This window comes from Peribacillus sp. NPDC097197 (assembly GCF_050278025.1).
Taxonomy (GTDB): domain Bacteria; phylum Bacillota; class Bacilli; order Bacillales; family DSM-1321; genus Peribacillus.
Genome location: NZ_JBNNST010000013.1, coordinates 57,282 through 99,031, shown reverse-complemented (window position 1 = coordinate 99,031; position 41,750 = coordinate 57,282). Strand labels below are relative to the sequence as shown.

General features: G+C 41.1%; 39 protein-coding genes (1 of these 39 only partly in view). 2 read left to right on the top strand and 37 right to left on the bottom strand.

From position 1 onward, the window contains the following. Positions 1-129: 129 nt before the first annotated feature. Positions 130-1,680, bottom strand: coding sequence for an acyl-CoA carboxylase subunit beta (locus tag ACQKL6_RS16485; RefSeq protein ID WP_402869359.1), 1,551 nt, complete (start codon positions 1,678-1,680; stop codon positions 130-132). Then, a complete protein-coding gene (gene mce, locus ACQKL6_RS16480; RefSeq protein ID WP_407408388.1) occupies positions 1,677-2,099 on the bottom strand; it encodes a methylmalonyl-CoA epimerase in 423 nt (140 codons plus the stop codon). Before mce ends, ACQKL6_RS16485 begins: the two co-directional genes overlap by 4 nt. 169 nt (positions 2,100-2,268) lie before the next feature. On the opposite strand from mce, the gene prli42 reads away from it, so the two are divergent. Next, a complete protein-coding gene (gene prli42 / locus ACQKL6_RS16475) occupies positions 2,269-2,364 on the top strand; it encodes a stressosome-associated protein Prli42 (protein ID WP_402869363.1) in 96 nt (31 codons plus the stop codon). A 37-nt stretch (positions 2,365-2,401) separates the two neighbouring features. Here the strand turns inward: prli42 and ACQKL6_RS16470 are convergent, their stop codons facing one another. From ACQKL6_RS16470 to ACQKL6_RS16400, 15 genes are all read right to left on the bottom strand, one after another. Next, positions 2,402-2,917 (bottom strand): L,D-transpeptidase, encoded by a 516-nt coding sequence (locus ACQKL6_RS16470; protein ID WP_402869365.1) that lies wholly within the window; start codon positions 2,915-2,917, stop codon positions 2,402-2,404. A 31-nt stretch (positions 2,918-2,948) separates the two neighbouring features. Then, on the bottom strand, positions 2,949-3,938 hold the full coding sequence (locus tag ACQKL6_RS16465; RefSeq protein ID WP_402986171.1) for an aromatic acid exporter family protein: 990 nt from the start codon (positions 3,936-3,938) through the stop codon (positions 2,949-2,951). Positions 3,939-4,125: 187 nt separating this feature from the next. After that, positions 4,126-4,848: an amino acid ABC transporter ATP-binding protein gene (locus ACQKL6_RS16460; RefSeq protein WP_402986173.1), complete on the bottom strand. Its 723-nt coding sequence runs from the start codon at positions 4,846-4,848 to the stop codon at positions 4,126-4,128. Continuing rightward, on the bottom strand, positions 4,841-5,500 hold the full coding sequence (locus ACQKL6_RS16455) for an amino acid ABC transporter permease (protein WP_402869370.1): 660 nt from the start codon (positions 5,498-5,500) through the stop codon (positions 4,841-4,843). Before ACQKL6_RS16455 ends, ACQKL6_RS16460 begins: the two co-directional genes overlap by 8 nt. A 125-nt stretch (positions 5,501-5,625) precedes the next feature. Beyond that, positions 5,626-6,429, bottom strand: coding sequence for a transporter substrate-binding domain-containing protein (locus tag ACQKL6_RS16450; protein WP_402869880.1), 804 nt, complete (start codon positions 6,427-6,429; stop codon positions 5,626-5,628). Positions 6,430-6,754: 325 nt separating this feature from the next. Then, positions 6,755-7,192, bottom strand: coding sequence for a BrxA/BrxB family bacilliredoxin (locus tag ACQKL6_RS16445; protein WP_402869372.1), 438 nt, complete (start codon positions 7,190-7,192; stop codon positions 6,755-6,757). A gap of 127 nt (positions 7,193-7,319) precedes the next feature. Beyond that, a complete protein-coding gene (meaB, locus tag ACQKL6_RS16440; protein WP_427651487.1) occupies positions 7,320-8,477 on the bottom strand; it encodes a methylmalonyl Co-A mutase-associated GTPase MeaB in 1,158 nt (385 codons plus the stop codon). Next, positions 8,477-10,669, bottom strand: coding sequence for a methylmalonyl-CoA mutase (gene scpA / locus ACQKL6_RS16435; protein WP_427651486.1), 2,193 nt, complete (start codon positions 10,667-10,669; stop codon positions 8,477-8,479). Before scpA ends, meaB begins: the two co-directional genes overlap by 1 nt. Beyond that, entirely contained in the window at positions 10,666-12,549 is a 1,884-nt protein-coding gene (locus ACQKL6_RS16430; protein WP_427651485.1) for a methylmalonyl-CoA mutase family protein, read from the bottom strand. Before ACQKL6_RS16430 ends, scpA begins: the two co-directional genes overlap by 4 nt. 333 nt (positions 12,550-12,882) lie before the next feature. After that, complete coding sequence (locus tag ACQKL6_RS16425) at positions 12,883-14,157, bottom strand: dihydrolipoamide acetyltransferase family protein (protein WP_427590970.1); 1,275 nt, start codon at positions 14,155-14,157, stop codon at positions 12,883-12,885. A gap of 23 nt (positions 14,158-14,180) precedes the next feature. Beyond that, positions 14,181-15,164, bottom strand: a complete 984-nt coding sequence (locus ACQKL6_RS16420; RefSeq protein ID WP_402869381.1) for an alpha-ketoacid dehydrogenase subunit beta — start codon at positions 15,162-15,164, stop codon at positions 14,181-14,183. A 12-nt stretch (positions 15,165-15,176) separates the two neighbouring features. Continuing rightward, positions 15,177-16,172, bottom strand: coding sequence for a thiamine pyrophosphate-dependent dehydrogenase E1 component subunit alpha (locus tag ACQKL6_RS16415; protein ID WP_427651489.1), 996 nt, complete (start codon positions 16,170-16,172; stop codon positions 15,177-15,179). Between the two features lie 22 nt (positions 16,173-16,194). Then, positions 16,195-17,616: a dihydrolipoyl dehydrogenase gene (gene lpdA, locus ACQKL6_RS16410; protein ID WP_427651484.1), complete on the bottom strand. Its 1,422-nt coding sequence runs from the start codon at positions 17,614-17,616 to the stop codon at positions 16,195-16,197. A gap of 69 nt (positions 17,617-17,685) precedes the next feature. Continuing rightward, entirely contained in the window at positions 17,686-18,783 is a 1,098-nt protein-coding gene (gene bcd / locus ACQKL6_RS16405; protein ID WP_403079333.1) for a branched-chain amino acid dehydrogenase, read from the bottom strand. Between the two features lie 385 nt (positions 18,784-19,168). Further along, positions 19,169-21,235: a sigma 54-interacting transcriptional regulator gene (locus ACQKL6_RS16400; protein WP_403079332.1), complete on the bottom strand. Its 2,067-nt coding sequence runs from the start codon at positions 21,233-21,235 to the stop codon at positions 19,169-19,171. Between the two features lie 173 nt (positions 21,236-21,408). Between ACQKL6_RS16400 and ACQKL6_RS16395 the strand changes: the two genes are divergently transcribed. Then, a complete protein-coding gene (locus tag ACQKL6_RS16395) occupies positions 21,409-21,645 on the top strand; it encodes a DUF2627 domain-containing protein (protein ID WP_402869389.1) in 237 nt (78 codons plus the stop codon). 45 nt (positions 21,646-21,690) lie between these two features. On the opposite strand, the gene ACQKL6_RS16390 is transcribed toward ACQKL6_RS16395, so the two are convergent. The 20 genes from ACQKL6_RS16390 to spoIIIAE all read right to left on the bottom strand — a co-directional run. Further along, positions 21,691-22,422, bottom strand: coding sequence for a glycerophosphodiester phosphodiesterase (locus ACQKL6_RS16390; RefSeq protein WP_402869390.1), 732 nt, complete (start codon positions 22,420-22,422; stop codon positions 21,691-21,693). Between the two features lie 74 nt (positions 22,423-22,496). Further along, complete coding sequence (locus tag ACQKL6_RS16385) at positions 22,497-24,074, bottom strand: DUF342 domain-containing protein (RefSeq protein ID WP_402869391.1); 1,578 nt, start codon at positions 24,072-24,074, stop codon at positions 22,497-22,499. 357 nt (positions 24,075-24,431) lie between these two features. Further along, the gene (spo0A, locus tag ACQKL6_RS16380; RefSeq protein ID WP_402869392.1) at positions 24,432-25,223 is read right to left on the bottom strand and encodes a sporulation transcription factor Spo0A; all 792 of its coding nucleotides are present in this window, start codon (positions 25,221-25,223) and stop codon (positions 24,432-24,434) included. A 311-nt stretch (positions 25,224-25,534) separates the two neighbouring features. Beyond that, positions 25,535-26,836: a SpoIVB peptidase gene (gene spoIVB, locus ACQKL6_RS16375; protein WP_402869393.1), complete on the bottom strand. Its 1,302-nt coding sequence runs from the start codon at positions 26,834-26,836 to the stop codon at positions 25,535-25,537. Between the two features lie 153 nt (positions 26,837-26,989). Next, complete coding sequence (gene recN / locus ACQKL6_RS16370; RefSeq protein WP_403079330.1) at positions 26,990-28,705, bottom strand: DNA repair protein RecN; 1,716 nt, start codon at positions 28,703-28,705, stop codon at positions 26,990-26,992. A 22-nt stretch (positions 28,706-28,727) separates the two neighbouring features. After that, on the bottom strand, positions 28,728-29,177 hold the full coding sequence (gene ahrC, locus ACQKL6_RS16365) for a transcriptional regulator AhrC/ArgR (protein WP_402869397.1): 450 nt from the start codon (positions 29,175-29,177) through the stop codon (positions 28,728-28,730). Positions 29,178-29,512: 335 nt separating this feature from the next. Beyond that, complete coding sequence (locus ACQKL6_RS16360) at positions 29,513-30,340, bottom strand: TlyA family RNA methyltransferase (RefSeq protein ID WP_402869399.1); 828 nt, start codon at positions 30,338-30,340, stop codon at positions 29,513-29,515. Positions 30,341-30,344: 4 nt separating this feature from the next. Then, a complete protein-coding gene (dxs, locus tag ACQKL6_RS16355; RefSeq protein ID WP_427651483.1) occupies positions 30,345-32,237 on the bottom strand; it encodes a 1-deoxy-D-xylulose-5-phosphate synthase in 1,893 nt (630 codons plus the stop codon). A gap of 247 nt (positions 32,238-32,484) precedes the next feature. Continuing rightward, positions 32,485-33,378 carry a polyprenyl synthetase family protein gene (locus tag ACQKL6_RS16350; protein ID WP_402869403.1) on the bottom strand — a complete coding sequence of 298 codons (894 nt, stop codon included), beginning with the start codon at positions 33,376-33,378 and terminating at the stop codon, positions 32,485-32,487. A gap of 1 nt (position 33,379) precedes the next feature. Then, positions 33,380-33,613, bottom strand: coding sequence for an exodeoxyribonuclease VII small subunit (locus tag ACQKL6_RS16345; RefSeq protein ID WP_402869405.1), 234 nt, complete (start codon positions 33,611-33,613; stop codon positions 33,380-33,382). Further along, positions 33,610-34,962 (bottom strand): exodeoxyribonuclease VII large subunit, encoded by a 1,353-nt coding sequence (gene xseA / locus ACQKL6_RS16340; protein ID WP_402869407.1) that lies wholly within the window; start codon positions 34,960-34,962, stop codon positions 33,610-33,612. The genes ACQKL6_RS16345 and xseA overlap by 4 nt, the downstream gene beginning before the upstream one ends. Before the next feature lie 149 nt (positions 34,963-35,111). Next, entirely contained in the window at positions 35,112-35,987 is an 876-nt protein-coding gene (gene folD, locus ACQKL6_RS16335; protein WP_402869409.1) for a bifunctional methylenetetrahydrofolate dehydrogenase/methenyltetrahydrofolate cyclohydrolase FolD, read from the bottom strand. A 67-nt stretch (positions 35,988-36,054) separates the two neighbouring features. Further along, on the bottom strand, positions 36,055-36,447 hold the full coding sequence (gene nusB, locus ACQKL6_RS16330) for a transcription antitermination factor NusB (RefSeq protein ID WP_402869411.1): 393 nt from the start codon (positions 36,445-36,447) through the stop codon (positions 36,055-36,057). A 465-nt stretch (positions 36,448-36,912) separates the two neighbouring features. After that, the gene (locus tag ACQKL6_RS16325) at positions 36,913-37,326 is read right to left on the bottom strand and encodes an Asp23/Gls24 family envelope stress response protein (RefSeq protein ID WP_402869413.1); all 414 of its coding nucleotides are present in this window, start codon (positions 37,324-37,326) and stop codon (positions 36,913-36,915) included. Positions 37,327-37,355: 29 nt separating this feature from the next. Continuing rightward, positions 37,356-38,708, bottom strand: a complete 1,353-nt coding sequence (gene accC / locus ACQKL6_RS16320) for an acetyl-CoA carboxylase biotin carboxylase subunit (RefSeq protein WP_402869415.1) — start codon at positions 38,706-38,708, stop codon at positions 37,356-37,358. 14 nt (positions 38,709-38,722) lie between these two features. Further along, entirely contained in the window at positions 38,723-39,217 is a 495-nt protein-coding gene (gene accB / locus ACQKL6_RS16315) for an acetyl-CoA carboxylase biotin carboxyl carrier protein (RefSeq protein ID WP_402869417.1), read from the bottom strand. Positions 39,218-39,809: 592 nt separating this feature from the next. Continuing rightward, positions 39,810-40,394 carry a SpoIIIAH-like family protein gene (locus ACQKL6_RS16310; protein WP_402869419.1) on the bottom strand — a complete coding sequence of 195 codons (585 nt, stop codon included), beginning with the start codon at positions 40,392-40,394 and terminating at the stop codon, positions 39,810-39,812. Positions 40,395-40,408: 14 nt separating this feature from the next. Then, positions 40,409-41,080, bottom strand: coding sequence for a stage III sporulation protein AG (gene spoIIIAG, locus ACQKL6_RS16305; RefSeq protein ID WP_402869421.1), 672 nt, complete (start codon positions 41,078-41,080; stop codon positions 40,409-40,411). Between the two features lie 3 nt (positions 41,081-41,083). After that, a complete protein-coding gene (spoIIIAF, locus tag ACQKL6_RS16300) occupies positions 41,084-41,698 on the bottom strand; it encodes a stage III sporulation protein AF (RefSeq protein ID WP_402869423.1) in 615 nt (204 codons plus the stop codon). Between the two features lie 16 nt (positions 41,699-41,714). After that, positions 41,715-41,750: the final stretch of a stage III sporulation protein AE gene (gene spoIIIAE / locus ACQKL6_RS16295; protein ID WP_427651482.1), read on the bottom strand. 1,212 nt of this gene lie beyond the right edge of the window; 36 of the gene's 1,248 nt are visible here — the last part of the coding sequence; the start codon falls outside the window, past its right edge — the gene reads right to left on this strand; its stop codon occupies positions 41,715-41,717.

Below are 41,750 nucleotides of genomic sequence, written 5' to 3'. Positions count from 1 at the left end.
AATATTTTAGCACCATGGGAGAGTTTTTTTAATACCATGCTGAAAGCTTTTTAGAACCCTAGGCCTAGCCTAGGGTTTTCTTTTCTACAAAAAAAGGAGCCTGGTTTCAGGCTCCCCTCATACTGGTACTTACAACGGAATATTCCCGTGTTTTTTCCATGGACGGGTTTCTTTTTTATTACGTAGCATTTCAAGCGATTGGATGATTTTAATTCTTGTTTCACGAGGGTCAATAACATCATCGACCATTCCAAGACTTGCCGCTACATATGGATTTGCAAACTTTTCACGATATTCCTCAATTTTCTCTGCACGTGTGGCTTCAGGATTCTCACTATTTTTAATTTCACGGGCAAATATGATGTTTGCAGCTCCAGCTGATCCCATCACCGCAATTTCAGCATTTGGCCAAGCAAACGTAAGGTCTGCCCCGATGGATTTACTATTGAGGGCCACATAAGCACCACCATAGGCTTTACGGAGAATGATCGTTAATTTTGGCACAGTTGCTTCTGAATAGGCATATAAAAGTTTCGCACCATGGCGGATGATCCCACCATGTTCTTGTTTAACACCAGGGAAAAATCCAGAAACATCTTCAAAAGTGATCAATGGTATATTGAATGAATCACAGAATCGTATGAACCTGGCAGCTTTATCAGATGAATCAATATCGAGTCCACCAGCCAACACTTTAGGCTGGTTACAAATAAGCCCCACTGATTTCCCTTTAATGCGTGCTAGACCAACCACGATATTCTTCGCAAACCCTGCTTGCACTTCCATAAATGAATCCTCGTCGACAATTTGATTGACCACTTTTCGGACATCGTATGGACGAATGCCTTCATATGGGACAACGTCCGTTAGATCTGGACGATAGTCGTCTTCATCTGTCGCTTCCAGAGCCGGTGGCTTTTCTTGGTTGTTTTGCGGGAGATAGCTTAAAAGACGTTTAACATCAGCTAAAACCTCTTCCTCCGAAGCACCCATGAAATGAGCATTACCACTGACCGTGTTATGTACCTTCGCTCCACCTAATCCTTCAGATGAAATTTTTTCCCCTGTCACCGTTTCGATAACTTTCGGTCCTGTAATGAACATCTGGCTTGTTTTCTCAACCATGAAAACAAAATCCGTAATGGCTGGTGAATAAACCGCGCCACCTGCACATGGACCCAATATGACAGAAATCTGAGGGATCACACCAGAATATATCGAATTACGATAGAAAATTTGACCGTATCCATCAAGGGAGACAACCCCTTCCTGAATCCGAGCTCCGCCAGAATCGTTCAACCCGATGAAGGGAGCACCATTTTCCGCAGCCAAATCCATAACATTGGCAATTTTCAGAGCATGCATTTCTCCGAGCGCCCCACCAAACACGGTAAAGTCTTGAGAGAACAGGTAAATGTCACGACCATTGACTTTCCCATAACCAGTTACTACTCCTTCTCCCGGTCCTTCTGCTTTTTCCATGCCAAAATTGGTGTTCCGGTGTTTGATAAAGGGATTCAGCTCAACGAAGGTACCCTCATCCACTAGAAGTTCGATTCTTTCCCTCGCCGTTAGTTTTCCTTTTTCGTGTTGCTTTTCAATTCTATCTTCCCCTCCGCCCATTTCTACCTTTCGGCGTCGATCGTACAAGTCATTGATAGTTTCATAGATATCAGTCATTTTTGCTCCTCCTTTAATTCAGTTCTTTCACATAGCTCATATAGGACACCCGACGTCGATTTAGGATGGATAAAAGCGACATCTGCCTGATGTGCCCCTTTTCTTGAAGTCTCATCAATCATACGAAGACCGGATTCTTTTATTTCCTGGATTCGATCCTCTATTCGCTCTACACCCAAAGCCACATGGTGAATCCCTTCACCCCGTTTTTCAATGAATTTAGCGACGGCACTATCAGGAGATAACGCTTCCAATAACTCTAAACGAGTATTCCCTGCTAGGATAAATGCCACTTTAACGCCTTGGCTCTCAACCGTTTCTATTCCTTCAAGCTCCAATTTCAATGTTTCAGTGTAAAGCGGCAAGGCTTCCTCTATTGATTTAACCGCAATCCCGATATGATCAATATTCTTAATCATTTTACTATTCCCCCATACTATGTACTATTTTCACTCTATTGAATTTTCTATCAATTCATTATGTAACTATACCATTCTTTCGAATAATGAGAATATTGCACTTTTGCTTGTTTCTCCTATATGTTCAAGTTAAAATGAAAATAATCATACTGTTTGAGGAGAGAACATAATGAAAAATAAAAAAGTAAGAAAAGTTGTTGTCTATCTCATGCTTATCTCGATGTTATTGACGACCTTACTATCAGGCATCGCATTTTTATTGTAATAGACTGCAGGAGGGGAGCTAAAAGCTTCCCTCTTTCTTATTTGATAGCCCCTATATTTCTGGCTAACGTGTTGAAACTTTCATTTGATAGAGTTATTAGAACCTTTGTCCCAATCGGAACCTTGTCATATAACCGCTCTACATCCGGTTTATGCATCCTAACACAACCATTGGAAATATATTTCCCGATTGAGGATGGTTGATTGGTTCCATGTATCCCATAAATCCTGCCATCTGTATTCCTGGCATCAAAACCAATCCATCTTGACCCAAGCGGATTTCTGGGATCTCCACCAGGGATATTCTTTTTTCGATAGTAAGGATTAACCGCTTTTACTTTGACGGTAAATAACCCTTCAGGCGTCAATTCCTGACTCTTGCCTGTTCCGACTGGAAGTATCTCTTGTACCACGTTGTCGTCAATGAAAGCCAGTTTATTATTCGCTTTATTGATAATAATGAATGGCTCTCCGTGATTTACGGTTTGAGCAAGGGCCTGAGATGGTACAGCTGACAAGACAAGCAATAACAATAAAGAAAGGATTCGTTTCATTTCTATCAGTTCCTTTACTTTTTTGCTTAGTTTAAGCCAACGGCCTCTTTTTCATTCTATTATGACTCTCCTTAGGGAATCCCTTGAAAGAATGCTTAAGCAATAAATAGCGTTCCATTTCCTTCATAAGCTGCAATAAAGCTGCACGTGATTCAAACTCTTCCCGGGTTTGAGGAAGTTCCATCCCCTTAAAAAACTCTTCCATTTCCTCAAGTTTCCTCAAGTAAAGGATCGCCGTATTTTGAGGATGAACATTTTCAGCCAAATCCTCTATAAAGTCTGCCAATATACCGCTTTGCTTCACTCTTAAAGGAATATTAGTGACCAAAGGGAGAATCCTTTCAATAATTTCGAATTGCTTTTCCCTCATTTTGAAATAATGATAATGGAGATCTTCTTCCCGAAGAAAATGATTCTCCACATCCCTGAAGGCTAGACTTTTGGCTTCATTAAGAAGATTTGCTGTTTTTGTAATTTCCTTCCCATCCCATGTATGGTCATTATCCCGTAAATAGCGGACAACTGCCATTAAGATAGCACTAAAATTCATCTCAATTCTATCCTGGTAAGCAATTAATTTTTTTTCCACACTAGGCATGTATAGATTCATGATAAGTGCCACACCCACTCCAACGACAATCAAAATCGTTTCATTGACGAGCAGTGCAATAGTAATCTTACCAGAGCCATAGAGATGTAGGATGATGACACTGCTTGTAACTATTCCCTGGCTAACATTCAAGGCAACTGTAGTCGGGATGAAGATGAGAAGGATTAGCCCGATTACAAGGGGATGGAAAGCTATACCCTGAAACAGTAAAGTAGAATAAAGCATTGCGATCATACAAGCCAAAAATCGATGCCAGGAGGCAAATACCGATTTCCTTTTTGTAACCTGTATACATAAAATCGTTATGATGCCAGCAGAAGAGAAATTATTCAAACCCAGCAATTGTGCAATAATAATTGCGATGGATGCCCCCATAGCAGTTTTAATCGTTCTATACCCGATTTTGAACATTGTTATGTATCACCCTGCTTCTTTCACTTCTATTATAATACTATCAGCTATTCAGATAATTTTACAGTCCTTTATGAAGGAAAATTCTAAATTATTAATAATTCGTTATACCTATGATACATTATTTGGATAAAATAAAAAAGGTAACTAAAGTTACCTTTTTTCACTACATGTTCATTTTTTCAGTCTAAAGCACTTTTTGAAGAAAATCTTTGGCACGCTGGCTTTTCGGGTTGGAAAAGAACTCTTCCGGAGCACTTTCCTCAACAAGCAAGCCGCCATCCAAGAATAGAACCCGATCGGCCACTTCTTTAGCAAATCCCATTTCATGCGTAACAATTAACATTGTCATCCCGGTATGGGCCAGTGACTTCATAACGTCCAATACTTCTTTTACCATTTCCGGGTCTAATGCGGAAGTCGGCTCGTCAAATAGCATGACTTCCGGATTCATGGCCAATGCACGTGCTATGGCAACCCTTTGTTTTTGCCCGCCGGAAAGACGATTTGGATACGTTGTTTCCTTATCAGCCAATCCGACTTTATTCAAAAGCTCTCTTGCCTGTTTCACAGCGTCTGCTTTCGATAACTTTTTCACCTTCATAGGCGCATATGTCAGGTTCTCAAGCACCGTCTTGTGTGGAAATAAATGAAAATGCTGAAATACCATCCCGACATTCTCACGGACTTTCATAATATTAGTCTTTTTATCCGTAATATTTTGATCTTTGAACCAGATCTGTCCATCAGTAGGTGTTTCAAGCATATTGATACACCGCAGGAAAGTCGACTTTCCTGATCCGGAGGGACCGATTATCGCTAGGACTTCACCCTGTCCAATTTCTGTACTGATTCCTTTTAGAACGTTAAGTTTGCCATAACTCTTTTGAAGCTGATCTATTTTAATCACTGCGTCTCATTCTCCTTTCGATCACTTTACCTAAGATAGTGAGAATCATGACCATCACATAATAAATGAGACCGGCAAATAATATCGGCTCGAAGAATTTATAGGTCTCACCACCGACAATATAAGAACGGCGCATAATATCGCCTAAACCGATGATGGTTACCACGGCGGATTCCTTCGTTAAGGAAATGATTTCATTCACTAAAGAAGGGAGAATGTTCTTGATGGCCTGTGGCAAGATGATATTCAACATCATACTTGAATAAGGAACCCCAAGGGCAAGCGCGGCTTCCCGTTGCCCTTTATCGACCGCTAATATACCACCCCTGATGATTTCCGAGATATACGCGGCAGAGTTTAAGCCGAAAGCCAAGAAAGCAGCCTGAAACGCTTCGATTTGAATCCCTAAAATTTGTGGGGAACCAAAATAAATGAGCATTAATTGTAAAACTAATGGTGTACCGCGGAAAATCGATGTATAAAAGTCAGCAATCCAATTTAACGGCTTAATTCTGCTGATTTTCAGTATGGATAAGATGATCCCCAAAACAAAACCGATTACAGCCGCAACCGCCACAACTTTTAGTGTAGTCGGTATTCCCTCCATGATATATGGAAGGGAAGGCATAATCCTTTCAAAATCCAGATTCACTCCAATCATCCTCTCTTATAAAGACCTATAAAGGCCTTCCTTATTCACTTTATACTCAATAAAGCGTGGAAAAACGCTCAGAAGGCGTATTTTATCACTTCTGAACGTTTTCCCTTTTCTCTGTATTATTTAGTTTCACTGCCACCGAACCATTTTAGAATTAATTTTTCCATTTCACCATTTTCCAACATTTCGTTCAGTTCAGCATTGAAATCTTCCGTTAAATCACTGCCCTTTTGGAATGCAATAGCGGAACCAGCGTCTTCTTCCCCAGTTTCCATCTCATATCCTACTAAATCCGGATTGTCTTTCAAATATCCTTTAGCAACTGTATCTTCAATAATCACGGCATCAAAACGTTTCGCAACCATTTCCTGGATGATTTCAGGAATACGATTCCGTTTTTCAATCTTCATCCCGATATTTTCATTTTTATTCAAGTCATTTGCCAATGTCTCTTGAATGGAAGCAAGCTGTACGCCTACCGTTTTCCCTTTTAAATCATCTACCGTTTTTATCTTGCTGCCATCTGTCGTAATGATCATGTTTTTCGCTGTATAATAAATATCACTAAAATCAACGGATTTCTCACGTTTCGGTGTTGGTGTCATTCCAGAGATAACAAAATCCACCGATTTATTTTCAAGTGATGGAACAAGACTGTTGAAATCAATATCCTTCACCTGGATTTCATATCCTAATTTCTTACCGATTGCTTTAGCGATATCTACGTCAAATCCTTTGATTTCATCGCTTTTGGATGTTTCAACATATTCAAACGGTGGATAATCCGCAGATGTTCCCATTACTAGCACTTTTTTATCTTCATTACCTGATGTATTCTCTTCTTTTTTCTCTGAGGTTCCACATGCTGCTAAAATACCTACTAATAAAACAGAAGTAAGCAACAATGCTACCCGCTTTTTCAATTTCATCATTATTCCTCCAAGTAGTTATTGATTCTTGTATGAGCCAATGGCCAAATTACGATAAACTTAAACTCGTATGCGAACTAATATTCATGCACTCTTGTGTATTTTAACACATTCTTATAATTATTCAATAAGCTTAATGAAAATTTATTTTTTAGAATATTATTTTAACCAAATTCTAATATAATACTCTACCTACTATTAAATATACCTGGTTAACCAACCAATTTCTTCCGCGTCCAACTGATTCCAAGCAAAAAAAACCGCCGAACTCGGCGGTTTTCTTTAAAAATACTAATAAGCTTAATGCATAAGCAAAGTCTTACACTTCTTCACAATATTCATCAAAGTAAGCTTGCAGTTTTTCCACTACAGACATTGGATGATGACCCTCGATTTCATGACGCTCAATCATCGTGATGATTTTTCCATCTTTCAGTAGGGCGAATGATGGTGATGATGGTGGATATCCTTCGAAATAATCACGGGCCTTCTCAGTCGCTTCCTTATCTTGACCTGCAAAAACAGTTACAAGCTGATTAGGACGTTTATCGTTATGAATCGCATGGGCTGCAGCTGGTCTTGCAATTCCCCCAGCACAACCACAAACGGAATTAACCATAACTAGCGTCGTACCCTTTTGGGCCAATACATCTTCTACTTCCTCAGCAGTCGTCAGTTCTGTATATCCAGCAGTCTTAATCTCATCGCGAGCTTGTTTGACCACGTCATTCATTAAAAAATTGAAATCCATATTCATAGTATAGAGCTCCTTCCAGCTTTTTCTCTTCACCACTATCATAACAATTGACGAAGCCCGATTCAATCAATTTAACTGGCCATGATTAAAAACATCAAGATTCCAATTGGTAACAAGAAAAGGAGAGCTATATCCGTTCGTTATCCGTGGGACCGCATTCATTCGAACTTAAGGATTCAGAGAACGATTGAAATGCTTGTTGTACGGCTTTAGTGACCGTTTTATTACCGGACATCACTTCATTTTCGAGCTTGGGCAGTAAGCCTTTGACAGTATCATTTTTATAGAACATGGTTTTAAGCTGATGGTCCATTAAAGAATACAACCACTCTTTGGATTGCATTCTTCTCCGTTCCTGAAAGACACCCGATAACTTTGTTGTCTGCGAAAATTCCTGTAATACATCCCAAATTTCCGGAATCCCTTTTCCTGTAACAGAAGAACATGTATATGCTTTTCCAGCCCACCCCTTAGTGGCCGGCTGAAGGAAATGGAGGATACGACTGTATTCCGACCTTGTCCTGTTCGCAAGCGGAATATTTTCACCGTCTGCTTTATTGACCACTATACCATCAACAAGTTCCATGATTCCTTTTTTCATGCCCTGCAATTCATCTCCGGCTCCTGTTAGGACAAGCAACATGAAAAAGTCGACCATACTTCGGACAATCGCTTCACTCTGCCCTACACCCACCGTTTCAATCAAAATCACATCAAATCCGGCCGCCTCACAAAGTAACATCGTTTCCCTTGTTTTCCTATGCACCCCACCCAAAGTTCCTTCTGATGGGGAAGGTCGGATAAAAGCTTGAGGATTGCGTGCCAGTTCCTCCATCCTCGTCTTATCCCCAAGGATGCTCCCTCCATTAATCGAGGAACTTGGATCGACAGCGAGTACCGCAACCTTATATCCTTTATTACATAAAAACGTTCCAAAGGTTTCGATGAACGTACTTTTACCAGCCCCAGGGACACCTGATATACCGATGCGGAGCGAAGAACCTGTGTGTGGGAGAATGGAATGCAATAGTTCCTGCGCCAACTCGAAATGATGTTCGGCATTGCTTTCCACTAATGTGATCCCTTTAGCAAGTTTTGCTCTCTCCCCTGTCAAGATTCCATCTTTCAATTCCGGTATCGAGATTCTCTCATTTTTCTTTTTGATGAATCTACTTTTGGATGCTTTATTATGACCAGCATCCAATTCCACACCTGGCTTTAACGAAGAAGCAAAACCATCCTGATTGTTAGGATCGACCCATTCCGGCTTCTTATCTTGATTCATTACTGTGCCACTTCCTCATATCCTAGGCGATGGTATATTTCTTGTAGCACTTTTTTAGCTGCCTGCGGGATGACCGTTCCAGGTCCAAAAATCGCTGATGCGCCGTTTTGCATTAAATAATCATAATCTTGTGCTGGGATGACTCCACCGACAATGACGATAATGTCTTCCCGGCCCAATTTCTTCAACTCGGCCATCAATTGTGGCAATAGTGTTTTGTGTCCGGCAGCGAGCGAGCTCATCCCAACAACATGCACATCATTTTCCACAGCCTGAAGAGCGGTTTCCTCCGGTGTTTGGAATAGTGGTCCGATATCGACATCATAGCCTAAATCGGCAAACCCCGTACCAACCACTTTCGATCCCCGATCATGGCCGTCCTGCCCCATCTTAGCCATCAATAAACGAGGGCGTCTGCCTTCATTTTCAAGAAACTCGTCAGTCATGGCAATTACTTCTTCAATTTCCGCCTCTTTCGAATAAGCTGAGCTATAAACACCACTAATAGAACGGATGGTGGCCTTATGGCGACCAGCCACTTCTTCAATTGCATCGGAAATTTCCCCAAGTGAAGCGCGGACTCGAGTTGCCTGTACTGCCAATTCAAGCAAGTTACCTTCACCAGTTCGTGCCGCTTGCGTCAATGCCTGAAGAGCTTCATCGACTTTCGCCTGATCTCTTTTTTCTTTAAGGATGCTTAAACGCTTAAGTTGACTTTCACGGACAGCGGTATTGTCTATCTCCAAGATTTCAATCGCATCTTCTTTTTTCAGGCGATATTTGTTGACACCCACGATTGTTTCATCTTGAGAATCGATTTTAGCTTGGCGTTTTGCTGCCGCTTCTTCAATCCTCATTTTTGGAAGACCGGTTTCAATCGCCTTTGCCATGCCCCCAAGACCTTCAATTTCTTCGATATGAGCCCAAGCCCTTTCAATCAGTTCATTTGTTAGCGATTCTACATAATAGGAACCTGCCCATGGATCGATGACCTTTGTAATGCCAGTCTCCTCTTGAAGATAAAGCTGTGTATTCCGGGCAATACGTGCTGAGAAATCGGTTGGAAGGGCAATGGCCTCATCCAATGCGTTCGTATGCAAAGATTGGGTATGGCCCAAGGCAGCTGCATGCGCCTCGATCAGTGTTCGTGCCACATTATTGAAAGGATCTTGCTCTGAAAGGCTCCACCCCGATGTTTGGGAGTGTGTTCGTAAAGCCATCGCTTTCTTATTCTTCGGTTCAAACTGTTTCATTAGTTTTGACCATATGAACCGTCCCGCTCTCATTTTTGCCACTTCCATGAAATAGTTCATTCCAACAGCCCAGAAGAACGACAAACGAGGAGCAAATTTATCAATATCGATACCGGCTTTCATTCCTGTCCTTGCATATTCCAGGCCATCCGCCAACGTATAAGCAAGCTCGATATCCGCAGGTGCTCCAGCTTCTTGTAGGTGATAACCGGAAATGGATATAGAATTGAACTTTGGCATATATTTTGAAGTATATTCAAATATATCAGCAATGATTTTCATCGACATCTCGGGTGGATAGATATACGTATTCCTAACCATGTATTCCTTTAAGATATCATTTTGAATGGTACCAGAAAGCTTATCCTGGGTGACTCCCTGCTCCTCGGCTGTAACGATATAAAAAGCAAGAATAGGTAAAACCGCTCCATTCATTGTCATGGATACCGACATTTGATCGAGTGGTATTCCATCAAATAGGATCTTCATATCCAAAATCGAGTCTATCGCCACACCCGCTTTTCCTACATCCCCAACAACACGAGGATGATCCGAATCATAGCCGCGATGTGTTGCCAAATCGAAGGCAACCGAGAGACCCTTTTGACCCATCGCTAAATTCCTGCGGTAAAATGCGTTGGATTCTTCTGCAGTTGAGAACCCTGCATATTGTCGTACTGTCCATGGCCGGTTCACATACATGGATGGATAGGGCCCCCTTGTATATGGAGCAATTCCCGGTACACTTTCCATGTGCTCCAAATTCTTACTATCTTCTTTCATATATAATGGTTTAACCTTGATTTGTTCATTCGTTTCGAATAAAAGTTCCTCGATGTTTTGTTCAACTGCTGCTTCTGCCTCTTGTTTCCATAATTCAACTGTTCCTTTACGCTCAGACTTAGCAGGATTTATGGTAGAGAAATTTGGTTTTTTCATTGTTCATTCACCCCTAGCTCTTGTAGTAGTTCTGTCAAGACCGCCACAACATTCGTTTTAACATGAATAAAGTCGTCCGCTCCAGACTCCAATAAAACGGTCTCCAATTCTGCCGATTGCTTTCCAGCGACATATAGCTTGATGTGTGGGTATTGCTGTTTAATCTCTTTTATGATGGATTCCGCCTTATCCGAGTAATCAAGATCACTCCCACATACACAGTATATGGAAAGCTTGGTTTCAGCTATATAATCCACCGCTTCCTTACTATCATGGCATCCTTCACTTTCCATCGTTTCAATTCCACCGGCTGCAACAAAGCCTTTTATAAAATCAGCACGAGGCTTATAAGATTTAAGTTCATTCAAGTTAATAAGGCCGATTGTCGGTGCTTTCCCGCCATTTTGTTTACACTCTTCACTTCGTAATCTTAACTGTTCAAATTGGGATGATATACGATCTAACTTGATTGGTGTAATGTCTACTGGCCCCTGAACCACCATATATGATCTCTGTATTTCAGTTGTAGGAACTTTGATTTTATCGGTAGGGTTCGGATAAACGTTGGTACCAATAATACTTTCTTTCCGTAGTGCCGCATTCTGGACCCTTTCCTCGTAGACTTTTGCTATGTCTGCTTGTAAAGTCCCTTGCATAATGGCATCAAGTACCCCGCCTGCCTCGTCAATCTCAAGGAACTTCACCCATGCTTTATCAGCCAATTCATCCGTCAATTGCTCGACATACCAAGATCCGCCGGCAGGATCGACCACCGTTGTGATATTCGTTTCCTCTTTAAGGATTAAATGCGTGTTGCGTGCTATTCTTTCCGAAAATTCATTAAACTCACCTGAAGCATGATTAAATGGATGGATTTGCAAGTACTGAATCCCTCCAATTGCTGCAGCAAATGCTTGATTCGTGGTCCGCAGAATATTCACGTGTTGATCATAGAGCGTTTCTGTCAACTCGGATGTAACTGCATGTATAACCATTTTAAAATACTCGGCATCCTCTTCAAAAGCATCCGCTAGACCAGCCCAAAGTCTTCTAGCCGCCCGTATCTTCGCAATCGACATAAAGTAATTGGAATCCACTGCAAAGGAAAACACGATCTTCCCGACAATATCCCGTACGGAAATCCCTTGTTTTTGCCCTTCCCATATATATTGGACAGCAACTGCCAATCCATAGGCAAGCTCTTGAATTGCATTGGCTCCTCCATTATGAAAACTAGCCGTGTTAACAAGAATTGACTTTAAGTCCGGACCAATCTGTTGATAATCTTGGATTGTTTTTGCCCATTCTGCAAAATATGTTTCTGTATCTTCAGGAACTTGACCACCGACTAACCATTCTGCAATCGGATCTTCTGCAAGCACACCCTTAATTTGCGCATTTTGTTGATTTGCAACAGCTTTGAATTGAGTGAATAGTTCCTTTTGCTTTCCCTTCAGGTCAATGAAAACGGGAAGTTCATTTAATGATAGGCCATTAAAAAGTTTTGAAACTCTCGCACCCTCCGCAAGAAGCTGAGCTGGATAGACGACAATATTCTGACCGCGCTCTAGTGCGGCGTGCATCTTTTCATTTGCCTCGTCAGCCGTGATACCGCTTACAGGCTGTACGACAAACCATGGCTGCTCGTAATAACCGGTCGGAGCAATTCCACGTGTAAAGGGAGCAAATCCGGGAAGCTCTGTTTGTTCTCCATCTGAAACAGATTCCTCAGTATAGAGGGGATTTAAAGTAATGCCTTCATATGTATTCGTTTTTAATTTTTCGACACTTCTGCCTTTTAAACTAGTTTCTGCCGCTTCCTTCCACTCTTCTAATGAAGGTTTTGGAAAGGATATGTTTTTTACATCTTTCAATTCCATTTTAATCGCTCCCTTATATTTTGCTTTCCTACTGGTTCAATCGCCAATACGTAGACCGAACGCTCAGTCAATTACATAAGAAAAACACTCTCCCATCAATTTATATATATTCTATCATAATATTCTTATAATTTTAGCTAATATCAAAACCTGTTAAAAAAACCATATGATAGAAGATGGAGAATAATTATGAGAAGAGCCTCTATAAAATAATAGCAAAAATAAAAATATTGTCGACTATTTTCTAAATACTCTTATATTTCTATTCATAAACAGTTACAGAGGCACAGAGAAAAGGAAGCACCTTTATGGTTACCTCCTTCTTTTTCCCTATTAATAAACAGATGTATTATCCGATGTTATTTTTTCAATGATTTCTTTTACTCGCGCTAAGAATCTGCCGCATACAAGACCGTCCAATACCCGATGATCTAGTGATAAACATAGGTTGACCATATCACGGACCGCTATCATGTCATTGATGACGACAGGTCTTTTTACAATGGTCTCCACTTGTAGAATCGCTGCCTGCGGATGATTTATAATTCCCATGGACTGGACCGATCCAAATGAACCAGTATTATTGACAGTGAAAGTGCCGCCTTGCATATCCTCGACTCTTAACTTTCCTGCTTTCACCTTTGATGCCAGGTCATTGATTTCCCTAGCAATCCCTTTAATCGACTTTTCATCTGCATTTTTTATGACCGGAACAAATAAAGCATCTTCCGTTGCGACCGCGATTGAAATATTAATTTCTTTTCTTTGAATGATTTTATCGCCTGCCCACATTGAATTGATCTGAGGAAATTCGGTTAGAGCCTGCGCAATCGCTTTAACAAAGAATGCAAAGTAGGTTAAGTTATACCCTTCTTTTTGTTTGAAATCCGATTTAAGTGAATCCCTAAGTTTAACCATATTCGTCGCATCAACTTCAACCATTGTCCATCCATGTGGAATCTCATGCTTACTTTTCGACATATTCGAAGCAATCGCTTTCCTTACCCCAGTTACGGGTATTTCTCTATCTCCAGTCATGCTAGGAATGACAGTTTCTTTCTCATTTGATGGCAATGATTGGGGCAGATGTTCTTTTGGCTCGGACGCAGTTCTTACACCAGCTGCCGATTGAGGGAGGTTTCCGGACTCAATGAGTTTCAATAAGTCTTTACGCGTTATCCTTCCTTCATTCCCCGTCCCATTCACTTGAGAGAGATCGATATCATGTTCCTGGGAGAGCTTTAGTACAGCGGGAGAAAACCGGACTTTATTCGGAGTCGGAGTTTCCACGTTAGGCTCCATGCTATTAACTGCATCATCATTTTTCTCTGCTGGGTCTTCTTTTTCCTCTTCCTTGGGCTTGGTTGATTCGACCTCAATGGAACATATAACTTCCCCCACAGCCAGCGTTTGATTCTCATCCGCCTTTAACTCCTTAACAATCCCCGTAAAAGAAGAAGGAACTTCAGCGTTTACTTTATCCGTCATCACTTCAGCTAGTGGATCATACTTCGTCACGTGATCTCCTGGCTGAACAAGCCATTTACTTATGGTCCCTTCTGTCACGCTTTCACCAAGCTGGGGCATTTTCATTTGTTCTATCGCCATCATTTAATCCTCCTTCTTTTCTATTAAAATTCAGCCAGTTCTCTCATCGTCTTCTCCACTTTATCAGGGGTAACCATAAAATATTTTTCCATTGTAGGTGCATAAGGCATTGCAGGGATGTCCGGACCAGCCAGTCGCTTGATTGGGGCATCCAAATCGAATAGGCAATGCTCGGCAATGATGGCTGCAACCTCACTCATGATGCTACCCTCTTTATTATCTTCTGTAACCAATAAGACCTTACCCGTTTTGGAAGCCGCTTCTATGATGGCTTCCTTATCCAACGGATATACGGTGCGCAAATCTAAAATATGCGCTGAAATACCATCCATTGCTAGTTTTTCTGCCGCTTGGAGAGCAAAGTGAACACAAAGCCCATAGGTTATGACCGTAATGTCCTCTCCCTCTCTTTTCACATCAGCTTTACCGATTGGCAGTACATAATCATCATTCGGAACTTCGCCTTTAATCAAACGGTACGCACGCTTATGTTCAAAGAAAAGTACCGGATCCTCGTCGCGAATGGCAGCTTTAAGCAAGCCTTTTACATCATATGGGGTGGAAGGCATCACAATTTTCAATCCTGGTTGGTTCGCGAACATAGCTTCCACTGATTGGGAATGATATAACGCTCCGTGAACTCCGCCACCATACGGAGCACGGATGACCATTGGGCAGTTCCAATCATTATTGGAACGATAACGGATCTTTGCCGCTTCGGAAACAATTTGATTTACAGCGGGCATGATAAAATCCGCAAATTGGATTTCGGCAATAGGTCGTAGTCCATACATGGCTGCCCCAATTCCTACACCAGCAATCGCTGACTCTGCAAGGGGCGTATCGATGACCCTTGATTCACCGAATTGCTCATATAGACCATTTGTCGCCTTAAAGACTCCGCCCTTTTTCCCGACATCCTCCCCCAAAACGAATACTCGCGAATCTCTTTCCATCTCTTCGCGCATTGCCATTGTCACCGCATCTATATAAGAAATTACCGACATCCTTTTCCCCCCTTACTTTTGTTCGTAAACATGATCCATAGCGCTTTCAGCTTTCGGATATGGAGCATGTTCGGCGTAATCTGTAGCTTCGTTCACTATTTTCATCACTTCATCATTAAGTTGGTTTTCAAGGGTTTCATCCATGATACCCGCTTCCTTTAAATACGCTCCAAAAGTCATGATGGAATCTTTTGTTTTCGCTTCAGCCACTTCTTCAGCTTCACGATAACTGCGGTCATCGTCATCACTTGAATGGGGAGTCAGCCTATATGAAACGGTTTCAACTAAAGTGGGGCCTTCTCCTCTACGAGCGCGATCAGCCGCTTCTTTAACCGCTTTATATACCTCCAACGGATCATTGCCATCCACCGTGATTCCAGGCATGCCGTATCCAATTGCCCGGTCCGATACCTTTTCACAGGAAAGCTGTTTGGATATAGGAACGGATATGGCGTATTGGTTGTTTTCACACATAAAGATGACTGGAAGCTTATGGACGCCTGCAAAGTTGGCCCCTTCATGAAAATCACCTTGATTGGATGAACCTTCCCCAAACGTGACGAATGTCACCAGGTCCTTTCCTTCCATTTTCCCTGCAAGGGCAATTCCCACTGCATGTGGTACCTGTGTAGTTACCGGAGAAGAACCCGTAACGATCCGGTTTTTCTTTTGTCCAAAGTGACCTGGCATTTGCCTTCCCCCGGAATTGGGATCCTCGGCTTTGGCAAATCCTGATAGCATCAATTCTTTCGCCGTCATTCCAAATGACAAGACGACTCCGACGTCCCGATAATAAGGCAATACGTAATCCTTTTGCCGATTCAAGGCAAATGCCGCTCCAACCTGTGCAGCTTCTTGCCCTTGGCAGGAAATCACAAAAGGAATTTTCCCTGAACGGTTCAACAGCCACATCCGCTCATCCATCCTACGTGACAGCAGCATGGTCCGATACATATCTAATACGGTTTCATCATTCAAACCCAATTGTTCATGACGTGTTTCCACCATTATCAAAAAACCTCCTCCTTTTTTATGAGTGAATGGCAAGGCCATCCACTGCGAGAGCTGCCTCTCCGATTGCTTCCGAAAGACTTGGATGGGGGTGAATCGTCTTTGCCACTTCCCAAGGGGTGGCATCCAGTACCTTTGCCAGGCCAGCTTCGGAAATCATATCCGTAACATGCGGTCCAATCATGTGGACACCCAGAATATCATTCGTTCTTTTATCCGAGATGATTTTGACAAATCCATCCGATTCCCCATAAACAAGGGCTTTACCGACAGCCCGGAATGGAAACTTTCCAATTTTCAATTCATATCCATCTTTTTTGGCCTGTTCCTCTGTCATGCCGACGCTTGCCGCTTCTGGACTTGAGTAGATGCATTTCGATATAAGCGAATAGTCGATCTTTTCCGGTTTTTTTCCTGCCATGTGTTCAACTGCCGTCAATCCCTCATGTGAAGCAACATGGGCCAACTGCAAACCGCCGATGCAATCTCCAATCGCGTACATATGCGTCTCTTTCGTTTGGAAAAATTCATTGGTGACAATATATCCATTTTCAATGACGATATCCGTATTATCCAAACCAATCGATTCAAGATTAGCCATTCTTCCAACGGAAACCAATAGTTTATCTGCCTCGAACTCCTCGAGTTTTCCGTTGATTTCTGCAGTGATGGACACTGATTTATCTTTTTTCAGCGTCTCTGGCAACACCTTAGCGCCTGTATGAAAAGTAATGCCTTTTTTCTTCAATAAGCGAAGCATTTCATCCGAAATTTCATGATCTTCTGTGGGAATGATTTTATCTGCATATTCTAGTACCGTTACTTCCACGCCAAAGTCATTTAACATCGAGGCCCATTCAATACCTATCACGCCTCCACCAACTATAATGATTGATTTTGGCAAGCTGTCTAGCTGAAGTGCTTCATCGGAAGAAAGGACAAGATCCCCATCAATCGATAAACCTGGTAATGATTTTGGGCGTGAACCGGTAGCAACGATGATATTTTGTGGAATCAGCATTTCATTTTCACTACCATTATTCATTTCCACGGAAATTGTTCCTGGCATTGGTGAAAAGATGGAAGGTCCAAGTATTCGGCCTATTCCTTCGTAAACGTGGATCTTCCCTTGCTTCATCAAGTGCTGGACCCCTCTATAAAGCTGGTCGACCACCTTGTTTTTCCGTTCCTGGACTTTGCTGAAATCCACATTCACGTTTTCTGTGAAAATACCGAATTCCTCACTTTTGATAGCCGTTTGGTAAACCTCTGCACTTCTTAACAAAGCTTTGGAAGGAATACAGCCTTTATGTAAACATGTCCCGCCTACCTTTTCTTTTTCAACGACTGCCGTTTTTAAACCAAGCTGTGCCGCCCTGATTGCTGCAACATACCCTCCGGTTCCTCCGCCAAGAATGACAAGATCATATTCTTCAGCCATGTTCATTCCTCCTTGTTGGAAATTCCTATGTCCATCCTGATAACACAGGAATCCAAGTTGTTTTTTAACTCATCTACGTCGGTTCAAGATATGTTTCTCGTCTCGTAAAAATTGACTTCTGGAATTTCTCATTCTTTCAATCCGCTCTTCTGCCATTCTATCAGCTGCTTTATAGGTCGGGATTTTATCCCGTTTTGCTATTTCAATGACTCTTTCAATGCTATCATAAACACCTTCAACTTTTTTCAAGGCTCTTTCCCGATTGTACCCTTTCAGTTCATCCGCAACATTTATGACACCGCCCGCATTAATGACATAATCAGGTGCATAAATGATTCCTTTTTCATGTATTTGGTCCCCATGAATCGGTTCCTTCAATTGGTTATTGGCCGCACCAGCAATCACCTTTGCCTTGATTTTACCGATCGTTCCATCATTTATGACAGCGCCCAATGCACAAGGTGCATAAATATCACAGTCCACTCCATAAATCTCATCCGGGTTTACAGCTTTGGCACCAAATGTTTCAACAGCACGATTTACACTCTCTTTATTAATATCAGTGACAATCAGTCTCGCTCCTTCTTCATTCAGGTGACGGCATAGATTATAAGCTACATTCCCTACCCCCTGAACGGCAATCACCTTTCCTTCCAAAGAATCACTTCCGAATGCTTCCTTTGCCGCTGCTTTCATGCCCCGGTACACACCATAAGCGGTGACCGGCGAAGGGTTCCCTGATGAACCGAACTCAGGTGAAATGCCTGTGACATAATCTGTTTCTTCATGGATAAGGTCCATATCTTCCACTGTGGTTCCGACATCTTCGGCAGTAATATAGCGGCCATTCAATCCCTGGATATACCTACCGAATGCCCTAAACATTTCTTCATTTTTGTCTGTACGTGGATCTCCGATAATCACGGTTTTTCCACCACCTAGATTCAAGCCTGCTGCCGCATTTTTATAAGTCATTCCTTTTGAAAGTCTTAGCGCATCTTCTATGGCTTCTTCTTCTGAAGCATATGTCCACATGCGAGTACCACCAAGGGCTGGGCCAAGTGTCGTATCATGTATCGCGATGATCGCTTTTAAACCTGATTGTTTATCTTGACAAAATAATAGCTGCTCATAGTCATATCGTTCTAAATAGTTGAAAATTTCCATAATGGAATCCCCCTCAGATGTTTTCAAAGTTGCCAAAAAAGAGAGGCTCATCCTGTATCCTCATTCTTTTCTGACATATAAAGGTTAAAGTCATATTGTTAGTTAGTGTTCTCTTGCCTATATGATAGTGCGCATTTCGCGATTTGTTACCCAAAAAATCCATATTCCATTCAATAACATGCAAATTACATGCCAACAAAATAAATATGGTGGATATATTCCTGTGAAAAGGGAGTGGGAATTGATGTAAAACGTGGAAGCAGAAGAGATATCCAATCCTATAAGTTTTTTAATTAAATACATTCCATCTGCTTATCGAAGAATAATAAACGCCAAGAACGTGCATTTTTTTGCACACTGTGCAATTATTTGCATGCATTTTTTTTCACACTCCCATTTTCTCCATTTTGTAATATAAACTTCTGACTGAAATGCCAAGCGCCTTTGCTGTAAGGGTTTTGTTCCCCTTATACGTATATATCGCCTCTTGAATAACCTTCGCTTCATACCTGTCCATTATTTCCATGAGCGTTTCTCCCGATACGTACGCTTCATTTCTTAATGATTTCTCTTGTATTAAAGGAATGTTATCTTCAATAAAGTCCGGAATGTGTTGGACATCCATGATGGTCTCGGTTAACTTCATGAAGATAATTGCTCTACCCAGGATATTTTCCAGTTCCCGAACATTACCTGGCCAATTATACATTTGCATTTTATGAATTGCTTCATCTGTAATTCCTTCGATGCTTCGCCCGTATTCCTGGTTGATCTTGTGAATCAAATGTTCTGCCAGTTCTTTTATATCTCCCTTTCGCTTCCGCAATGGGGCGATGAAAATGGGCATCCGGTTCAAACGGAAATAAAGATCTTCACGGAATGTCCCTTTTACTATGGCTTGTTCAAGGTTAATGTTGGTTGCAGCGATCACCCTGACATTAATAGGTATGGGATTGGTACCACCCACCCTTATCAGTTCTTGTTCCTGGAGAACCCGAAGTAATTTAGCCTGGATACTCGCCGGCAACTCACCGATTTCATCCAAAAATATACTTCCATGGTTGGCCTCCTCAAACAGTCCGGTTTTTCCGCCTCTTCTTGCTCCCGTAAAAGCACCCTCTTCATACCCGAATAGCTCACTTTCCAACAAAGATTCCGAAATTGCTGCGCAATTAACACGGACGAATTTATTGAACTTTCGATCACTTTCATTATGGATAGCATGGGCAAACAGTTCCTTGCCTGTTCCTGATTCACCTCTTAATAGAACGGTAGCAGGGGTTCTCGCAGACAATTTAGCCTGATCGATAGGTAACTTCATCTCTTCCGAAGTGCCAATGATATCATCAAAAGAATATTTTGCCTGAAGAGTACGGATGATTTGCCTTGCACGGTTCAATTCATGAGTTAACGATTGAATTTCAGAAACGTCATGAATGACTCCAACGCTTCCTTTCAATACTCCTTCAACAATGATTGGTGCAACATTCACAATTACTTCCTTATGTTTAGGACCAACACGCATGTTAACTCCGCGAACAGGCTTTCTAGTCTTAAGGACCTTCATATGCATGCTTTCCCCTTCATAAATATCAATGGCAGCCGGTTTGCCAATTACTTGATTTTTCGTCAATCCTGTTATCCTAGAGTAGGCTGGATTGATCAATAAACCATATCCCCGTTCGTCCACCACCGATATTGCTTCATCACTAGACTGAATGATGGCCTCAAGCATGGTCTGAATCTCTTTTAAATCCGTTATTTGTTCAGCTAGTTTTACCGCTTCCGCTTCCGTTCTTTTCTTAAACAGCGAGAATGCGCCTATCATTTCATTTTCGTGACTTACCAAGGGAATCCTGGACGTAATGAACTCCATACCCGATTTACTGATGGAAATATGTTGGTTTTCTTCTCGTTCCCTCGTCTCCATCACCCTTAATAACCCACTGGAAGGAACAAGATCGAGGATATGTCGGCCAATTACCGTTTCCCGTTTTGTATTGGTTATTCGTTCAGCATTGTGATTGAATAAGGTGACATAGCCGTCTTTATTGATCACTAACATGCCCTCACTCGCTGCATTCAATATCAAGTCCATTATGGAGGATGAATTTTCCAACTTATTAATCAGATGATTCTTCTCTTCGATGAGATTAACAAGAATATGGGCTACACTACCAGGAACCAGGATTGTTTGCTGTCCTGTCTTCTTTTTTATCTCCTTAAAAACAGCAGGGTCACCGGTTGTATCAATAATGATATCCAATTCCCTATCCATCGCACTTTCCCAATTTGATACTGTACAAATTTTTCGTGCCTTTGCAGCCAGGATCCCTTCAGCAGCCTCATTCGTATCAGCCATACAATCAATGAAAAGGGTTTTGCTTTCCAGTAGGAGCTCCAATACAGCACTGCCCCCTTTTCCTCCACCAACGATCATCACCTTTTGCATGACTTCCTCCTTCTGCGATAGTAAGTTCCCGCCTATGATATCTTTGATTTTACCATATTGATTCCAAAATGACCGTTCACACATTCCAATGATTTTCTCAATTACCCATACTTGACAAAAATATATTATCCTTTATCATTTTTTATATGGAATTTCTGGAAGGGACTTGACACATGAAACGTTTAATCGCTTTTTCCATCCTTTTTATCCCGGGAGCATTTGCCGCGTACGGAATTAAGATAATGCGGGATATGGTATTCGGCATTCTCCAACCTCCCTATCCCATGCTTTGGATCCAATTTTTAATTGGACTGCTGATAACGATAGGAGGGATAGCCTTTATCGCAGGGTTTATTCTTCACCGGGATCGTAAAAAAGACAAAGTTCAAAGTAGATTTAACAAATTTTAAACACGTCGAACAAGGGGGCATGAATCACATGGCCCCCTGTTTTTTTTACTTTTCATAATTTGCCCTTACTATTTTTGCTTTTTCCGGAAAATCAGTGATGATGGCACTGCAACCCAATTTGAATAACCGCTTCATATCTTCTTCTTTATTAACGGTATAGGGCCGAACCAGGATCCCATCGTCCATGGAAGATTGAATGATCGAGTCTGGGGCTGATCGGATACTAGGATGTATCGCACTTCCACCAATCGCACGTGCATATACCCAAGGCATATACATAAATTCCCGGTACAATGGTGCGGTTTCTATTTCTGGTGCCAACTGATGGCAAAAAACCAGACTATAATGATTAAAGGAAGAAATAATGATTCGTTCTTCCATCTCATACGCCCGGATGAGCCTAATGACCTTTGCTTCTAGTCCCGGATACATAAAAAAGGTGTTCTTCAACTCAATAATGCAAAAGAGATGGGTATGGTACAACCACTTCAACAGTCCATCAAGCGTAGGAATTCGCTCTTCACACCCTTTACCCGCATAGGATGAAGCCGCATTCAAGGTTTGCAACTCTTTTAATGTCCTGTCTTTCACAAAGCCAGAGACACCTGTGGTTCGATCAAGCTTTTCGTCGTGAATAACGACTACTTCGCCATCCTTTGAAAGCTGCACATCCATTTCAATTCCCTCCGCTCCAACACGAGCAGCCTCTCGGAAAGCCACCATCGTATTTTCAGGATGGGTTCCTGCCGATCCTCGGTGTGCGAAAATTAACGTCATAAAAACTGCCCCCCACAAAAATTTCAGTAGATCTTCAATTTTATGAAAAGGCGCAGTCGGATATTAATTTAAGATTAATCAAAATGCAAATAATTATTTTCCGCATAGAACGTTCCTTTTGTTAAGTCGTTCAATTTTTTCTCCATGCTTTTAATTTGCAGTCGAGTATCAGGAAATGCCATTTGCCCGATGGTAATTTCCCCATCCCCCTTGGATTCAAGTGTATCCATCAATGATTTACGTTTTTCATCGATTTGAAAAATCTCACCATTCAAGCGTTCAAGCTGTTCTTTGGTATGTTCATATTGATAATTTTGCGAAACATTCAATTGTCCGACGAACATTTCATAGACCTCCAGCTTTTCCTTCATTAATTCCAGCTCTTGAACCTTTGCCTTATAACGGAGTAAAGTTTCATTCAATTCCTCTTTTAAATTCATACGATTAAAGCCCTGTACATTTACGATAGTCTTCCGTTCCATTCTATTCCCGATGACGGCAGCCCTGACTTTTCCATGAGCTTCAATAACGCCCCCAATCAATTTTCCTTTCTTTTCATCTGTATAGATATTTTTTGCTTTCAGAAAACTTCCAAGCGAATAATATCCGATATGTATGCTTTCCCCTGCATGTAAATGGCTTTCATTAGCATGCTTTACGTAAATATTTCTACCTGCAGAGATTTCGGAAACCCCTTTTCCAAAAATACCACCTTTAATGAATACATCCCCCTTTTTCGAATAAATTCCTTTTACATTACTTATCCCCAGCTCACTTAAAATGGATATATCCTTGGTTGCGGTTACCGAAAAATTGTCAAGAACCGATCCTTTTATGGTAACGCTTCCTTCGAATTCGATATTACCTGTTTCGATTCCGACATCCCCCTCAATAACAAGGTGATTTCCTACACTGATTTTCCCGCCTTTGAACTCCACCACTCCATCTGTCATGGCCCTGAGAACGATTTTACCCTCACTTTCAATTGCCTCCACAGTTTTTTGGTCATATTGAAGCTTTTTATTTTTCCCCTTCTGTGCGAGAACAAAGTCCCCTGTAATGGACCTTCCCATCGTCCCTTCTGTAGGAGGGGTCTTTTCACCAAGCCACTCTCCCTTTTTTACTTCATCAAGGAAATTCATATCGTAATAATCGGCCTTTCCATCCTCCCGTATCGCAGGCTTTCTATCCGACCTTTTGTAATAGGTGACCACAGCATCCGTTCCATGAACCGGCTCAATGCCTTTAGCCACAACAATTGATTCTTTCACTTGTAACTGATTTTGCATGACATGCATTAAGATTCCTTCTGAAATATTCTCACGTTGTAGATCCTGTAAAATCATCCCCACTATTTCTGATTGGTGATTCATCAAATAATCCGCAGAACAATTAATCTTTACACTTGCTGTCAGCTTGTCTTCCGCTATCTTCCACTCCAAGAGTGGTTTTTGTTTACCCACTTTGATTTTTTCCCCGCTAGCCTGTATAAGTGCATCCTTTAAATCTTTAAAATTATCCAGTGAGATTTGTGGATATTTATTCAGGATTGGATTCATTTGCAGAATGGAAAAACCTTTTTGATAAACGGTCATATATACTATTTCTTCTTCCATTTCCAAGATGAAATATTGATTTTCTTCATAAATCACAAACTTTCCTCCTCGTGCCTACGAATATATACCTATAATTATAAGCCATAATCTCATAAAAAAATCTAAAAACATACATATTTTACTAAGTAATTTGATATTTGCAAAAATTCATCCTATATAAATCCCTATATCCAAACAAAAACGCCTTTTATTTATTGGATTCTTCAGGAATAATCCAATAAATAAAAGGCGTTTAATATAAAAAACTCATGGACTTACTCATACTTGCCTAAAAAAAGACAACTACACCTTATCAACTTAAAAGCGCCACGAGTTCTACTATATTTTATTTAGCGGCTCTAGCCTCTTTATGGTCAGTTGTTCATTAAAAACAATCCGTATCCCCTAACCCTGTCAAGAAGCTTTGTGTTCAAGACGTAGCTTATCTGCGACCATCGCAATGAATTCGGAATTCGTAGGTTTCGCCTTTGTCATGCTGACGGTATAACCAAATAAAGACGAAATCGATTCGATATTCCCACGACTCCATGCCACTTCTATGGCATGACGGATGGCACGTTCAACCCGGCTAGCCGTTGTATTATATTTTTTCGCGATATCCGGATACAGCACTTTTGTTATGGATCCCAATAACTCAATATCATTATAAACCATTGAAATGGCTTCCCTTAAATATAGATATCCCTTAATGTGTGCCGGCACTCCAATTTCGTGGATAATGCTTGTGATACTTGCATCAAGGTTTTTCGGTTTTGACTCATTTTGAGGACGGTAACTAAACTGACTATGGTTCTTTAGAACTGACTGTCCTTTGTTGCTCACTTGACGTATATGGTTGGACAAGTTCTCCATATCGAAAGGTTTCAGGATGAAATATGAAGCGCCTAAGTCCACAGCCTTCTTCGTAACATCTTCTTGACCGAATGCAGTAAGCATAATTACATTAGGCATGTTTCCCCGTTTAACTTCACGAAGTTTTTCCAATACCCCTAATCCGTCTAAATGAGGCATAATAATGTCAAGAATCAAAATATCCGGATCAACGCTTTCTAGCATCCCCATGCAATCTTGACCATTATGTGCAACACCGATTACTTCCATGTCATCTTGTGCAGAAATGTATTCTTCCAGAAGACCAACCAGCTCTCTATTATCATCTACCACGCATACCTTGATTTTTTTCACTCTTGATTTCCTCCTCAACTACAATGGTCTTTTTTCTATATGACTAAATTCTATTGTAATTGAACTTTTCGACAATGGAAACTAAATTCCTTTTATTTTCGAAAAAATAAAAGGAATTCAATATTATTCTCCGGATATCTCTTGTTTTCGACTTCGTTTGCTACCTGAAGAACTGCTTTGTCGAAAAATCTTCATTTATTTTCATTTTATCACATTTCTTTCAAAAAACCTCTTTTCCAAGATAAATCATTTTAGTTGCCATTGATATTGAACCAAGTAAAAAAAGGTATCCAGTTGGATACCTTCGATGGTTAGCTTGCTTTCTCATAATCCTCTTTGTCATATATATTGATACCGGCTTCGTTTAACATCCATTCAATATGGACTCCATATCCGCTTGTAGGATCATTGACAAATACATGGGTAACGGCACCGATTAATTTACCATTTTGTATGATTGGGCTGCCACTCATTCCTTGAACGATCCCGCCCGTTTTTTTGAGTAATTCTTTATCAGTCACTTTTAGAACCATTCCTTTAATTGCAGGAAACTTTTGTGGAATGGAGCTGACTATTTCCACATCAAAGGCTTCTACTTCTGAACCATCCACCACCGTAAGAATTTTGGCTGGCCCTTCCTTCACCTGGTGAGAAAGGGTGATGGGTAATGCCTTATCCATAACACCATTTTTGAAATCTTGATTTAGTTTCCCAAAAATCCCAAAAGGACTATTACGATTAATGTTACCTATTTTTTCTCTGTTAGCCGAAAAACGCGCCAATTTTTCTCCTGGGTCCCCATTACTCCCCTTTTCGATGGAAGTGACCATTGATTGTACAATCTGCCCATCTTTCACGACGATTGGTTTTTTTGTATCCATATCCGATATGACATGTCCCAATGCACCATACTTTTTCGTATCCGGGTGATAAAATGTCATCGTCCCGATACCCGCTGCTGAATCCCGGATATACAGACCTAATTTGAAGATTCCTTCATTTTTATCTTTTAGAGGCATGAGCGAACTGTGAAGCACTTCATTATCACGATTGATCACGATCTTCAACGGTTCTCCCTTTTCACCTGCCTGCTGGACAAAAGGAGTGACGTCGCCCATCTTTTTTATTGTTTGGCCATTGATTTCCGTAATGATGTCCCCGACTTCCACTTTTGCTTTTTCACCAGGGGATTTTTTTCCTTGAGGTGTATCAACAAGATGATGACCGACCACGAGCACACCCAACGTGTTAAGTTTAACCCCTATTGACTGCCCACCGGGGATGACTTTAAAATCTTTCAGCACTCTTATATCAACCTTCTTGGCAGGTAAGCCTGCCACATCAAGCAACACCTCGTTCGTACCTGGCTTTTCGGCACCTAGTGTAATGGAGGCTTTCTCATCATGGACCGAAATTCCTTGACTTGAATCTGAAGCTTTTGCTGAAACAGGTAATGACTTGGAAATACTATAGTGACTACCCTCAAAGAGTACAAGCTGATTTGGAATTAAAAAATATTCACGAAATGGCTGGTATAACCCTAATGTTAATAGCGAAACAAGGAGAATTCCACCGATGATTCTGTTGATCCATACTAATTTCAATCCATTCACTCTCCTCGCTCTCTAAAACTTTATGGCTACCCCTTTAATTTAGCCCTCATGACAATCATTTATAACAGCTGGACAAAATAAAAGCTATCCGTTTTTGGATAGCTTTACAATGAATGCTTATGATAAATTATGATACCTTCTTACTTAGAAACATCATGAAGTGATTTTCATCTTTTTAGCAAGCTGAATCAATTCATTGGCATGCTGTTTGGTTAAATCCGTTATCTCGACACCGGATATCATCCGGCCAATTTCTCGGATTTTTTCGGTTTCTACCAGAGGCTTCACCGAAGTGTTGGTACGACCGGCCCTCACATTCTTGGCGATGAATAGATGAGTATCCGCCATCGCGGCAACCTGAGGTAAATGGGAAATGCAAAGCACTTGGGAACCCGTGGCCACTTTGTAGATTTTTTCGGCAATGGATTGAGCCACCCGGCCACTTACACCTGTGTCTACCTCATCAAAAATGATGGAGGTAATCCCTTGGTGCTTGGAGAAAATACTTTTCATCGCCAACATAATCCGGGACAACTCTCCTCCAGATGCAATCTTTGACAATGGTTTTAAAGGTTCACCAGGATTGGTGGATATATAAAATTCCATGTTATCGAGACCAGATTGATTAATCCCACGTTCTGATAGCTCATCAAAAGTATAGGCCGTTTGATGAAAATGTGGTTCGAATATGGTCTTTTCCATATATAGATCCTTTAATTCCTGATGAATGCTCTTCGTTAATTGCTGGGCGAATGTTTGTCTGAGCTCAGACAGATTTTTCGCTTCAATAATCAAATCCGCCTTTATTGATTTAAGTTCCTTTTCCAGTTTTAAGATATGACTTTCCCGATTTTGAAGCTTTTCGATTTCTTCTTCAATACCTGCACTATACTCTAAAATCTCTTCGATGCTGCGCCCATATTTTCGCTTCAATTGGTTAATTTCATTTAGGCGGCTTTCGATGAACTCCACCCGTTCCGTATCGTAATCCAAGGAATCCAATTGATCTCTAATAGTAGAAACCGCTTCCTCAAGCAGGAAATAACTATTTGAGACGGTTTCGGAGCTTTTTTTCAGTGCTTCATCCAAGTTGGCCGCTTCCTCCATATTACTCATGGCTACTGAAAGCCAATCCACGGCATGTTGCTCTCCATTTAAGGCATTATAACTTGTCTGGAGGGCCTCATGAATCTTCTCGAAATTGTTGATCCTTTTTCGTTCTTCCATCAACTCTTCATCTTCATGGAGCTTTAACTCCGCGTTTTGGATTTCATCGGACTGAAACTGGATCAAATCTAATCGATGGACCATTTGCTGTTCGTTCTGGCTCAAATTATTTAACTGCTTGGATGTCATTTCATAATTCTTATATAGCTTTTGGTATTCAGCAAGTGCGGCCGCGATTTTTTCCCCGCCAAACTGGTCCAGCAATGGAAGATGAAGTCGTTCATCCATTAATTCCTGATGTTCATGCTGACCATGAATATCGATTAATGTCCGCCCTATCTCTCGCAATATCGCGATCGTAACCAATTTTCCATTGACCCTGCATACACTTTTACCACTCAGTGAAATGTCCCTTCGCAGGATAGCCATTCCATCGTTCATATCGATGCCAAATTCTTTCGCCTTAACAAATACCGGATGGGTATCATCTTCTATTTGAAATAGGCCTTCTATCTCAGCCTTCGATTCACCATGGCGTATGAATTCTGCCGAACCACGCCCTCCAACCAATAGATGCACGGCATCAATGATAATGGATTTTCCTGCCCCAGTTTCCCCCGTTAATACCGTCAATCCTGTTTCAAAAGAAACGGACAGGCTATCAATGATCGCAAAATTCCTAATCGAAAGTTCTGTTAACAATCTAGATCACCTCTTCAAAATATTAGAGCATGTCCAAGAATTTGCCGGAAATGATCTTTGCGTCTTCTTCAGAACGGCAAATAATTAAACATGTATCATCACCGCCGATGGTTCCGAGTATTTCTTGCCAATTCAAATTATCTATCAGTGCACAAATTGCTTGGGCATTTCCTGGTAACATCTTCATGACTAGCAAATTATTTGCAGCGTCAATGCGAACAAAAGCATCAACCAGCATTCTTTTTAATTTCTGTAATGGATTAAAACGTTGGTCAGCCGGTAAGCTGTATTTATACCTGCCGTCAGATAACGGTATCTTTACAAGGTGAAGTTCCTTAATGTCTCTTGAAACAGTTGCTTGTGTAACGTTATACCCCGCATTTTTAAGTTCTTCCACTAAATCGTCCTGTGTCTCAATATCATTATTCGTAATTATTTCCCTTATTTTTATATGACGCTGTCCTTTATTCATAAGTAGAAGCACCTCTCAACTGTTGCTCATTTTAATTATCATCGTTGCCCTAACTTTAGCAAGCTGACCATATGTAATTGCTTTACTTTTCCTAATCCTCACAAACGTCCCTAACACACAAGAAAACCGTCGAAGAAAGAGGCTAATATTAATGTTAGCGGATTTTTATACAATTGTACAACTTTTTTCTCTAATATACATTTCTTATCCCTTATTTTGTACTAAAACTTTCTTTGCATACTTTTTCTAAACCTTGGTGCATGAACATGAACCATTTCAAGAAAAAAAGCTCCTTTAGCTAACCATTCAGCCAAAGGAGCCATACGAAGACTTATCTATTCTTTCTTAAATTGGGCATGGGCTTCCCCAACGATATCATCCACCGTTTTGGATAGTAGCATATCTCCCACTTCTTTTGGGCCCTCCCAAAATAAATGGAGCAGAAATTCTATGTTGCCGTCCCCACCAGTAATAGGAGAGAAGGAAGCATCTTTAATATCGTATCCTTCCATTTGTGCAAAGGAAATAATCTTGTTCAACACTTCTTTATGAATTTTAGGCTCACGGACAATCCCTTTTTTGCCAACTTGACCCTTCCCCGCTTCAAATTGAGGTTTTACAAGTGCCACGACGTCGCTTTTTGGAACAAGCAAGGTTTTTAACACAGGTAAAATCAAAGTGAGCGAGATGAAAGATACATCAATGCTTGCAAAGTTAGGCATCTGTCCATCTAAATCAGCAGGTGTGACATAGCGGAAATTAGTCCGTTCCATGACCTTAACCCGCTCATCTTGTCTTAGCTTCCATGCAAGTTGATTATAGCCAACATCAAGAGCATAAGACATGATGGCGCCATTCTGTAAAGCACAATCGGTAAAGCCCCCAGTGGATGAGCCGATATCCAGAAGGATCTTTCCATCGACGTGTAAATCAAATTCTTTCAATGCCTTCTCAAGTTTCAGACCACCTCTTGATACATAAGGCATCACTTTCCCTTTTATCGTCAATTCAAGATCAACCGGCACTTTTTCCCCTGGTTTTTCATATCTTTCTTCATTTGCATAGACAAGCCCAGCCATCACCATACGCTTTGCTTTTTCACGCGTTTCGGCCAATCCTTGTTCTACTAATAAAACATCTAATCTTTCTTTCGCTACTTTCATATTGTCAGGCCCTTTTTTCTTTTTTTGGCGTTATCATTTTAATCTTTTTCTTAACCGTATCCGTTGTTAGGCCGATTTCTTCCAGTAACTCGTCCACACTACCGTGTTCAACGAAGTAATCTGGTATGCCCATTCGGTCAATGATTGCCCCGTAGAACCCTTGGTCATGTGCATATTCAAGTACTGAACTACCGAATCCACCTTGAAGAATGGCTTCTTCAATTGTCAATATTGGCATTTTCTCGCCAAGTAAGCTGCTAAGCATCTTTTCATCAAGAGGCTTTATGAAACGAGCATTGATAACCTTTACAGAGTAGTCCTCTTTTTCAAGTTGGGCTGCTGCTTCAAGAGCCATCGGAATAGTTGTCCCAAATGTTAAAATGGCAACGTCCGATCCTTCTTTCAATACTTCCCATGAACCAATCGGGATTTGTTGTAATTCTGTATCCATGACGACTCCCTGTCCATTTCCGCGCGGAAAACGCATGGCTATGGGACCATCATCATAATTAATGGCTGTATTGACCATATGCTGACCTTCATTTTCATCTTTAGGCATCATCAATACCATATTAGGAACATGGCGTAGGAACGCGATATCGAACACACCTTGATGCGTTTCCCCATCAGAACCGACAAGACCGGCACGGTCAATGCCAATAAAGACATTCAAGTTTTGACGGCAGATATCATGTACCACCTGATCATACGCTCTTTGCAAGAAGGTTGAGTAAATCGCCAAAAACGGTTTCATTTTCTGGGTTGCCAACCCGGCTGCGAAAGTAGCGGCATGCTGCTCAGCAATTCCAACATCATAAAAACGCTCAGGAAATTCATTCGCAAAACCGACTAACTTCGATCCAACGGGCATCGCAGGTGTTATCGCGACGATACGTTCGTCATTTCGTGCAAGCTTGCGTACCGTTTCACTTACTAACGCACTCCAAGCCGGCCCTTTACTAGGTGATTTAACGAAGTCACCCGTTTCAATTTTGTATGGGCCTGTTCCATGCCAATTGCCTGTCGTATCAAGCTCAGCAGGTGAGTACCCTTTTCCTTTTTTGGTAATTACGTGCAATAGGACAGGACCCTTAGTTTTCTTGGCAAATCTCAAGTTATCTAACAGTTCTTCATAATTATGGCCATCTACTGGTCCAAGATAGGTAAAACCTAACTCCTCGAAAAACATGCCGGACACCAACAGGTATTTCATACTGTCTTTCAAGCGTTCGGCCGTTGCTGCTAGTTTGCCACCGACTGCGGGAATCTTTTTCAAGAACATTTCCAACTCGTCTTTTGCCCAGTTGTATTTTCCTGCTGTCCTTAATCTTCCCAGTACCGAGTGCAAGGCGCCTACATTAGGGGCAATGGACATTTCATTATCATTCAATATAACGATCATGTCCTTTTTCTCATCACCGATATGATTCAAGGCTTCAAGAGCCATTCCACCTGTAAGGGCGCCATCCCCTATCACTGGTAGGATAAAACTCTTTTCTCCTTTGATATCACGGGCTGCAGCCATTCCCATGGCAGCGGAAAGAGAGGTCGAGCTATGTCCCGTTTCCCAAACATCATGAGAACTTTCAATCATTTTTGGAAAACCACAAAGCCCTTTGTATTTCTTTAACGTATTAAACTCTCCGGCTCTTCCTGTTAAGATTTTATGAACATAAGATTGATGACCTACATCCCATAAAATTTTATCATTCGGACTATCAAATTCTTTATGAAGCGCGATTGTCAACTCGACCACGCCTAAATTGGGACCGATATGCCCACCAGTTACCGATAATTTTTCCACGAGGAATTTACGAATATCCACACTTAATTCGACAAGCTCTTCATTATTCATTTTCTTCAAAAATGAAGGGTCTTTTATAGATAGAAGATCCAAACAGGACCACTCACTTTCTGTCATTTCCGGTTGTAAGCATAATCAGAGCCTCAAAAGCGACTATTATAGAAGGCTTGACCGAAAAATTCTTTTTAAGTTAAAAAATAGCCGCCAACACCCAGGTGATTTCGGCGGCTTTATATACCAATTTTATCACGTATCGTCATTTATGAATTCATTTTATGTTGCATAAATTTTCACAATGAGTATACCATAAAACTTTGTTTGATAACAAATTTGGTAATGCTCAATGATCTCGATTCGCTATTAGATCCGTTAATTCATTCAATAGGCCCGTTTGTAATTTCGTTTCCGCTAAGGAAGCATGCGCCAATTGGATATGATGATTCAATTTGTCCTTGGCTCCCTGTAGCGTCAGCAGGGAAGGATAGGTGCTTTTGTGGTTCGCCGCGTCACTGCCGACAGGCTTACCAATAAGCTCGACCGAACCTTCAATATCCAGGATATCATCCCGGATTTGAAAAGCAAGTCCCAAGTGATAAGCAAAATCGCGGAGATGCTGACGTTGATTGGCATCGGCTCCAGCTAAGATGGCACCTGAAAGGATACTTGCCGCCAATAGTTTCCCCGTTTTATGTTCATGAATATACTCCATTTCACTAAGGGTCAGCTGCTTTTCTTCGCCTTCCATATCTGCTACTTGTCCTCCAACCATTCCTTCTGCACCGGCGGATTTTGCAATTTCAGTTACTAAATCCAACTTCATCTCCGCACTCACTTCGGGATCAGACATTTCAGCCACCAATTGGAAGCTATATGTAAGTAAGGCATCACCCGCGAGTACGGCCACCGCTTCACCGAAAACTTTATGATTCGTCGGTTTTCCGCGTCGGAGATCATCATCATCCATCGCTGGCAGGTCATCATGAATCAAAGAATACGTATGAATCATTTCAATTGCCGCTGCAGCCGGAATCCCCAACCTCAAATCTTTTCCGAATGCCGACAATACCGAGAAGACCAATAAAGGACGGATGCGTTTTCCGCCTGCCTCCAAGGAATAGGCCATAGCTTCTTTGACGCTTTCTGGAGCGTTCAATTTCTTCACATATTCAACGACTTCTTTCTCTATTAACGCTTTATACTCTTTCGAAAAAGTTTCGAACGTTGCCGTACTCATATTATTCTTCCTCCTGAACCGCAAAGTTTTCCAGTTCTCCATCTTCGCGTAAAATTTGCGTTAACTGATCCTCGACAGTTTTCAACTTGGTATGGCATAGTCTGGATAAATCCATTCCTTGTTTATAAATGGAAATGGCTTTTTCCAATGGTACATCTCCTTCTTCCAACTGTTCTACAATTTTCTCGAGGTTCTCCATCGCTTCTTCAAATGTAATATCCTTTTTGTTAGTCATGGCTCAATCCGCTCCTTTATTTCGGTTATCTCACATTCAAGTGTTCCGTCTTTTATCGAAACAGCTATCTTATCTCCAGTGGATACTTGCTGTGTGCTTTTAATTAACGTCTCATCTTCAGTAAAGACTAACCCATAGCCCCGCTCCATGATCTTCAGTGGGCTTAGGGCCGATAGAGTGGCAGTCATTGAAACGAATCGCTGTGATTTTTGACGATAGATGGCTTCCATAGTCTTACGCAGCGCTTTTTCGTACTGCTGCAGGTTTTCCTTTGAAGTCCTGACCAATTGCTCAGGATGCTGTTTATTCAGAACTTCAGTCATCTGATTCAATTCATCCCTTTTCTTCAGGAAATATCGCGTACTGGTTTTCCCTAACCTCTCTGTTGCCCTATCCAACTGTTCAAGTTTTTGTTCGTACATTTTATGAGGGTAACGGAATGCGTAAGACCTTTCAAGCCTACTCAAATGTGTACGATTGGCATTCACTTGCTCCTGGATGGAACGTGTCAAACGATTCTTGCGATTCATCAACCTTTCCAATATTTCATTCAGGTGAGGCACTGCAAGCTCCGCTGCCCCCGTAGGAGTCGGCGCACGCATGTCAGCAACAAAGTCAGCAATCGTGAAATCCGTTTCATGCCCCACTGCTGAGATAATGGGAATATCCGAATCATATATCGACTCAGCTACTATCTCTTCATTGAAGGCCCAAAGTTCCTCGATGGAACCACCGCCCCTCCCAACTATCAGCACATCGGATTCTGCTCTTGCATTGGCCAGTGAAATCGCCTGTGCAATCGATTTAGCAGCATTATTTCCTTGTACAAGAGCTGGATAAACAATGATTTTAGTAATGGGATAACGCCGCTTGATGGTCGTTATAATATCCCTTAAAGCTGCCCCAGTCGGTGATGTAATGACCCCCACCGATTTGGGGTATTGCGGAATCGCTTTCTTATGTTTAGCCAGGAATAATCCTGCTTCTTCCAGTTTTTTCTTTAACTGTTCATATGCAATGTATAGATCCCCCACACCGTCAGGAGCCATGCTTTTCACATAAAGCTGATACTGTCCACTGGCTTCGTATAGGGATATATCTCCCCTTACAAGTACCTTCATCCCATTTTCAGGTGTGAATTTCATCCCTTTGTTGTTAGCCGCAAACATGACAGCCAGCAAACGGGCTTTCTCGTCTTTTAAAGTAAAGTACATATGCCCGCTTGTATGCTGTTTGAAATTGGATATTTCCCCTTTTATGTATGCATTTTGCAAATGCGGATCCACATCGAACTTTCGTTTAATATATTTGGTTAAAGCCGACACACTTAAATATTGTTGGTCGCTCATATAATGTCTCCTTCCGACAGAATCGGATATAAAGGGAACCAGCCTTTACTGCAGACTTATAGTCCCAGTTAATCTTTACATAGAAAAAAGCGGTCTCTTGTTATTATAAAACAAGAGGTCCGCTTCTTTAAAATAATTTGGCATTTTTTTTAACTTTTCATTGTTTGTTTATCCAAGTTAAGTGTTTTCTGAGCAGATTTAACAGTATTCTTCATGAGCATCGTAATCGTCATCGGACCTACGCCTCTAGGTACAGGGGTAATGTAAGAAGCTTTTTCCTTCACTTCTTCAAACGAAACGTCTCCACAAAGCTTACCTTCATCATTTCTGTTCATGCCAACATCAATCACGACGGCACCCTCTTTAATGTGGGCACTGGTGATTGTATCTCTTTTACCGACGGCAACCACGACCACATCAGCTTGTTTAGTAAAGTAAGCAAGGTCACTCGTCTTAGAGTGGCAATATGTAACCGTTGCATCCGCATTCAAAAACAACTGTCCTGATGGTTTCCCTACGATATTGCTTCTTCCGACAATAACGACGTGCTTGCCTTCAAGGTTATAATCGATATGTTCAAGCATGACCATAATTCCATACGGCGTGCACGGCAAGAAAGCATCCTGTCCCGTCATCATCCTGCCAATGTTGATTGGATGGAACCCGTCAACATCCTTCTCAGGTGAAATCGCTTCAATAATCGCTTTTTCCTGAATATGTCCAGGTAACGGCAGCTGCACCAAAATCCCATGAATGCTGTCATCCTGGTTTAATTCATCGATGTTCTGTATTAATTCCTGCTGTGTTAAATCCGCAGGTTTTTGGATTAACACGGAATGCATGCCTAAATCTTCACAAGCTTTTTGCTTATTTCGCACATAGGTTTGTGAAGCCTGATTGTCACCGACTAATATAACGGCCAATCCGGGCACAACATTTTTTTCACGTAATTGTTGGACTTCCTTGCTAATATCCTGCCTTACCGACTCTGCAATTTCTTTACCATTAATGATTTGAGCTGACATGTGTAGTTCCTCCCAAGTTAACTTTCGCTAAAGAAATTGCGGAGACCCATCAGTACCTAAAATAGCTTTAGTTGCCGACTTTTTCTTTGACTTTGGATAAAACGGCATTCACAAAGCTGCTTGATTGGTCATCACCGAATTTCTTAGCAATTTCAATAGCTTCATTCATCGCAACACTTACCGGGACATCATCACAATGGATCATTTCATAAACTGCGATACGCAGTAGATTCCGATCGATATTTGCGAGTCTTTCCAATGTCCAGTTTTCCAAATTATCTCTGATCATTCCATCAATCTGTTCACGCTTTTCCGCTATCCCTGTAACTAATGTTTCGAAATACTCGTCAGTGGGTGCACCGTTCAGCACACTTTCCATAGCTTCTTCCGGTTCTGACTTGGCGATATCTATTTGGTATAGTGCTTGAAGGGATTTTTCACGGGCTACTCTTCTTTTCATAATCTTACTCCTTTGACATCTACTATTATATATGAAAATGCTAGTACAGACGAACAATAATCAACAATTTATCGAAAATATTAAGTTCTTTATCGTAATTTCTATAGATTCATCTATTTTCCGCTAACAAAAACGTCAAAATACTCTCCATGACATGAACCTCTATGCAATTTCTCATGAGGATTCACGTTAAATGGATGTTTCGCCATTTAACTTTTGTACAACGGATCATGTTATATTTTTTCGAAACTGCCAAAAGTCCCTGCTTAGCTTTCATGATCATATTTCATCTTTTACACTCTAACAGAAAACCCACGTAAATTAAAGGGAAACTTCCATACACCGCCTTATTATGTTCGTATAACAGAATATTATGAGAGCGGGATGGATTCATTGAATAAAGACTCAAAACAAAAACCCGACATATAGTCGGGTTTTTGCAGGTTTTAGTTAGAATGATGCCGATTACACTTCTTGCTCGTAATCCGTTTCATTTTTTGCATTTTCGAAAGCTATTCCAACAACATGAATGTTTACTTCTCCCGCGTCGATAGCAGTCATATTTAATAACGCTTCACGAATATTGTCTTGAACTTCCTGTGCAATTTTCGGAATAGACACACCAAATTTCATCACACAATATAGATCGACTTTGATCGTTTCACCTGTTAAGTCTACTTTAACACCTTTGCCGTGGTTCTTCTTGCCAAGCTTTTCTACTACGCCTGTCGCAAAATTCCCCCGCATATGTGCTACACCTTCCACTTCCGATGCAGCAATACCCGCGATAACTTCTATAACCTCAGGTGCAATCTCAACTTTACCAAGTCCACTATTGTATTCATCCATTTCGAGTAACTTGCCTTCCAATTCACTCATTCTAAAAGCACCTCCTGTCTTCCTTTACATTATGAGTTCATTACATCATAAATTTCAAGGAATTTGGTATTAAATTCTCCAGAAACAAATTGTTCATGCTGAAGTAACTTAATATGGAAAGGAATTGTAGTCTTAATTCCCTCAATGACAAACTCGCCTAAAGCTCGTTTCATTTTCTCGATTGCTTCTTCTCTTGTCGGTGCATGGACAATTAATTTAGCAATCATGGAATCGTAATATGGCGGTATTGTATATCCTGGGTATGCTGCAGAATCCACACGGACGCCATATCCACCTGGTGGTAAATACATCTGGATTTTCCCTGCGGAAGGCATGAAATTCTTTTCAGGATTTTCCGCATTGATCCTGCATTCGATTGACCAACCGTTAAAGGTCACTTCCTCCTGTGAAAGAGAAAGCTTATCGCCAGAAGCGACTTTGATTTGTTCTTTAATCAAGTCTACACCTGTGACCATTTCCGTAACAGGATGTTCCACTTGGATACGTGTATTCATTTCCATGAAATAGTACTTCCTATTCACATAATCATAAATGAATTCCACCGTACCTGCACCGGAATAATTAACGGCAAGAGCAGCTGTAACGGCAGCTTGTCCCATTTCCGCACGTGTCTCCCCATCAAGGGCCGGAGATGGTGTTTCTTCAACAAGCTTTTGTAAACGTCGTTGAACCGAGCAGTCACGCTCTCCTAAATGAATGGCATTCCCGTGGTTATCAGCCATCACCTGAATTTCAACATGACGGAAGTCCTCGATATACTTTTCAATATATACGCCCGGGTTGCCGAAGGCCGTTGCTGCCTCTTGTTGCGTGATATTAATGCCTTTGACGAGCTCTTCTTCCGTTCTCGCAACACGGATTCCTTTACCGCCGCCACCAGCTGTAGCTTTAATGATGACTGGGTAGCCCATTTCCTTGGCAAGTGCCACACCTTCATCCGTGTCCTTAATGATTCCTTTTGAACCTGGTACGATAGGAACACCAGCTTTACGCATGGTCTCCCTTGCCACGTCCTTAGTTCCCATTTTATTGATGGCCTCAGGACTTGGTCCTATGAATATAATATTACATTCACGACATAGCTCCGCAAAGTTAGCATTTTCTGCAAGGAAACCATATCCAGGATGGATGGCATCCGCACCTGTTTTCTTGGCTGTGCTGATAATGTTCGTTGTATTTAAATAACTATCTTTTGATAGTTTAGGACCAATACAGTAAGCTTCGTCAGCAATTTGTACATGTAGTGCCTCTTTGTCGGCTTCTGAATAAACCGCTACAGTTTCAATACCAAGCTCCTTGCAAGCCCTAATAATCCGGACTGCAATTTCACCGCGATTTGCAATCAATACCTTCTTAATCATTTAGAAACAGCTCCTCATTCAGGCTTTACTAAAAATAATGGTTGACCATATTCTACAAGTTGGCCTTCTTTTACAAGTACTTCTACAATTTCCCCGTTTACTTCCGCTTCAATTTCATTGAAAAGTTTCATAGCTTCCACGATGCAGACAATTTTGTCCGCCGTTACTTTGGAGCCTACTTTCACGTATGCATCAGCATCAGGAGAAGGAGATTGATAGAACGTTCCCACCATTGGGGATGTGATTTTATGTAAGTTTTCTTGCTCATTTATAGGAGTTGCTGGTGTTGCTGCTTCTGGCGCTTTAGCTACTGGCTGGGCTGCTGGTGTAGGTGTGACTTCAACAGCCGCTTTAGCTTGTACGACTTCTTGAGCAGGTGCTGGATAAGCTACTGTACCCGCTTCCGTTTTCTTCAGCAAAATTTTAGTTCCTTCATTTTCATAAACAAATTCACCGATGTTAGATTGATCGACTAACTTAATAATTTCACGAATTTCTTGGACCTTCATTTTAGGCACCCCTTGTCTGATTTAATGGAAATTTGAGACAATTCAATATGTATATGTAATTTGCCCATCGTCTTTGGCCTCTGCCGTCTCTAGCACCGGAGCCGTTTCTTTTAAAACACCGAAAGACATTTCACATATCCCTTCTGTAATATAACAGAAGTAAATCCCTCAAAAAATATGTCTAGCAGGAAGTTTTGAATTTTTTAATACCTGCTTCTAATATCATACAATATTAGCTTGTATATATTCAATGATAGATTAGTTGGGACTTGCTATTTACAGTTCTATATTACACTTTTATCTTAAGATTGTGAATTTTTTAAATCTATTTTTAAAATATAATTCGGAATTTCCCCCTATTAAAACGGTAAAAACCATGTAAAACCGCCTTTTTTATTACTTTAAAGGGATTACATTGGATAATGCCGAGGGGAGGTATTTTTATTTTTTTGTCTCCTTTTTTTGGAACCACCAAATCGCGACCATCCATTTTTTTCCGAAAAAAAAGGCCTTTTCTACTAAAGAAAAGAACCAGCATGCATATTTCCTTTTTCGAAAAACTGTTGTGTATCAGTTTCCACTCACTTTAAAATTATTTTTCCGGTTGGAAATTCACGACTACATTTTGTGCATTCTCCACTTCTTTACGTACAAGGCGTATGATGTTATTAGCTTCCGTCTTCGTTTGTTTATCAGCTTTTACACTCACTTTTACATCCGTTCCATCAACCCGGACAAGCGCAGCATTATAATCCATCGCTACAATTAAGTTTTCAATGATATTTTCCTTCACTTTCGTTTCACTTAATTGTTCGATTTTAGCATAAGCTTCATCTCTTTCTTCAGCGGATAGATCGGTATCCCCCATTTTAACCGTTAACTCTTCATTCAATTTCGCACGTTCGTCCTCAATTTGCATTCTTAATGCCTCAAATTCGTCACCGGAAGCAATGGTTACAGAAGAACCATTATCCCCTGTGGAAGTCTCCGTTTCCTTTTTGCTTTCTTCTTTACTGTCTCCTTTGCTTTCCGTTTGACTTTCTGTCTGATTTTTTTGTTCTTCCGTTGCCGGCAAATCTGCTGCATTTTCTTCAGGAGCCGTTAAATAGTAGACCGAGAGCACCACTACTAGACTTAACATCGTCAATAACCAAACCGTTTGTTTTTTCAATAACATGTTCGTTTTCCCCCTTATTTTTTAGGCATGACAGAAACCCGGTGACTTGACACATCAAGCGAGCGTGTTACAGCTTCGACAATCCATTTCTTAATTTGTATATTATCTGCCCCTTTAGCGACAACGAGGACCCCTCGTACGCTTGGCTTTTGGGTTTCGGAAATGATTGGTCCCTCTTTTTCCCCGTTTTTAATCAGGACAAGCTGTTCATCTACCGAGGTGTCTTCGACCGTTCTTTTTCCGCCTTCCTGGTCGGTTTCTTGAGTCACTTGTTTTTGAGTGGTTTTATTTCTTTCATAGACTTTTTTCTCGGATGCATCCACATAGATTACGACTTTTACATCCTCCACACCTACAATGGATTCCAGGGCTTCCTTCATTTCGTTCGCCAGGTATACTTCATAATCTTTTGTCGACTTGAAGTCGGTCTGGTTTTTCTGACCGAATGTTTCCACATCCTCTTCTTCCTGCTTATTATTACTGAATACCGCTTTATCGCCCGTTATCTTCCCTGCCTGGTTCGTGGTGGTCAATAGATTCCCGGCCATCATGATTCCCACACCCAATAGGACAACAATTAAGGCATAGATATACATCGAAGGTTTTTTATCTTGGGGATCTTTTTGGTCCGGATCTTTGTTCAATAGTTTGTTTAGCCAGGATAATGGACCCTTATCTTTATTCATATCTCAGTCACTCCTCTCCCCGGCGATTTCAATGATTTCTTCATCGACAGACCAACTTGCTGCCAGAAACTTCTTGACGGCTTCGAGGTTCAACATAGTAGGTGTGGTCTTTTCCCGGGTGCTGATGTCCACCTTAGCCACCGTCTCTATCGCGGAGGATGAGTCTCTTTTTTCCGCCTCCTCCAATGAAATATTGATATGCTGTAGTTCTTCTAAGCTCGGACTTTCCTCATTCGTGACTCCGACTTCAATCGAACTGATCTTTACTTGGTACTCCTCCACCAACTCCTCTTCCACTTCTGTCTGTAGGTCAACAGCCATTTGTTCTAAAATATATGCACCTTGGGTAGCTTGTATTTCTTTTTTCTTCATTTCTGTTAAATTTCCTAAATCTTTTTTATTTGGGTTTTCAAATTCACTTGTCACAGTGGAAAGAATTTTATCAAAATCCGTATGAAATAGTCCCAAAATTGGAGTAAGAATTATCGCGATCAATAATAGTCCGATGACCATTTTTGCATATTTTTGCAGTGCTGAACTGGGAAGCAGCATATCGATCACGGTTGCCAGCAATACAAATACGATAATATTTGTTATCCAACCAGCTAAAAAGCTCACTCACACTTCATCCTTCCTAGCGGACCATCAGCGTTATATTCCCGGCTGCGAT

Excerpts from the sequence above, each read along its gene's own strand:
- ACQKL6_RS16485 (WP_402869359.1), bottom strand. The coding sequence starts at position 1,680 with ATGACTGATATCTATGAAACTATCAATGACTTGTACGATCGACGCCGA.
- mce (WP_407408388.1), bottom strand. The coding sequence starts at position 2,099 with ATGATTAAGAATATTGATCATATCGGGATTGCGGTTAAATCAATAGAG.
- prli42 (WP_402869363.1), top strand. The coding sequence starts at position 2,269 with ATGAAAAATAAAAAAGTAAGAAAAGTTGTTGTCTATCTCATGCTTATC.
- ACQKL6_RS16470 (WP_402869365.1), bottom strand. The coding sequence starts at position 2,917 with ATGAAACGAATCCTTTCTTTATTGTTATTGCTTGTCTTGTCAGCTGTA.
- ACQKL6_RS16465 (WP_402986171.1), bottom strand. The coding sequence starts at position 3,938 with ATGTTCAAAATCGGGTATAGAACGATTAAAACTGCTATGGGGGCATCC.
- ACQKL6_RS16445 (WP_402869372.1), bottom strand. The coding sequence starts at position 7,192 with ATGAATATGGATTTCAATTTTTTAATGAATGACGTGGTCAAACAAGCT.
- meaB (WP_427651487.1), bottom strand. The coding sequence starts at position 8,477 with ATGAATCAAGATAAGAAGCCGGAATGGGTCGATCCTAACAATCAGGAT.
- scpA (WP_427651486.1), bottom strand. The coding sequence starts at position 10,669 with ATGAAAAAACCAAATTTCTCTACCATAAATCCTGCTAAGTCTGAGCGT.
- ACQKL6_RS16430 (WP_427651485.1), bottom strand. The coding sequence starts at position 12,549 with ATGGAATTGAAAGATGTAAAAAACATATCCTTTCCAAAACCTTCATTA.
- ACQKL6_RS16425 (WP_427590970.1), bottom strand. The coding sequence starts at position 14,157 with ATGGCGATAGAACAAATGAAAATGCCCCAGCTTGGTGAAAGCGTGACA.
- ACQKL6_RS16420 (WP_402869381.1), bottom strand. The coding sequence starts at position 15,164 with ATGTCGGTAATTTCTTATATAGATGCGGTGACAATGGCAATGCGCGAA.
- ACQKL6_RS16415 (WP_427651489.1), bottom strand. The coding sequence starts at position 16,172 with ATGGTGGAAACACGTCATGAACAATTGGGTTTGAATGATGAAACCGTA.
- lpdA (WP_427651484.1), bottom strand. The coding sequence starts at position 17,616 with ATGGCTGAAGAATATGATCTTGTCATTCTTGGCGGAGGAACCGGAGGG.
- bcd (WP_403079333.1), bottom strand. The coding sequence starts at position 18,783 with ATGGAAATTTTCAACTATTTAGAACGATATGACTATGAGCAGCTATTA.
- ACQKL6_RS16400 (WP_403079332.1), bottom strand. The coding sequence starts at position 21,235 with ATGCAAAAGGTGATGATCGTTGGTGGAGGAAAAGGGGGCAGTGCTGTA.
- ACQKL6_RS16395 (WP_402869389.1), top strand. The coding sequence starts at position 21,409 with ATGAAACGTTTAATCGCTTTTTCCATCCTTTTTATCCCGGGAGCATTT.
- ACQKL6_RS16390 (WP_402869390.1), bottom strand. The coding sequence starts at position 22,422 with ATGACGTTAATTTTCGCACACCGAGGATCGGCAGGAACCCATCCTGAA.
- ahrC (WP_402869397.1), bottom strand. The coding sequence starts at position 29,177 with ATGAATAAAGGACAGCGTCATATAAAAATAAGGGAAATAATTACGAAT.
- ACQKL6_RS16360 (WP_402869399.1), bottom strand. The coding sequence starts at position 30,340 with ATGAAAGTAGCGAAAGAAAGATTAGATGTTTTATTAGTAGAACAAGGA.
- ACQKL6_RS16350 (WP_402869403.1), bottom strand. The coding sequence starts at position 33,378 with ATGAGTACGGCAACGTTCGAAACTTTTTCGAAAGAGTATAAAGCGTTA.
- ACQKL6_RS16345 (WP_402869405.1), bottom strand. The coding sequence starts at position 33,613 with ATGACTAACAAAAAGGATATTACATTTGAAGAAGCGATGGAGAACCTC.
- xseA (WP_402869407.1), bottom strand. The coding sequence starts at position 34,962 with ATGAGCGACCAACAATATTTAAGTGTGTCGGCTTTAACCAAATATATT.
- folD (WP_402869409.1), bottom strand. The coding sequence starts at position 35,987 with ATGTCAGCTCAAATCATTAATGGTAAAGAAATTGCAGAGTCGGTAAGG.
- nusB (WP_402869411.1), bottom strand. The coding sequence starts at position 36,447 with ATGAAAAGAAGAGTAGCCCGTGAAAAATCCCTTCAAGCACTATACCAA.
- ACQKL6_RS16325 (WP_402869413.1), bottom strand. The coding sequence starts at position 37,326 with ATGAGTGAATTGGAAGGCAAGTTACTCGAAATGGATGAATACAATAGT.
- accC (WP_402869415.1), bottom strand. The coding sequence starts at position 38,708 with ATGATTAAGAAGGTATTGATTGCAAATCGCGGTGAAATTGCAGTCCGG.
- accB (WP_402869417.1), bottom strand. The coding sequence starts at position 39,217 with ATGAAGGTCCAAGAAATTCGTGAAATTATTAAGTTAGTCGATCAATCT.
- ACQKL6_RS16310 (WP_402869419.1), bottom strand. The coding sequence starts at position 40,394 with ATGTTATTGAAAAAACAAACGGTTTGGTTATTGACGATGTTAAGTCTA.
- spoIIIAG (WP_402869421.1), bottom strand. The coding sequence starts at position 41,080 with ATGAATAAAGATAAGGGTCCATTATCCTGGCTAAACAAACTATTGAAC.